The following is a 56,485-nucleotide window of genomic DNA, read 5'->3' as shown; positions in this document are numbered from 1 at the left end:
CAGCAGGTTGGCGAAGCCAACGCCGTAGATGGTGGCCACGAAGGCGACCGCGATGCCGGGGCCGAGCGTGCCGGGGTCGGACAGGCGCTCCATCACGTGGATGAGGCCGAGCACCGCACCGAGGATGCCGATGGTGGGCGAATAGCCGCCGGCGGCATCCCAGATGCGCGCCGCCTGGCGCTGCCGCCTCTCGTAGGTATTGATCTCCACATCCATGATGCTGCGCAGGGTGGCGACATCGACGCCATCGACCGCAAGCCGCAAGCCCTTCGCGGTGAAGGGGTCGCGGGCTTCCTTGAGCAGAGTTTCCAGCGTCAGCAAGCCTTCGCGGCGCGCCTTGCGGCCCCAGAACTGCATCTGCTGCATGAGCGCCGCCTGGTCGTGCCGCGGCGGCTGGAACACCCAGCGCGCCAGTCTTATTCCTTGGATGAAGCTCGTCATGCCGGATTGCAGCATCACCGCGCCGACGGTGCCGATGAAGACGATGCAGAAGGCGGCAGGCTGGACCAGCGCGCCGAAATGGCCGCCTTCGAGGCGGTGGCCGAGCAGGATGCCGGCCAGCGCGAGGACGATGCCGGCTAGGCTAGCCCAGTCCACGCCTTTTCCTTGAGCTTGGAACGCAGGCGGGCAATAGCCTGGCTATGCAGCTGGCTGACGCGTGATTCGGAGACGCCCATGACGGCGCCGATCTCCTTCAGGTTGAGCTCCTGGTCGTAGTACAGGCTCATGAGGATTTTCTCGCGCTCCGGCAGCGCCTCGATGGCTTGTATCACCGCCTGGCGGAAGCCGGTGTTCATGAGCGCCTGCAGCGGATCCGAACTCTCGTCGACGCAGTAGCGGTCGAGGAAGTGCTCGCTGTTGTCCTCGTCCTGGAAATCTTCGTAATACACCAGCTGGTGGCCGCCGCCGTCGCCCAGCAGTTCCTGGTACTCCTCGATCGACATCTGCAGTTCCTTGGCGATCTCGGTTTCCTTCGGCGGGCGGCCGAGCTTGTGCTGCAGATTGCTGATCGCCGTTTCAACCTTGCGCATGCTCTGACGGACGCCGCGCGGCATCCAGTCGTTGCTGCGCAGTTCATCCAGCATGGCGCCGCGAATGCGCTGCACCGCATAGGTTTCGAATTGCGCGCCGTGCGTGTCCTCGTAGCGGTTCACCGCGTCGAGCAGGCCCATCATGCCGGCCTGAATCAGGTCGTCCACTTCCACGCTGGGCGGGAGCTTGGCCTTCATCTGGTGCGCGAGCTTCTTCACCAGTGCTGAATGTTCCGCCAGCAGCTGATTCTTGTCGGTCTTGTCTTTTTTCCCGTGGACGTTGTACATAAATTAATAACGGACGCCGGATCCATTCGCAGATATAGCATGTAATCCTCCCTGATGCACGTCTGGAACTTGGAATTTGTCCGCCAGGCGACGGAAAGCGACAGCCGCGCCCGCCATCGGGAAAGCGTCGACTACGCTGCGCCCGAGGCGTGCTGCGCGACCGACATGATCATCGGCCGGCACATGGCCGAGCAATTGCAGATCGACGCACAGATAGCGACTTGCGGCCTTGGCCATGTTTTGGAAAATCGCACGTGCCTCGCTTTCAGCGGCGCCGGTCACGACGATGGAAAAGCGACGGCCGCTGCCCGTTGCCGCCTGGGCGCACAGGCGCTTGATGATGGCATAGGCGCCGGTGATCGAATCGGCCCGGGTCGATACCTGCACCACCAGTTCGCCGCCGGCCAATGCGGGCAAGGGCAATTCATCTTCCCTGCTCAATTCGGCATCGACCGCGACGATATCGGCACGGCCGGCCAGCAGGCGGAAAGCCTGGTCCATGCGCTTGACCAGCTCGGCGGGCACCGCGGGCTGCTGGGGACCGCGCTGCATGGCGCCGACGCCGAAGCCTTGCGGCATTCGGGTAACCATTTCATCCAGCGCCCGCTCCTGCCGCGCCACCTGCTGCAACGTGGCGCCGCGTGCGGCATCCATGCGGCTGGCAATGCCCTGGCCGCCGCCGCGTGCATCGAACAGCATCACATCGCTGCCGCCGCGCGCCAGCGACGCGCCGAGATTGATCAGCATCGACGCCTTTTCTTCGGCGCCGGCGGCGGAGAGGAAGGTGAACACGCGCGGCTTCGGGCCGCCGAGCATGCGGCGCAGGCCCTCGGCCTGGTCGACATGGAAACTAGCCAAAGCTCACCTCGCGCAGGCTCTTGTCATGCATGGCACGGGCGGCGTTGGCTACCACCAGCGGCAACTCGTCATCGTTCAACTGGAACGGCGCGGACTCGCGCTTGAACTTGAAGGCGCGATCCACCAGGTAGTTGGGATTAGCCACATGCAGGTCTTCCGGCACGCGCTGGCCGTTCGCCACGTAATACAGGCTCAGCTTCTGGCGGATCGCGACGTCGAGCGCGCTGCCGATGGTCGCAGCTTCGTCCAGCTTGGTGATGATGCAACCGGCCAGGCCGTCGCCCTTGTACGAGCGCACCACTTCATTGAGGGTTTCGCCGGTGGCGGTGGCCGACATGCACAGCAGACGCTTCACCTTGGTGCCGGCGCCGGACAGCATCGCGATCTGCTCGGCGACCATCTTGTCCCGCTGGCTCATGCCGACGGTGTCGATCAGCACGGTGTGCTTGTTCTTCAGTTCTTCCAGGGCGATGCGCAGATCTGTCTCGTCCTTCACCGAATGCACCATCACGCCGAGGATCTTGCCGTAGATGCGCAGCTGCTCGTAGCCGCCGATACGATAGCCGTCGGTGGTGATCAGCGCCAGCTTGCCGGCGCCATGCCGCATGACGCAGCGTGCCGCCAGCTTGGCGGTGGTGGTGGTCTTGCCGACGCCGGTCGGACCGACCAGGGCGTACACGCCGCCGTTCTCGAGCAATTCGGTTTCATTGCCGACGGTGGCCAGGTTGCGTGCCAGGATGGAGCGGATCCAGTTCATCGCCGTCTCGCCGGTTTCGCCGCTAGGCAGCTTTTCGATCAAGTAACGGGCCAGGCTGGCGCTGAAGCCGGCAGCCAGCATCTCGCGCAGCACCACCGCCCGGGCCGGCTCTCGCTGCTGCTGGCCGTTCCAGGCGATTTCCGCCAGCTGCGACTCCAGCATGCCGCGCATGGAGCGAATCTCGGCCATGAGTTCCGCCACGTCGGGACCGGCGCCGCTGGCTGCATGCGGCGCAGACGGCGCCGGCACGCGCGCCGCATGCAGCGCCTCGGCCAGGCCCGATGCCTGGTCGGCTTCCTGCAGGCTCGCCGGGGCGCTGAATGCGGTACGCACCACTGGCGACAGCGCCGGCTTCTCCATCGACGGTTCGGCCAGCGAGGACATGTCGTCCGCAGCCAGCGCGAGAATCTCGATGACGCCGTTCGCACTGCGGTTGGAGAGGATGACGGCATCCTGACCGAGGGTATCGCGGACCATGCGCAGCGCTTCGCGCGAGGTAGGGGCGGTGAATTTCTTGACGTTCATGCTTGGCCTCCAACAAGGCTCGTGACTTTAATGGTTTTCGAATCGGGCAGTTCCGCATGCGACAGCACCTTCAGCTGCGGCAGGGAACGGCGCAGGAAGCGGGACAACAGCGCGCGCAGCGGGGCCGGCACCAGCAGCACCGGGGTCAGGCCCATCTGTTCCTGCTGGCGCACCGCCTGCTCGGCGCGCATGACGATGGTGTCGGCCAGGCCGGGCTCGATGCCGGCGCCGTCCGGGCCGCTGGCGTTCATCGCCTGCATCAGGATGCGTTCCAGGTTGCGGTCCAGCGTCATCACCGACAGCTCGTTCGTGCCGGGGAAGATCTGTTGAACGATGGCGCGGCCGAGGGCGACGCGCACCAGGGCGGTCAGCTCGTTCGGGTCCTGCTGATGCGGCGCATACTCCGACAGGCACTCGATGATGGTGCGCATGTCGCGGATGTGGACGCCTTCCGACAGCAGGTTCTGCAACACTTTCTGCAGCGAGGACAACGGCAGCAGCTTCGGCACCAGGTCTTCCACCAGCTTCGGCGCTTCCTTGCCGAGGTGATCGAGCAGTTGCTGCACTTCCTGGCGGCCGAGCAGGTCGGCGGCGTTGCTGGTGATCAGGTGGTTCAGATGGGTGGCGATCACGGTGCCGGCATCGACCACGGTATAGCCCATGGCCTGCGCCTGGTCGCGCATGGCCGCATCGATCCATACCGCCGGCAGGCCGAAGGCGGGGTCGGTGGTCGGCACGCCGGGCAGCTGGCCGTTGACCACGCCCGGATTGATGGCGAGGAAATGGCCCGGCATGGCTTCGCCGCTGCCGACCTCGACGCCCTTGAGGATGATGCGGTAGGCCGCCGGACGGAGTTCCAGGTTGTCGCGGATATGCACCGCCGGCGACAGGAAGCCCACCTCCTGCGCGAATTTCTTGCGGATGCCCTTGATGCGGCGGAGCAGTTCGCCATCCTGGCTCTTGTCCACCAGCGGGATCAGGCGGTAGCCGACTTCCAGGCCGAGGGTGTCCACCGGAAGCACGTCCTGCCAGGTGGCCTCTTCCACTTCCGGCGCGGCGACGGCGGCCGCCGGCTCCTTCGCCGGAGCGGCCTGCTGCTGCTTCTGGCGCTTGGCCAGCAAATAGGCGCTGCCGCCGAGCGCGCCGGCCAGCAGCACGAAGGCTATATGCGGCATGCCGGGGATGATGCCCATGCCGCCGATGATGCCGGCGGTGATCGACAGCACCTGCGGCTTGGCCAGCAGCTGGTTGATCAGCTGGCCGCCGATGTCCTGTTCGCTGGCCACGCGCGACACCACCACGCCGGCGGCGATGGAGATGATCAGCGATGGGATCTGCGCCACCAGGCCGTCGCCGATGGCCAGCAGGGTGTAGTTCTTCAGCGCGCCGCCGAAGTCGAGATCGTGCTGGATCATGCCGACGATCAGGCCGCCGACGATGTTGATCACCGTGACCATGATGCCGGCCACTGCGTCGCCGCGCACGTATTTGCTGGCACCGTCCATGGCGCCGTAGAACTCGGCTTCCTGGGCCACTTCGGTGCGGCGGCGGCGGGCATCCTGTTCGCCGATCAGGCCGGCGTTCAGGTCGGCGTCGATCGCCATCTGCTTGCCGGGCATCGCATCCAGGGCAAAGCGCGCGCCGACTTCGGCGATGCGGCCGGCGCCCTTGGTGACCACGGTGAAGTTGATGATGGTGAGAATGATGAACACCACGATGCCGACGGTGTAGTTGCCGCCGATGAGGAAGTGGCCGAAGGCTTCGATCACCTTGCCGGCCGCGTCCGGGCCGGTGTGGCCCTCGGTCAGCACCACGCGGGTGGAGGCGACGTTGAGCGACAGGCGCAGCATGGTCGAGACCAGCAGCACCGTCGGGAACACCATGAAGTCCAGCGGCTTGACGGTGTAAAGGCTGGTGAGCAGCACGATCACCGACAGCGCGATGTTGAAGCTGAACAGGATGTCGAGCGCGAACGCCGGCAGCGGCAGGATCATCATGCCGAGCATCATGACGATCAGGATTGGCGCCGCCAGCGCCTTGCTGTTGACGCCGTTGATCCAGGCGGGAAGTCGGAGGCTGTTCATTGCATCGATCCAGTATCAGTCCTGGACGCCGGATTGAACGGGTCCATCGCGGCCGGCACCTCGAGGTCCACCGGCGCCTGCGGCTGCAGGCCGCCATGCTGCTTGTAGGCGCGCAGCTGGAACACGTAGGCCAGCACTTCGGCGACCGCGGTGTACAGGCTGGAGGGGATCTCGTCGCCGAGCTCGGTATGCTTGTGCAGCGCGCGGGCCAGCGGCGGCGCTTCCAGCAGCGGCACGCCGGACTCCGCGGCGAGTTCGCGGATCTTGGCGGCGACTTCATCGGTGCCCTTGGCCACGACCTTCGGCGCGCGCATCGCGCCTTCGCTGTATTTCAGGGCCACGGCGAAGTGGGTCGGGTTGGTCACCACCACGTCGGCCTTGGGCACCTCGGCCATCATGCGGCGGCGGGCCATCTGGCGCTGCATGGCGCGGATCTTCGCCTTGATGTGCGGATCGCCTTCGGACTCCTTGGCTTCCTGCTTGACCTCTTCCTTGGTCATCTTCAGCTTGTTGTTGTACTGCCAGAGCTGGAAGGGGACATCGATCGCCGCGATGAAGGCGAGACAGGCAGCCATGATCATGAAATCCTTGAACAACAGGCCGGCCATGTGGGCGCCGCCGCGCTGCAGCGGCTCCAGACCGAGCGCCATCATGACGTCGAACTGGCGCGAGATGACCAGCCACGCCACGACGGCCACCAGCAGCGCCTTGGCGATGGCCTTGAGCAGCTCGACGGCGGAATGGGTGGAGACCAGGTTGCCGAGGCCGCTCAGGGGATTCAGGCGATTGAAATTCGGGGCCAGTGCCTCGGTGCTGAAGACCAGGCCGCCGATGACCAGGGGCGAGGCGATGGCAACCAGGAGCAGGAGGCCGGCCAGCGGCGCGAAGGCCATCAGCACGTCGATCAGGCGATCGGCCAGGCGCACCAGCAGCAGGTCCATGTCGAAGGCGCGGGCGCGCTCGAAGGCCATGCCGTCCGCAAGCAGCCGGCTCATCGCGTTCATGATGCCGTCGCCGCTCATCCAGAGGCCGGCGCCGGCGGCGAGCAACAGGGTGCAGGTGCCGAGCTCGCGCGACCGGGGCACGTCGCCGCTCTGGCGGGCTTGTTCAAGCCGCCGCGGTGACGCTGATTCGGTTTTTTCGAGGTCGCTGTCTTCGGCCATCGCCGACTCCTGTTGCCGTCCCCTTGCCGACATGGCGCAGTGGGGACCAATCAGGAGTGATTATTTCCGACAGGACACTTTTACGATCGAGGGAAAAAGGCAGGAAAGCACCCCCTATTCCCTGATGCCAGAATAGCCAAGCTTGTTGACAAAGCGGCCAGGGGCAAAACGACGGCCGAAAGTGACTCCTCGATGCCGCTTCGTTCAAGCTTTCCTTCGGTTTCCGGGCCGGCATCTTGCAGACCGGTCAGGCGACTGCGCAGAGGAATGAAGACGGTCGGCGCAACCGCCAGCGCTTTTCGCCGGAAAGCCGATATCAGTTGAACTTGATGCTCTGGGCCCAGGCCAATGCGGAGATATGCGCTTGATTGATCTGGCGTGGCGCGATGCACAGCGCGTCGGCCCGCTCGCGGGCGAGTCGCTCATCCTGCTCACAGGCTTCCGCCAGCGCGAGGAAGGGGCCGTAAATGCCGGTGCGCGACAGCAGCGCCTCGCCGATGGGCTGCGCCAGATCGATCTGTTGCAGCAGCGTGGCCATCGGCACGCCGAGCATGCGGTCCAGCAGCGAAAACATGCCGGCGACGAACAGGTTTTCACCTTCGCTCTTCGGCAGCATTTCGCGTCCCAGCAATTCGACGAAGCGGCCGCGAATGACGGCGGTCTGCAGCACCGCCGGCGAAAGGGATTTTCCGCCGGCGCTGGCGAGCAGAACGGACAGCCAGCGGTACAGCGATGCATAGCCGAGCAGGCTGACGGCGTGGCGCAGGGATTGAATCTCGCAGCCGAGGCCGAAGCCGGCCGAATTGATATACCGCAGCAGCTTGAAGGCCAGCGCCGCATCGCGCTTGAGCACCGCTTCCAGCTTGTTCGGTTCGGCGTTCTTGCGCACCATGTCCATCAACTGAAGGATCATGCGCTGCGCGGGGTTGAGCGGTTCGGCCTTGGCGTCCGGCCGCTGCTGGAGATGCAGCGCGCCGGGGAATATCGCGAGGTCGAGGCGCGCGCAGGCATCGAAGTGCATCCAGTCGACGATGCCGCGCGCCACCAGCCGCGTCGAGCTTGAGCCGAGCGACTGGAACCGGGCCAGCTGAAACTCGAAATCTTCGGCATCCACCGACAGCTCGACATGGCTGAAGAATGCCAGCGTAGCCTTGTCCATGCCTTCCAGGCCGCCGCCGCGCAGGGAAATGCCGCACCCGGCCTCACGCAATTGCTTCAGCGCGGCAACCGCCTGCGCATCCTGCAAGTCGGCGGCATGCACGGCGAGCACCGTGCCTCGTACGGGCAAGCCTTCAAAAGCGCCCAGCTTGAGCAGGGAGCGCACTGCCGGCACGAAAAGCAGCTGGCCATCCAGCAGCGAGTCGATCGGCGCCGGCGCCGCATCGACATGGCCGGCGAACAATTCGAGCAGGCTCATGGCTTCCGAATCCACCGGACGCGCAGTGCCGGCGCCGCGGCGCGGCAGCAGCTCGTAGCCGAGCACGTTTTCCTGCTTGTCGAGCAGCGGTTCGCGGATGAGCACCGGAAGTTCTTGCATGGGACTATGCCTCCGGAAAGAGAGCGGCGGACAAACCGAACGCCAGCCCGCCGTATGGAATCAGAAACCCAGGCTTTCCAGCAGATCGTCGACCTGCCCCTGGCTGGAGACGACATCGCTGTTGCCAGCCGGGTTGATCTGGGGGCCGTTGAGGAGGCCGTTGGCGGCTTCGCGCCTCTGCTCCGCCGGCGTGTAGTCAATCAGCAGCTGCAGCAGCTGCTGCTCCAATCCTTGCGCCAGCTCCGTCACCTTGCGGATGACCTGGCCGGTCAGGTCCTGGAAATCCTGCGCCATCATGATGTCGAGCAGATGCTGCCGGGTGGCGCCCGCGTCGCTGCGGGTCTGGTTGACATAGGCGAGCGTGGCGCTGGCCAGCTGCCTGTAGCGCTCCTCGCTGAAAGGCTGCTGCATCGCCTCCTGCCAGCCGCTTTCGAGCGCATCGGCGCCGGCGCCGACGCGTTCCTGCAGCGGCGATGCCAGTTCGGTGGCGGTAAGCACCCGCTGGGCGGCCTGCTCGGTCATGCGCGCCACATAGTCGAGGCGGTCACGCGCATCGGGGATGTCGTGGGCGGCCTGCGCCAGCAGCTTGTCGAAGCCGAGCCCGCGCAGGTTGTCATGCAGGCTGCGGGTCATCTGGCCGATTCGGGCCAGCATGTCGTCCTGGTGTTCCAGGCTGTCGCTCGCCGACGGCGCCGCGGTTTCCGGCGCCCCGGGGATTGCTGCAGGATTCAAGCTCAGGCTCCAACCTTTTCCAGCTTTTCGAAGATCTTGCTCAGCTTCTCGTCGAGCGTGGCGGCGGTGAAGGGCTTGACCACATAGCCATTGGCGCCGGCCTGGGCGGCGGCAATGATGTTTTCCTTCTTCGCCTCGGCCGTCACCATCAGCACCGGCAGCTTGGACAATGCCGCATCGGCGCGGATCTGCTGCAGCATGGTCAGCCCATCCATCACCGGCATGTTCCAGTCGGAGATGACGAAGTCGAACTGCTCGCTGCGCAGCTTTTGCAGCGCCATCGAACCGTCTTCCGCTTCGTCGACGTTCGTGTAGCCAAGCTCCTTGAGCAGGTTGCGGACGATGCGCCGCATCGTCGAGAAATCGTCCACCACCAGGAATTTCGTGTTCGGGTTAGCCATGTAATGCTCCAGTTTGCTTCAATTGTGATAACCGCCCTGCTCCCTCTGCAGCCGTTCGGGCCGAATTCCGGAAGTTTTTGCGCTTCCCGATATTATGCACATTGCGAATTTCAATGCCACAAGGAAACACAATAAATCGCAGGCTTTTTCAAAGTCTTGTTGCTTCTGCCGCCGGACGGTGAATCCGTTGGCAACTTTTTCGGCCGCCTCCTACTGGCGGCGACGCCGATCCGTCAGACGCGCAAGGCGCGGCTGCCATGGGTGTGCAGGTAGTCCAGCACCATCTTCGGCAGCTTCTCCAGGGCGCCGACTTCATGCGTGGCGCCAACGGCAATCGCTTCGCGCGGCATGCCGAACACCACGCAGGATGCTTCGTCCTGGGCGAAGTTATAGGTGCCCGCTTGGCGCATGTTGAGCATGCCCTGCGCGCCGTCCTTTCCCATGCCGGTGAGGATGACGCCCACCGCATTCTTGCCCGCGCATTCGGCGGCGGAGTTGAACAGCACATCCACCGAGGGGCGATGCCGGTTGACCGGCGGCCCCTGGTCGAGCTTGGTGACATAGTTGGCGCCGCTGCGCGCCAGCAGCAGGTGGGAGTGGCCGGGCGCGATGAAGGCATGGCCCGGCAGGATGCGCTCGCCGCCGGCGGCTTCATTCACCGAGATGCGGCACAGGCTGTCGAGCCGCTTGGCGAAGGAGCGCGTGAATCCTTCCGGCATGTGCTGGGTGATCAGAATGCCCGGGCAGTCCGACGGCATCTGCAGCAGGAAATCCTTGATCGCCTCGGTGCCGCCGGTGGAAGCGCCGATGATGATCAGCTTCTCGCTGCTGATGAGCGGATTGCGCATGCTCGGCAGCTCAGCGCTGCCGGCGGCGGCGCCCTGGGGCGGCGCGATGCGGCGCGGCGTGATGCGGGCACGGGCGGCGGTGCGCACCTTGTCGGCGATCATTTCGCCGTATTCACGCATGCCGCTCTGGATGGATATCTTCGGCTTGGTAACGAAATCCACCGCCCCGAGTTCCAGCGCCCGCAGGGTGATCTCGGAGCCGCGCTCGGTGAGCGAGGACACCATGACGACCGGCATGGGCCGCAGCCGCATCAGCCGCTCGAGGAAGTCCAGGCCGTCCATGCGCGGCATTTCCACGTCCAGCGTCAGTACGTCGGGGTTGGTCTGCTTGATCAGGTCGCGCGCGGCGATCGGATCGGGGGCGACGCCTACCACCTCCATGTCCGGCTGATCGTTGATGATTTCACGCATGACGCTGCGAATCAGCGCCGAGTCGTCGACAATGAGAACCTTGATCTTCATCAGTACTGCCTTTGCTCCGGTTCCGTCAGAACAGGTCCACGCTGCCGGCGACCGGCGCCTGCTGCAGCCGGTTGGCGTAATCCTGTTCGCGGTTGACCAGCGTATTGTTGTTGAGTTGCTTGAGCTTCTTCACCAGCACCTTGCCGCTGCGCGGGAAGAAATAAACCTTGCGGGGATAGATATCGTTCAGGTCCTCGGCCAGGACGCGGATGTTTTCCGCGCGCAGATACTCGCGCACGAATTGCGCATTGCGCTCGCCGACGTTGATGGCGACGAAGCCGCGCAGCACATTGCCGCCGCCGAAGACTTTCGCCTCCAGGTTCTCCCGGCGGGCGCCGGCCTTCAGCAGGTCGTTGATCAATACCTCCATCGCATACGTGCCGTAGCGCATCGATGCCGACACCGGGCCGTCGCCATCGCCGCCTTCCGGCAGCATGAAGTGGTTCATGCCCCCGATGCCTGTGACGCGGTCGCGGATGCAGGCCGACACGCAGGATCCCAGCACCGTGACGATCATCATGTCCTTGCAGGTGTAGTAGTACTCGCCCGGCAGGATCTTGGCGGCGTCGCAATCGAAATTGCGGTCGTAGTAGATGTTGGTGGCAAACTGCTCGTGAAAGGCGTCATTCATAGCATCTTCTCCAGCTTGCCGGGATTGGCCGGACGTACCGGAGCGCCGCCCTGGTTCAGTTCATAGACCGTCTTGCCGCGCAGCTTGAAGGCATTCGACACATAGAGGAAATTCTCCGAGTGTCCGGCGAACAGCAGCGCGTCCGGCTTCATCAGCGGCGCAAAGCGCGACAGGATCTTGCCTTGCGTCGGCTTGTCGAAATAGATCATCACATTGCGGCAGAAGATGGCATCGAACGGGCCCTGCACCGGCCAACCGCCCTCCAGCAGATTCAGCTGCTTGAAGGTGATCAGCTGGCGCAATTCCGGCCGCACGCGAACCAGGCCTTCCTGCTCGCCCCGCCCCTTCAGGAAAAACTTCCTCAGGCGCTCCGGTTCCAGCTTCTCCACCCGTTCGAAGGGATAAACGCCGTGGGCAGCGGTATTGAGCACATTGGTATCGATGTCGGTGGCGATGATCTGCACCGGCGGTGTCAGGGAATTGAACGCCTCGCACAGCGTGATGGCGATCGAATACGGCTCCTCGCCGGTGGAACTGGCGGAGCACCACACCGTGAGCGGTCCGCCCTTCTTGCGGGCGTGTTCTGCGAGGATAGGGAAATGATGCGCCTCGCGGAAGAACGCGGTGAGATTGGTCGTCAGCGCGTTGGTGAACGCTTCCCACTCGGGGCTGTCGGCATGGCTCTCCAGCTGGTCCAGATACTGCTGGAAGGACCGGATGCCGGTGGCGCGGAGGCGCCGCGCCAGCCGGCTGTACACCATCTCCTGCTTGCTGTCGGCCAGGGCGATGCCGGCGCGGCGGTAAATCAGCGAGCGCACCCGTTCGAAGTCACGCGCGGTGAAATCGAATTCCTTGGTGCCTTCGTTTTTGACGGATGCGGGTCCGAGTGCCAAAACTATGCCTTTCTAAGTTGCTTCATGTGCGCAGTCCTGCGCCGCTGGTGCGGCCCTCGTCCTGGCAGCGGTAGCCGATGCGGAATCCGCCCCAGTGCCTGCCCTTGACGAAAATGGGCACTGACAGGTCATGCATGACCTCGCCGGTATCGCGCTTGTAGGTCTGCAGCAGGAAGGCGCGGGTATGCGAGCCGCAGCGCGACCCGGTGCGGTCGTCGAAGATCCGCTTGGTGCGGTTGTTCACCAGGTCGGTTTCATAATCGCCGGTCAGCGGGAGGGAAAATTTTGCATTATGGGTCGGGAAATAGCCGTTGTTGTCTACCGCGCCGGCGTAAGCCAGCTGCGGCATGGATTGCAGCAGACCTTCCTGGATCGCCGGCAGCACACGGTCGGTGAACGCATCGAAGCGGCTGCTGTGTTTCTGCGGATCGGTGTTCGGAATCGGCACATAGGTGCGGTCGAACAGCGCTTCCATGGTGATGTCCCCGCGCTCCGTCGCCTCCTCGAACACCTTGCCGATGTCCGCTGCCGCCTGCTGCGCGGCGCGTATCACGGCGTCGTGCGTGGTAGGCGCGCCCGAAGCGGCCAGCGCTTCGAACAGCGCCTCGCCCTTCTCCGACAACGCCATGGCGGAAGCGGCCGCCTGCGGCAGCTTTTCCTCGGTGGACAGCATGCCCTCGTGGATGCCCGCCATGGAACGCGCGGTGTCCCCGGCCGATTGCGCATGCTCGCGCGCCGCCGAAGCGATCTGCTGGATATTGGCTTCGGAATCGCTGGCGCGGGTCTCGATGGTGCCGAGAATGGCATGCACCCGCTCGACATAGCGGGAAGCTTCCGCCACCTTGCCGTTGAGCGCGCCCATGCCGGCCGCGGCGCGCTCTGCTTCTTCGTTGATTTCACGAACCATCACGCCGATATCCTGTGTGGCCGCGGTGGTCCGCTGCGCCAGCTGACGCACCTCGCCGGCGACGACGGCGAATCCGCGCCCATGCTCGCCCGCCCTGGCTGCTTCGATGGCGGCATTCAGCGCGAGAAGATTGGTCCGCGCGGCGATCTCATTGATGACCTCGGTGATGCCATGGATGCGCCGGGCCTTTTCCTGCAGTACCCGCATCAGTTCGGAAGACTGGCTGGCGTCGCCGCTCGCCTCCCGGATCTGCGTCAGGCTGCGGTCGATTTCCTCGCGACCGGCATGGCTTTGGCTGCGCACATCGGCGGCAACGTTGGCAGCGAGATCGGCATCCTCGGCGATCTGTCCCGTGGTGGCCGCTCCCTGCCTTGAACTGACGACGATTCCGGACGTGGTCTCCACATCTTTCGTGATCATCTTCTTGATCGAATCGACGAAGTGGGCGGTTTGCGCGGCGCCGATCATGACATGATCGATCTCGGTACCCATGATGGCAAACAGATCGTCGATCTGCCGCTGCCTGGCCCTGCCGGCGTACAGCAGCATGCCGGCAGTGACAACCGCTGCGGCGATCGCCGCGACGGCCGCCGGCACTTCAAAAAGCTTGCTGAACAGCGCCACCGGAACCACTGCGACAGCCACAGCCACCACGGCGCTCATCAGTTGTTGACGCTTGCGATTTTTCAAGAGTCGTCTCCTGAATTCGATCAATCAGTCAGCTGCATTACGCCCGCACCAGCCAGGCACCCGTCATCACTTGTTCAAGCCGCGCAGGCCGCTTCGCGGATCAGGCTGCGATCTTTTCGATCAAGCCCATTTCGGCGCTGGACATCAGCTTGTCGATGTCGACCAGGATCAGCATGCGCTGGTCCACCGTGCCGAGGCCGATCAGGTAGTCGGTGTTCAAGGCGGTGCCCATCTCCGGCGCCGGCTTGATTTGCTCGGGCGACAGGGTGATGACGTCGGACACGCTATCGACCACCATGCCGACCACGCGGCCGCCGATGTTGAGGATGATGACGACGGTGAACTGGTCGTAGGTCGGCTCGCCCAGGTTGAACTTGATGCGCATGTCGACGATCGGCACGATGATGCCGCGAAGGTTGACCACGCCCTTGATGAATTCGGGCGCGTTGGCGATGCGGGTAACGGTCTCGTAGCCGCGGATCTCCTGCACTTTCAGGATGTCGATGCCGTATTCTTCCTTGCCGAGGGTGAAGGCGAGGAACTCCTGTCCGGCGATGTCGCGGTCGGCCTTTTCGCCAGCCTGGGTGTTGTTCTGTGCTATGTGCATCATGGCGTTGGTCCTTATCAGGAAAAATCAGGAGAGGATGGATTCGTCATTCAATTGGCGGCTGGAACGAAGCAGTGCTGCCACGTCGATGATCAGGGAGACGCCGCCGTCTCCCAGAATGGTCGCCCCGGAAATGCCGGCGACCTTGCGGTAATTCGATTCTAGGTTCTTGACGACGACCTGCTGCTGTCCGACCAGGTCGTCCACGAACAGGGCAGCCTTGCGGCCTTCCGATTCGAGGATGACGATGATGCCCTCGGCCGGATCGGCGAAGCGCGGTTCGATCGCGAACATCTGGTACAACGGAATCAGCGGCAGGTACTCGCCGCGCACCCGGATCACCTGCCCCTGGCCGCTCACATCCTTGATGTCTTCCGGCCTCGGCTGCAGGGACTCGGCGACATAGCCGAGGGGAAGAATGTAGATTTCGTCGCCGACCTTGACGGACATGCCGTCGAGAATCGCCAGAGTCAGGGGCAGCGAAATCGAGATCGTGGTGCCATAGCCGCGCACCGAGCGGATGTCGACCACGCCGCCCATGGCGGCGATGTTGCGCTTGACGACGTCCATGCCGACACCGCGGCCGGAAACATCGGTCACCACGTCGGCAGTCGAGAATCCGGGGGCGAAAATCAATTGCCAGACGTCGGCATCGCTCATGCTGTCGGGCGCAGTCAAGCCCTGCTGGCGCGCCTTGGCGAGAATTTTCTCCCGGTTCAGGCCGCCGCCGTCATCGGTGACTTCGATGATGATGTTGCCGCCCTGATGAGCGGCCGACAGCGACAGCTTGCCGATTTCGCTTTTTCCGGCGGCCTTGCGAACCTCCGGCGGCTCGATGCCGTGGTCGATGCTGTTTCGCACCAGGTGAGTCAGCGGATCGACGATGCGCTCGATCAAGCCCTTGTCCAGCTCGGTGGCCGCGCCTTGCGTAACGAACTCGATGCGCTTGCCGAGCTTGGAGGCCAGATCGCGCACCATGCGCGGGAAGCGCGAAAACACATAGTCCATCGGCATCATGCGGATCGACATCACCGATTCCTGCAGATCGCGGGTGTTGCGGGTCAGCTGGCTGACGCTGTTGAGCAGCCGCTCGTGCAGGATCGGATCGAGCGTGCTGGTGCGCTGCTCGATCATGGCCTGGGTGATGACGAGTTCGCCGACGAGGTTGATCAGCTGGTCCACCTTCTCGACGCTGACGCGGATGGAAGAGGATTCATGATTCAACGCCTGCTTGTCGGCGTTGCGGCGGGCGGGCGTCTGTCCGCCTGCGGATTCCGCAGCGGCCGTGGCGCCGGCATTGTCCGCAGCCTGCGCTTCGCGCAGCACCGGCGGCTCGAAGGGTTCGAAGAAGCCGTAACCCTGACGCGCTTCCTGTTCGGCGCGGGCGGTATCGGCGTTTTCACGCAGCGTCGACAACGGCTGGAAGAAGCCATAGCCCTGGTTTTGCTCTTCCTTCGCGCTGCTGACCGCCGCGGCAAGATTGTCCGCCGCAGGCGCTTCCTCGGTGATGCGGATGTCCTGCGGATCGAGGATGAAGGAGCAAATCGCCAGAATGTCGTCGGCGCTCTCGTTGGTCATCAGCGTGAAGACCGCATGCCCGTCCGGCAACTCGCTTTGCGAAATATGGCCGAGCAAGCCGAGTTCCGCCGCCAGGGCATCATGATCGCGCGCCGACATCTTCGGCAGCTCGATGCGGAACTGGCGGGCACAGGCGGCATTTACGATCGGCTGGATTTCACGCCCCTGGGTGCCGACATCCAGCGCCGCGGCCGGCGCCGCAGCCGGAATCTGCCCTTCGGACAGCGACTCCAGCAGCATGCGCACATCGACCACCGCTTCCTCATCGACCGGCGTTTGCAGCCGATGGCCGTCGAGCTGCATCTTGAGCACGTCCTTGGCCTGCAGGAAGGCATCGACATGATCGTTGGTCAGCGCCATCTCGCCCTTGCGGATGCGGTCGAGCAGCGACTCCAGAACATGGGTGACTTCGGTGAGGTCGGTCAGGCCGAAGGTGCCGGCACCGCCCTTGATCGAGTGGGCGGCGCGGAAGATGGCATTCAATTCTTCGGAATCCGGCGCGGCGATGTCGATCGCCAGCAGCAGCTTTTCCATTTCCGCCAGCAGTTCCTCGGTCTCGTCAAAGAAGACCTGGTAAAACTGGCTCATGTCGATGGTCATCGTGGTACTCCGTTTACTCTCTGGCGCCGTTCGCGGGAAAGCGGACGGCTCGCCGTCTGCTAGCCAATGACTTTCTTGACCACTTCGGTCAGGCGCTGCGGGTCGAAAGGCTTGACCAGCCAGCCGTTGGCGCCGGCCGCCCGGCCCTTGGCCTTCATGTCATCGCCGGATTCGGTAGTCAGCATGAGGATGGGAACGCGCTGATACGTCGACAGATTGCGCAGCGATCGGATCAGCGACAGGCCATCCATGCGCGGCATGTTCTGGTCGGTCAGCACCAGGTCGAACACCTGGGCCTTGGCCTTGTCCAGGCCATCCTGCCCGTCGACGGCTTCGACGACGTTGTAGCCCGCCGCGCGCAAACTGAAGCCCACCATCTGCCGCAACGAACCCGAATCATCGACTGCAAGAATTGTTTTTGCCATTTGCTACTCCGTTTTCTTCATCCCGGGCCGAGGCCCGCGTTCAACATGTCTTCTGCTGGTGCGTCGAACCGCTAGAACAGTTCGACGTCACCGCTTTCAAGGTGGGTCTGCCGCACCGATTTCAGCAGCATGCCGTCCAGTCTGGCGCTTTGCGATTCCAGCGCCAGGTTCATTTCATGCAGCCGGGCCGAGATCGGTTCGGCTCGCTCCTCCTGCGCCAGCGCGGCGCTGCCGGCGCCGGCACTGTCGAGCAATCCGGCAATGCCATCGACGCGCTGCACCGCCCGGGCAATCAGCTGGCTGGTCATGTCCTGGAACTGCATCGCGGTGACGGCGGCGCCGACTTCCCGGGCAACGTCAGCCTTCAGCGCAGCCAGCCGGCTCGCCAGTTGCGGCGCGAGAGCGGCGTCCGCCGCGAGTGCCTCGATGATTTCCTGCTGCGCGGCGACGGCATCGTGGATGGCCTGAAAGCTGTGCCCAAGCTTCTCGATGGCTTCGCTGATGAGAACATCGGCCTGCACCAGATCATTGCGCACTTCGCCGAGATGCTGGGTGCCATGGTCCGACAGGTTCGACAGCAGGTGCGAGACCTCCGGCCCCAGGACGGTTTTCTTTGTCATCGGACTACCCATCGGTCGAAGTCTGCTTCCATGGCGATCTCCTTGAAGCACTTCATTTGCCGGGCGCCGGCTGGGGCGCGGCGGACGGCGGCGTCATCGACTTCAGCTCGCTGCGCGCCTGCTCTTCGTTGGATACCTGCACCGTGCCGCCTTCCTTGGAAGCGGATTCTTCGGCGCGCTTGTTCATCACCACGATGCTGATGCGGCGGTTCACCGGGCTGAGCGGATCGTTCTTGTCGAACAGCTGCGCAGATGACAGCCCGACCACCCGCAGCACCTTGCTCTCGTCCATCCCGCCCGCCACAAGGGCGCGCCGCGAGGCATTCGCGCGGTCGGCCGACAGCTCCCAGTTGCTGTAACCCTTTTCGCCGCTGGCGTAGGGCGTGGCATCGGTATGCCCGGCAAGGCTGATCTTGTTCGGCATGTCGTTCAGGGCGTGACCGATTTCGTACAGGATATCCTTGGTGTAGGGTTGCAGCTCCGCCTTCGCGAGTGCAAACATCGGCCGGTTCTGCTCGTCCACGATCTGGATGCGCAAGCCTTCGCTCGTGATATCGATCAGCAGCTGATTGCGGAACTGCTTGAGGCCTGGGCGCGAGTTGATCGCCTCCTCGATCTTCGCCTTGAGCGTGCGCAGGCGCGTGGCTTCGATCTTTTCCAGCTCTTGCTGAAGGGTGTCGATGTTCGCCGCCTTCAGGTTGTAGGACTTGCGCTGCGCCGGATCGTCGCCCTTCTTGGTCTGGCCCTCGCGCCGTGTAAGGTCGCGTCCGCCCCCTTGCAGCACACTGGAGCTGTCGCCGCTGCCCGATCCGCCGGACATCGCCACCTTCAGCGGCGTCTTGAAGAATTCGGCGATGCCTTGCAGGTCGCCTTTCGCCGTCGAGCCCAGCAGCCACATCAGCAGGAAGAAGGCCATCATCGCCGTCACGAAGTCGGCATAGGCGATCTTCCAGGCGCCGCCGTGGTGGCCCCCGCCGCCTTTCTTGATGCGCTTCACGATGATCGGGCGCAGTCCCTCGTCAGCCATGTCTTTTCCGTTTCATCTTCGGCCAACCCGCCTTACTTGGCTTTCGCCTGCTTGATGTGCTCTTCGAGCTCGCTGAAGGAAGGACGCTCGGTGGAGAACAGCACCTTGCGGCCGAACTCGACGGCCAGCGCCGGCGCATAGCCGTTCAGGCTGGCCAGCAGCGTCACTTTCACGCACTGGAACATCTTGGACGATTCATGCAGCTTCTGCTCGAGCAGGCTGGAAAGCGGGCCGACGAAGCCGTAGGCCAGCAGAATGCCTAGGAAGGTGCCGACCAGCGCATGGGCGATCAGCATGCCGAGTTCCGACGGCGGCAAGCCGACCGACTCCATCGTATGCACCACGCCCATCACCGCCGCCACGATGCCGAATGCCGGCAGGCCGTCGCCGAGCTTGGCGATGCAGTGCACCGGCACCTCCGCTTCCGCGTGGTGGGTGTCGATCTCGTTGTCCATCAGGTTTTCGATCTGGAACGCATCCATGTTCCCCGAGACCATCAGGCGCAGGTAGTCCGTCATGAATTCGATCACGTGGTGGTCGCCGAGAATATTCGGGTATTTGCTGAAGATCGGGCTGTCTTCCGGCTTTTCGATGTCGCCTTCGATCGACATCAAGCCTTCCTTGCGCACCTTGCTCAACAATTCGAACAGGAGCGACATCAATTCCATGTACAGCGCCTTGGTGTACTTCGAACCCTTGAACAGGGTCGGAAAGGCCTTCATGGTGGCCTTGATCGCCTTGCCGTTGTTACCGACGAAGAAAGCGCCGAAGGCGGCGCCGCCGATCATGAGCAGCTCGAGCGGCTGGAACAGCGCGGCCAGATGGCCGCCCGCCATCACGAAGCCGCCGAAGACGGAGCCGACGACAATGATATAACCGACAATAACTAGCAAGGTTTCGTACTCCGCACAAAATATTTACTGCAGGCAAGTTCGGTCATTGTGCCAATTCGCCTCAAAGACCACAACCAGAATGTGTGTTATCCGCATCGGCCCGGCGCGGGTTGTTGCCGCAAACCGGCGCCGCCGGGTTCGCATTGATTACGACCTTCGCCGGCCAAACTTTAACCGTCCGTTCCGGCGAACCTGTGGAACGGACGATTCTCATTCGGCTTCATTGCCAGGCTGGCCACCTTCTTGATTTCTTCTATATATAGAGTCGCAACGCGCAGCGCATGCCATATTCATGGCGACCGGCGTCTACATGCGCCAGCCGTGAAGCTTCGGGCCATCGGCAGTGGGAGAAACGACGATATCCGGCGCCACGCCGGGAATCTCGAATTCATAACTGAGCAGCAGTGCGCCGGCACGCATTTCCCGTCGCGCCTTGCGCCATAGCGCCGGCATGGCCGCAGGCGAGAGATAGGCAAACACCACGTCATAGCTTGCCAGGTCGAGCCGGTTGTAATCGCCACGCAGAAATTCGGGTGCGGCCGTCCGCGCTTGCGCCTGGAGCCAGCTCACCAGCCAGGGCAAGGGCGCCAGTTCGATGCCGTGGATGCGCGCATCCGGGCGCATGCGCGCCAAGTGCAGCGAGAGGCCGCCGAAACCGCTGCCGATGTCAATGAAGCGCGGCGCGCCATCGGCCGGCATCAGATCGCATACGGCGCGCCAGACCGGCATGCGCGACGGGAAGTAAGGCACCTGGGTGCGGAAGGTGTTCCAGTAGAGCGCGGTCAGCGCGAGGAATGCAGCGAGAAACAGCCATGCCGGGAGATGCAGCGCAAGTGTGGCAAGCAGCGCGGGCGGAAACAGTAAATGGATGAGCAGCCACCAGGATGCCATGCGCGCCCAGCGGGCCAGCAGCGCCGAGACTACCCCCTGCGCGAGCACTGCGGCGCCGATGGTGAACGGAGCGGCAAACAGCGTGGTGAAGAGGGAAGCGGCGGTGAGGACGAGCGCAAGTGACAGGCACTGGATCAGCAGCGCGGTCAGCGCCGGCATGCGTGCGAGCAGGCGCCGTGGAGGCTGTTCGACGGCGCTGCGCATTGCGGAAAGCGTGCGGCTGACCTCAGGCAGCAGCCTGGGCGGCCTCTTCCTTGGCTTTCTTGGTCTTGCCGGCACGCGAGGGCATGTGGCACAGGCCGCAGACGAAGCCCTGATTGAGGTCGAGCTTGTGCACCACGAAATCGCCGCCGCATTTCTTGCAGCAAGCGGTCGTGAGCATCTTGCTTTCGAAGAAGCGGACCAGCGTCCAGGCGCGGGTCAGGGACAGCACCGGCTCGCCGCTCGGATCCGGATCGACCTGCTCCAGATAGAGCTTGTAAGCCTTCATCACCGCTTCGATGCCGCTCACATGGGCATGGCTGACGAGGTAGCGGTAGATATTGATGAACAGCGATGAATGAATGTTCGGTTGCCAGGTAATGAACCAGTCGGTCGAGAACGGCAGCATGCCCTTGGGCGGGGAGACACCCTTGAGTTCCTTGTACAGCTTCAGCAGGCGTTCGCGCGAGAGGGAAGTTTCGGTCTCAAGCAGCTGCAGGCGCGCGCCCAGGTTGATGAGCTCGATGGCGAGCTGGATTTCCTGGGATTCGGTGACTACGCTTTTCTTGGTCATGATGGCCTCGTGCAAACTATCTGGAAGTGCTTGACTGGGTTTCGACTGCTGGAGGAATTTCCTGGGCCGGAACTTACGCGATTTCTTCGACCGGCTGGCAAGCCATCAGGATCGCGGCGTGGGAATGCGCCAGGTCGCGGTCCTTGTTGTAGTTGGTCAGCATGCCGAGGATGGCGCCGTCATCGAATCGAAATCGGGCCAGCATCATGTTGGTGCCTGCCAGCTTCAGGATCTGGCTGTTGCTCATCCCTTCGATCATGTCAGCGATTTCGCTGCTGATCCCGAGGCGGAAGATGGCGGTGGTCTTGTCGGCGCGGATCATCTGCTGGGCCAGCATCAGGTAGCTGAGGTTGGCATCGCGGATCTCGGCCATCATGTCGTTCACGTTCATTTTTCACTCCCCTTTGTTGAGACAGATCAGAATGCATTGCTGTTGGAATGCATTCTGCTCGGGGGGCAAAAATGTCGGAATAGGGGGACGTCGGTATTTTTAGACGGAAGCACGGATAGGCCGCCTGTAGGCGTTTGTCTTACAAACGCCAGGCAGCATCATGCGAACGCATCATCAAGTGCGCTGGAAGTGGCTTGTAGCCTAGGTTTTGGGTTGGTCGGCATTTGCACCGTCCTTGCCTTTTCGCTCATCGCTACGGCGAAAAAGCACGTAAAGATTTGAAAAAATTTGTTGCACCTTCACGTCAAATTTCGGTCTTCAGAATCTTTAACGGCAGGATTTCGTCGGACTTTAGGGTTTCACAAAAAAATTTTTAAACTTTTTTATCTGCCCATCCGCCCCGCCCTGGTTCATTTACGACAGCGCGTCGCCGAACTTTAGGGTCGGCCTGAAAAATTTTTAAAATTTTTAGCCTTTGGATGAGCAATGATGTCAATCAGACAATAGGTCGGGGTGAAACACAGATACTGAAGCACTTTGCATGGACGTCATTGTCGCCGTGGCCAGCCTTTTTCGATTCAAAAAACAGAATTTGTTACGCCTGTCACTTTTGCGGACCGACTCCTGGGACTTTGCGCCTGCATGTCCTGGATGAAGACAGGCGGCGGCACAGAGCTCTCCCTGGTTCGCCAAGCGCTTTCCATGGTGCGAACGTCGCCCGCGAGGTGCAAAAACCCTCACCATCGGCTCCAATTTTTCTTCATAATGCATGCCTCGCGAGCAATACGCCGCGCCCCGATTGCAAGATTACGCCTCACCCTCCGTTCGATTTTCAGCTGATGAATCACGCCCTGTCCGAAGAGCGGCCTCGCCCCAAGTCGCCGACCGACATCTTCCTTTCGTTCACCTTTCTGGCGCTTCAGGGCTTCGGCGGCGTCCTGGCCGTGGTCCAGCATGAGCTGGTCGACCGCAAACGCTGGCTGACCCGCGAAGAATTCGTCGAAGACTGGGCAGTGGCCCAGATCATGCCGGGACCGAACGTGGTCAATATGGCGCTGATGATCGGCGACCGCCATTTCGGCCTGCGCGGCGCGGTGGCGGCTGTAATCGGCATGCTGGCCGTCCCGCTGGTGCTGATCCTGCTGCTGGCGCTGTTCTATGCCCACTTCGCGGACAATCCGGCGGTGGCCGGCGCGCTCCGGGGCATGGGCGCCGTTGCTGCAGGTCTGGTGGCGGGCACCGGACTGAAGCTGACTTCGGCGCTGAGCAAGCATCCCCTCAAGCTTCCGCTTTGCCTGGCGCTGGCGTCGGCGGTCTTCATCATGGTGGCGCTGCTGCGTCTGCCGCTGATCTACTCCCTGTTCGGCCTGGGGCTCGTCTCCTGCTTCCTCACCTACCGGAAGTTGAAGCCATGAGCGCCGCGCCCTCCCTCATCCTGCACTGGACTGACTGGCTGGCGCTGTTTGGCCAGTACATGATCCTGTCGCTGCTTTCCGTGGGCGGCGGCATCACCACCGTCTCCGAGATGCACCGCTATCTGGTGGACCAGCACGGCTGGCTGAGCGATGCGCAGTTCAATGCATCCATCGCGCTGGCGCAGGCGGCGCCCGGTCCGAACATCCTGTTCGTCGCGCTGATGGGCTGGAACGTCGGCATGAATGCCGGCAGCATGCTGCTCGGTGCACTGGGCGTGGCGACGACGATGTTCGGCATTCTCCTGCCGAGCACCATCCTCACCTACTTGGCCGCACGCTGGGGCCATAACAACCGAGACCTGCGGTGGGTGCGAGCCTTCAAGCAGGGCATGGCGCCGATCGTGGTCGGCCTGATGATCGCCACCGGGTGGATTCTTACCAGCGCCCATCCGAATATGGCGCATGATTGGCCTCTCTGGCTGCTGACGATCGTCACCGCGCTGATCATCTGGCGCATCAAGGTGCACATCCTGTGGCTGCTCGCCATCGGCGCCCTGCTCGGCATCTTCGGCATCGTCTAAGTTCCGATCGAGGGCAGTGCGGCTTCGCAGCCCCGACGCGCCGCGCGGGCAACCATGCTTGCCTGGCGCCGGCCATACCAGGATAATCCGGGCGTTGCATGGCGTGAAGGCCGCCGCGGCCGCGCTGCAGCCGGTGGTGAAGACCGGACCGCTGCCTGCCTCCTTTTGCCTGTCCGACTAACTTTTTTGGGAAGATAAGACGTGGAATTTCCGATCAACCTGGCCGCCGAGGTGGAGCACAATGTTCTTGCCGCCCTGGCCGAAGACATCGGCAGCGGCGACCTGACCGCCCTGCTCACCCCCGCCAACAAGCCGGCCCGCGCCACCGTCATTGCCCGCGAAGAAGGCATCCTGTGCGGCACAGCTTGGTTCGACGCCTGCTTCCGCCGCCTGGACCCATCCAGCCGCATTCGCTGGAACACCACCGACAGCCAGCGCTTCCAGGCCAATCAGGTGCTGTGCGAGATCGAGTCCGATTCCCGCGCCATGCTCACCGCCGAGCGCTCCGCCCTCAACTTCCTCCAGCTGTTGTCGAGCACCGCCAGCGCGACCCGGCGCTATGTCGATGCAGTCGCAGGCACCCGCGCCCAGATTGTCGATACCCGCAAGACCCTGCCCAGCCTGCGCCTGGCGCAGAAGTACGCGGTGCGCTGCGGCGGAGGCGGCAATCATCGCATCGGCCTGTATGACGGCATCCTGATCAAGGAAAACCATATCCTCGCCGCCGGCAGCATCGCCGCTGCCATGGAGCGGGCACGCGCCATCGCTCGCGAGGATGTGTTCATCCAGCTGGAGGTGGAAAACCTGGACGAATTGCAGCAGGGCCTCGACGCGGGCGCCACCATGATCCTGCTCGACAACATGACGCTCGACCAGATGCGTGACGCGGTGCGGTTGACCAATGGCCGCGCCAAGCTGGAAGCGTCCGGCGGCGTCCGGCTGGATACCGTCAGGGGCATCGCCGAGACCGGCGTCGATCGCATCTCGGTCGGTTCGCTCACCAAAGATACCCGGGCGATCGACCTGTCCATGCGCCATACCGGCTGAACGGGCATCGGCCGCCAAAGAAAACGGCTCGCCGCGGCGAGCCGTTTTCAATTCATCCAGCGTTTCTCAAGTCGGATCGGCGCTCAGTTGCCGCCATCTTCATTCTTCACGATGCCGCGCCGCAGAACCACCGGCGTGCCGCCGGTACGCTTCTTCACCATCCACTGCGCCAGCGAAGCATCCATGTAGTCCGCGTGGCCAGGGAACCAGCGCATCAGTTCCGCCGTGAGCCGGCGGCCAGCCTCGGGGTTGCCGCCCTTCGCGAGATGCTCCTTGACTTCGTACAGCGATTTCAGCACTGCATTGTGCTCGTCGATATGGCAGTCGGTGGCAGGAAAGCCGGTACTGCGCATCCAGTCGGCCTCCTCGGAAAAATGTCGCTCGGCATGCTCGATGAAAGCATCCAGCGCCGCAGCGAAGCCGTCATCGCTCGCTGACTGCATGGCGAGTACGGTTTCAACGAATTCCCTGTGGGTGTCGTCCATGGGGCCGTAGCCGAGAAGCAAGGCATCGGACCAGACGAATTCCTGTTCAGTAGCGGTAGACATCGTATTGTTCAATGATGAGAAGCGGCTTTGCGGAAATGCTCAGCGTGCTGATAAATTCGTCCCTCATGCTAGCAGACTTGCGGCACCATGCCTACTGCATTCGGCCTCGGAGGCCATGCAGTCAGACACGATGCTCGGCATACCAGGAACACAGCACCCATGCCAGCAGAATCCAGATCACGATGATCAGCAGCGCGCCCCATCTGCTGCGAGGCTTTTTCCCTTCGCGCTGCATCCAGGCATCGCCCTCGGCGCGGCATTCTTGCAGCACGTCGTCCGGAACCAGACGCACCGCCAGCCAGATCAGCATGGGAAGGAGAATCGCGTCATCGACATAGCCAAGCACCGGAATGAAGTCGGGTATGAGGTCGATCGGACTCAGTGCATAAGCCACAACGAAGATCGACAGTGCCTTGGCCGCCCACGGCGTACGCGGATGCCGGCAGGCAAACCAGAGAGTCACGCCATCGCGCTTGATGCGGCGGGCCCAGGCGCTGATGGTTTCGGTGAGTTTCATGGGTTCCGGTGCTGTGTCAGAAGGCCGTGATATTGCCACAGGCGCCTCAGGCCTACACGGTTTCCGCGGACGCGATCAGCGCCTTGGAGCGCCACGCTGCGTCGCGCATTTCCGGGAAACCCTCTTCCGCGACAAATCGCCTCCGCACTGCGACAATACGCACTTTCATGCTTCGGCGAGCGTCAGCAACGCCGCATGCCACATCCAACCTACCCCCGAAAGGAAAGACGATGAACATGAGACAGCGCAAGCGCGCCCTCTACGTCCGCAATTATCACGAACTGCTGGTCGCAGAGATCCTTGCCGAACTCGAAGATGCCGCGAACCTCCTGCTGGAGTCTCTGGATGAAGAAGGACAAACCGCTGATCAACGCTCGGCGGCTGAACGCAAAGGCGCTCAACAACAATAAGGCCCCGTGGAGAAGGCGACTATCCTGTTCGCGGAGATATGCCTCAACAAGCCATGCCTGATGCGTCATAGACCGAACTGGCCAATAACGGACTGGCTTCACCAGCGGTTGCGTCGTCTTGGTTTTGCAAATTTATCAACATAATTTATGACGTCGATTTGCAATTTTCCACCGCCTTGGCACGATACTTCCTCTCCCATTTATTGCTTGCAGCAGTTGCCGCCTTCTCTGCCAACCTTCACGCCGCCAACCCAAGCAATGACGACCTGATGGATTGCGCGGTCCTCACCGGCGCCAAGCATCAGGCAAGATACCGGAAGGCGCTCAACGCAAACGTACGGTTACAGAATTTAGCGCGCTCTACCAACTACCGAAAGCAGGCCTTCCCGCAGGCGAAGCAGGCGGGAAGGCGTCTTGCTAATATAGAAATACGGCTTCTGTACCGTACCAAAGTAGCGGAGAAAACGCTCGATGGGTTCGATCATTGAGCCTTCGAAATCGAACTGATTTGCCACTTGGGCCGCATCCCGAAGCGCATGCCAGAAGCATAGGCTCAGTGCGCCGCTATGGCGCAGTGCCGGATCCGATCCGTTCATCAATCCGTACGCACTGTTTTCGTCCCACACGAAATAGCAGCCGGCATGGTGCCTGCCCTCCGGATCGACGGCAATGTAATAGCGGCGACAGCCACGTTTGGCACAGGCGGCATCCAGGCTGCGCACGTAGGCGTCCGAATACGGAACCGTCAATCCCTGGCGTTGGAAAGTCATGCGGTTGAGTGCAAGGAAATCATCCAGAGGCAGATCGTCTCGGATAGTCACGCGATAGCGTTCAGAGGCCGTTTTGCAGTGCTTGTGCACATTCTTTTGCAGATTAACCCACAGCTTGTCCGGCTGCCGGAGATCGGTTACCAGGGTGTACCGGGTCGTCTGCCGGAAGCCGTTCCAGTAGAACGGCAACCAGTTCGTATGGCGGTAATGCCAGTTCTGGCTAAAGGCATCGAAGGCGGGAAGCTGGTCGATCAGGGATTGCATCAAGTGATTTTCCTGCGCCACGCGCTCGGCCGGGCTAAGACTTGCGTCAGGTGGTTGTAGCCAAGGACCGAGTGTCGGCGTCAGGGGAGGCTGGGTGAGTACGGTCATGCCGAAGCGGCGACGTATCATGTAGGGCATGGCCGCCAGAATGCGGTTGCCCTTCTTCACCAAGACAACATCCCAGTTTCCGCTGCCTGCGGTCGCATCCAGCCACCAGTCGCGACAGAAAATCGGTATCGACGGTTCGGTGAGCCATAGATCCCGGTATGACTCCTTTGCACTGCTCATTTCGTCACGTTGCTGGTGTTCGTCTGTCGATGCATGCTGAACATTGGAATCGTCGTCCTGAAAGCAATACGCCATTTCGTATCCTTATTAAGCCCATGCTTCTTTCATCAGATAAGCATCCCGCGCTGCAATAAAGACCTTGGTGAAACGAAAAGCAAACAGACAAATTTATTATCCGTTTTCCAAAGGTCTTGCAGGACGACTAGTGGATACCAGCGGTATGGCGCCAGATCGCTGATACCAAAAATTTCACTGCACTCTTTAAGGATAGAAAACAGAACAACTGAGAAGAAATAAGGAATTTCGATGATTACTCTGAACTGAAGAGATAAATTAAGAATTTCTGAACATTGCCATGGGTTCCAATCTGAATCGGAACGGTCGTTGACTAACGGTTTTCAGCAATAAACGAAACGCTAGACGTAATCGCTTATTTCCACCACTTTTCTGCAATCCCACCTCCGGCAAGGACAGGTTCTTTTCACCTCACCTTTACCTCGCCTTTAGTTTTGCTTATCCAAATTTCTACGAACCGGATCCAAATCCAGGGATAAATATTTTTTTTAGGAACTATTTCACTGGATCAATCCTCACAGGAGAGTTCATTCAAGGCACGCGAATTGCCGTTTCTCCAATGAGGTTTCATGTTCCATTCCAGATCGCTCCATTCCTTTTCAATCACGGCACTTTCATGCGCCTGCGCCGCCGTACTACTCACTGCTTGCGGTGGCGGTGGCAGTGGTGCACAGGATCAGCAGGCGGCAAGTAGCAGCATCGGCACGCCGGCGGCGACATCTGACACGTCGTCGAATGCAATAAGCACAGCCGACGAGAATTCAACGCAAACACCGACTTCGACGGGCGCCGCGTCTCCTGCCACGCCGACGGGCTCCGAGGCCGGTGCCAGCCCCGCAATCTCAATCCCGGCAAGCCAGCCAGCAACGCAAAGCACATTTACCGCGGCGAATCATCTGTATGTCGCCGTAACAGGTTCGGACTCTAATCCCGGCACGCAGGCCTCGCCTTTCAAGACGATTGCAAAAGCAGCGAGCGTTGCCAAACCGGATACCGTGGTGCATGTTGCCGCCGGTACCTATGCCGGCGGGTTGTCAACAAGCGCCAGCGGCACGGCGAACGGCCGCATTTATTATGTATCGGATGTCCGGTGGGGCGCGAAGATCGTGCCGGCCGGGAATTCAAGCGTGGCTTGGAGCGATAGCGGAAGCTACACGACCATCAGCGGTTTCGATATTGACGGGCAGGATGGTGCAACCTGGCGTATCGGCATCAGCATGCACGGATCAAACTCGGTCGTGCAGAACAACCATATCCATAACATCTACACCTCGGGTTCGTGCGACAGCAATGGCGGCGCAGGCATCGTTGCCGATGGCTATGAATCCCAGCACCATCATGAGATCCTTGCCAACACCGTTGATCATGTCGGCTTTTCAGGGTGCGGCACCATCAGTGGCATTTATCCGCAAAGCGCTTATGTGCAGGTGAAGAACAACCTCGTGTACAACATAGGTTCTGACGGCATCGTGTTCTATCACGACGCGACCAATGCTGATGTAATCAATAACACGGTCTTCAATTGCTCGCGTGGCATCATCATGAGCGCCAATGGCATGTACCATTTAACGAGCGTGCCGGACTACTTCAACGTGCAAAACAATATCGTGTTCGACAATCGCGGCACCGGTATTGGCGAAGGATCCGGGCCCATGGGCATCGGCTCGCACAACACCTACTACAACAACCTGGTGTACGGCAATGCAGGCGGCGACCTTTCTTTATCGTCCGGCAGCTCAAGCCGCACGGCAGGCACGATTACAGCGGATCCGCAGTTCGTGAATTATGTGCGTACCGGCGGCGGCGACTACCGATTGAAATCCACATCGCCGGCGATCGACAAGGGCAATACGACCTATGCGCCGACAATGGATGCCAACGGTGTGGCGCGTCCGCAGGGTGGCAGTATCGACCTGGGAGCGTACGAGTTTAAATCGTAGGCGAGCCGAGTCCCGGCGGCGACACCTCTCGAAACGGTTAAACACCGCCGGTCGTTCTTTTCAATAGCGTATTCCCATCCATGCATCCGACCGCGTGCTGCGTCGGATGCACTTCGTCTTTTCATCCTCAGGTTTTCTTCCGGCACATTGGACTGCAGGAAGGTGCGATCAATATCGGTGCCTTCGGATTCCTGCGATACTTTGCGCGAAGCAGAGCTTGCATGCGGCTTGGAATCCGCTATCGCAGGCCCTACAACACGCGGCACACGTATGCGACGGTGGGGCTGATGTCGGGCGCCAATCCGGCCTAGTGGCCAGACAGCTCGGTCACAACTTGGACCTGTTCTACAACCACTATGCGGCGTGGATCAGCGGCGAGGCGAATGCCAGAGAGATGGAGAAGATCGAGCAGCAGATTGGCGCAACTGACCCTGGACAACCCCTGAAACAAAAAAAGCACCCGTAGGTGCTTAATCTGCAATGCGATTACTGGCGGAGACGGAGGGATTCGAACCCTCGATACAGGTTTAAGCCCATATGCTTCCTTAGCAGGGAAGTGCCTTCGACCTCTCGGCCACGTCTCCAAGCAGAGCATGCTTCTCAGCACGTCCTACTGAAGCCACGCATGATAGCCGCTCGCGTGGCATCGGTCAATGACACTTTCGTCAATGACCGGTTTTGATCAAGCTTTTTCCAGGTCGAAGGCCTTGTGCAGCGCGCGCACGGCCAGTTCCATGTACTTTTCGTCGATGAGGACGGAAATCTTGATTTCGGAGGTGGAGATCATTTGAATGTTAATGCCCTCTTCCGACAGCGTGCGGAACATCTGGGAAGCGATGCCGACGTGGCTGCGCATGCCGACGCCGACCACGGAGACCTTTGACACCTTGGTGTCGCCGACGATGCTGGCCGCGCCGATGTGCGCCTTGACGCTTTCGTTGAGCACATCCATCGCTTTGGCGTATTCGCCGCGCGCGACGGTGAAGGTGAAGTCGGTCTTGCCTTCGACCGACTGGTTCTGGATGATCATGTCGACTTCGACGTTGGCATCGGCGATCGGGCCCAGGATCTGGAAGGCGATGCCCGGCTTGTCCGGCACGCCGAGGACGGTGATCTTGGCTTCGTCGCGGTTGAACGCGATACCCGAAATGACGGCTTGTTCCATGTGTGTGTCTTCCTCAAACGAAATCAGGGTGCCGGAATTGGCTTCCTCTTCCAGCGGCATCAGCGGATCGGTCAGCGACGACAGGACCCGGGTCGGCACCTTGTAGTTGCCGGCGAACTCGACCGAGCGGATCTGCAGCACCTTGGAGCCGAGCGATGCCATTTCCAGCATCTCCTCGAAGGTGATGGTGTTCAGGCGGCGGGCCTCGGTGACCACGCGCGGGTCGGTGGTATAGACGCCATCGACGTCGGTGTAGATCAGGCACTCGGCCGCCTTCATCGCGGCAGCAACGGCGACGGCAGAGGTGTCCGAACCGCCGCGGCCGAGAGTGGTGATGTTGCCTTTGTCGTCCACGCCCTGGAAGCCGGTGATGATGACGACCTTGCCTTCGTCCAGATCGCGACGCACGCGGGCATCGTCGATCGACTGGATGCGCGCCTTGGTGAAGGCGGAATCGGTCTTGATGGGCACCTGCCAGCCGGCATAGGAAACCGCTTTCTTGCCGAGGGACTGCAGTGCCATTGACAGCAGCGCGACCGATACCTGTTCGCCGGTGGAGGCCAGCATGTCGAGTTCGCGGGGATCCGGCTGCGGCATGATTTCCTTGGCCAGGGCGATCAGGCGATTGGTCTCTCCCGACATTGCCGACGGAACCACGACGATCTGGTGACCGGCGTCATGCCATTTGGCGACGCGCTTTGCGACATTCTTGATGCGCTCGGTGGAACCCATCGACGTGCCGCCGTATTTGTGGACGATTAAAGCCATAAGGATGTGGTAGGTAAGGCAGTGGAAACTGAGGATTTTTGATGAAAATCAACCTTTTAGTGTACATGCTGCAGCGCATGAACACAAGCCCGTGAAAGGCTGTCAATGCTGGGAATCCTAGGTAAACGACTCTGAGTCAGGCAGCCAATCGAAAACGATGCCTGCATCCGAACGTGGGCAATGCGCATCCATGCCGATGCCGGCGGCATAGATCAGCCTCTCGCCGGCATACAGCAGCGGCAGCTTGTCGCGCTGCCAGTATGGGATGCCGAGTGCCTGGAAATGCTGCTTCAGGCTGCGGTTGGGGCGGTTCGGCGCGAGCTTCAGGCGCTCGCCGCCGCTGCGGCTGCGCAGGGAAAGCGATTGTCCGCGCAACCAGGCAGGATCGATGCCCTGAGCGGCTTCGGCAAGCATGAGCTTCCCGCCAAAGGCGGGACATGGAAGCGCGGCCTCCCCGTTCCATCGGAAATCCAACCGTGTCGCCTGTTCGGCGGAGGCAGTGCGCGGTTCGATCTGCGCATGGCCGCGGAAGCGGCGAATCAGGCCGTCACGGTGCGTAATACAGACCCGCGCATCCTCCTTGGCCTGCAGCAGTTGAAGACGCATCTGATCCAGCCAGGCGGTGCTCGGCATGCGCATGCCATGCCGGCCCATCCAGTGCCGCAGCAGATTGTTGGCGCGCGCCTCACCGAGGGCCGACAGCTTCATCAGGTCGAGACCAATGGCGTCGCTGCAAGCCTGCAAATCGGCTGCAGCGACTTCCTGCATCAAGGTATGCGCGGCTTGGGCATGTTCGGCCGCACGCACCAGGCGCTTCTCGAAGCCGGGGAAATGCTGCCTGAGGGCTGGCGCCACATGATGGCGCAGCGCATTGCGCGCATAGCTGGCGTCAGTATTCGATTCGTCTTCCACCCATGCCAAGCCGTGTTCGCCGGCCCAGGACTCGAGCGTGGCACGATCCACATGCAGAAGCGGCCGTGCCATCCAGAGATGCGAATCGCCGAGGAGGCCGGGCGCCTGATTCATCCTGTCCATGCCGGACAAGCCGGCAACGCCGGATCCGCGCAGCAGTTGCAGCAGCACCGTCTCGGCCTGGTCGTCCTGATGATGGGCAGTGAGCAGCAGGCGGACGCCATGCTGTCGGCACATCGCGCCCAGCGCCGCATAGCGCGCCTCGCGGGCGCCCTCTTCCACGCCGCCGGCCCCACCATCCACGGCGACGCGGCGCATATCGAAATCGATGCCGAGCGCTGAGCATTCGCGACGGCAGTGTTCCGACCACTGGTTCGCGTTTGCACTCAAGCCATGATGGACGTGGAGGGCGCGCAAGGTGATGCCGAGCCGCCTGGATGCATCGGCGGCCAGATGCAGCAGCACCGAGGAATCGAGTCCGCCGCTGTACGCGATTGCCACCTTGGGCGCGCCAGCACCAGAGAGGTCAGGTTCGGTACTTGCCGATGCTGGCGGCGCATCAAGACAAACGCGCGCCAGGATGTCTCCCAGCGCGCGTTCGAAGATGTCGGTCAGCGTGTTTTGATCTTTCGCGGCCACCGTTATTCCGGCGAATTGATTTCCTTGAACTTGCCGTAGTTCATGAGCTTTTCATGGCGAGCGGTAATCAGCTCCTTCGGCTTCATGCCCTGGAACTGGCGCAGGCTGTCAGCCAGCGCGCGCTTGAGCATGACGGCCATCTGCTTCGGATCGCGATGGGCGCCGCCGAGCGGCTCGTTGACGATCTTGTCGATCAGGTTCAGCGCCTTCAGGCGGTGCGCGGTGAGTCCGAGCGCCTCCGCGGCGTCGGCGGCACGCTCGGCCGTCTTCCACAGGATCGAGGCGCACCCTTCGGGCGAGATCACCGAGTAGGTCGCGTATTGCAGCATCAGCACCGCATCGCCGACGGCAATTGCCAAGGCACCGCCGGAGCCGCCCTCGCCGATGATGGTGGCGATCAGTGGTACCTTCAGCTCGGCCATGACGTACAGGTTGTGCCCGATGGCTTCCGACTGGCCACGTTCCTCGGCGTCGATGCCGGGAAAGGCGCCCGGCGTATCGACGAAGGTGAAGATCGGCAGGCCGAATTTCTCCGCCAGCTTCATCAGGCGCATGGCCTTGCGGTAGCCTTCGGGTTTGGGCATGCCGAAGTTGCGCATGGCGCGTTCCTTCGTATCGCGGCCCTTCTGATGGCCGATCACCATGCAAGCCTGGCCATTGAAACGGGCCAGGCCGCCGACGATGGAAAGGTCGTCCGCATAAGTGCGGTCGCCGTGCAGCTCGTGGAAATCGGTGAAGATCTCGTTGACGTAGTCGAGGGTGTAGGGGCGCTGCGGATGGCGCGCGATCTGAGATACCTGCCACGGCGTCAGCTTGGCGTAGATATCCTTGGTGAGCTGCTGGCTCTTCTTGGACAGCCGCTCGATTTCCTCGGAAATGTCGACCGCCGAATCGTCCTGCACGAAGCGCAGCTCCTCGATCTTGGTTTCGAGTTCGGCGATAGGCTGTTCAAAACCGAGAAATGTTGTTTTGTTCATCGAGATTCCTTGCGTTCCCGACACCGGAAACATCCATTTTTACGATTACAGGACAGCCGAATTATCCAGGCTGCGCCACAAATACCAGGTTGCCACCGTGCGCCACGGCTCCCAGTTCGCCGCCACCTCACGGGCATCGCTTCGTGAGACCGGCTCCCCGGAGAAATAATTCACGCTGATTCCCTTGAGCAATCCCAGGTCGTCCAGCGGAAGAATATTGGGACGGAGCAAATTAAATATCAAAAACATCTCGGCTGTCCAGCGGCCAATGCCGCGGATCTGGATCAGCTCGGCGATCACTTCCTCGTCGTCCATTTCCGCCCACTTGTCCACGTGCACCCGCTTGTCCTTGAAATGCTGGGCAAGATCGATGATGTACTCTGCCTTGCGCTTGGACAGGCCGCAGGCGGCCAGCTTGTCGTTGCCGGCCTTGAGGACCTGGGCCGGCGTACATTTCGGACACGCGTCCAGCACCCGATGCCAGACGCTTTCAGCCGCCTTGACCGAGATCTGCTGGCCGATGATGGAACGGGCCAAGGTAGTGAACGCTTCACCACGGCCGACGAGATGCATGTCGCCGAACTGCGGGATCAGCTTGCGCATGATCCGGTCGCGCTTCATCAGTTCTTCCTTGGCGTCCTGCCAATAGGAGGGAATGCAGACGGCGTCCGCCTGTTTGCCGAGCGCCATGCCTTACGCCCTTCGCCACTCAGTGAGGCCGCCCGGCTTGTCTTCCAGGACGATGCCCTGGGTCAGCAGATCGGCGCGGATACGGTCAGCTTCGGCGAAATTTTTTGCCTTCTTGGCAGCGGCACGGGCTTCAATCTGCGCCAGGATGGCTGCTTCGTCCAGCGCACCGTCGACCGGCCCGGCTTGAAGGAACTCCTGCGGCGTGCGCTGCAGCAGGCCGAGGGCCGCGCCAAGCTGCTTCAACTGGCGCGCCAGCGCAGGCGACTTGTCGCGATTGACTTCATTGGCAAGATCGAACAATGCCGCAAAAGCCACCGGCGTATTGAAATCGTCGTTCATCGCTTCGGCGAAGCGGACCGCATGCGCTTCGCCGCGGTCGAGCGGCTGATCGTCGGCAGTCACATCCTTGAGCGCGGTGTAGAGGCGGGTCAGCGCCTGGCGTGCGTCGTCGAGATGCGCATCGGAGTAATTCAGCGGGCTGCGATAGTGGGCGCGCAGGATGAAGAAGCGCACCACTTCCGGGTCGTACTTCTGCAGCACTTCGCGGATGGTGAAGAAATTGCCGAGGGACTTCGACATCTTTTCGTTGTCCACCCGGACGAAGCCGTTGTGCATCCAGTAGTTGACGAAAGGATGTCGATGCGCGCCTTCCGACTGGGCGATCTCGTTCTCGTGGTGCGGGAACTGCAGGTCCTGGCCGCCGCCGTGGATGTCGAACTGCTCCCCGAGCAGTTCGCAGGACATGGCGGAGCACTCGATGTGCCAGCCCGGACGTCCCTTGCCCCAGGGCGAGTCCCACTTGACTTCGTCCGGCTCGGACTCCTTGGAGGCCTTCCACAGCACGAAGTCGAGCGGGTCGCGCTTGCCGGTGTTGAGCTCGACACGCTCGCCGGCACGCAGGTCGTCCAGCGACTTGCCGGAGAGCTTGCCGTAGCCTTCGAAATCCCGCACCGAGTAATTGACGTCGCCATCCTTGGCCTTGTAGGCGAGTCCATTCGCTTCCAGCTGCGAGATCAGCGACAGCATCTGCGGCACATATCGGGTAGCGCGCGGTTCATGATCCGGGCGCTGGATGCCCAAGGCTTGCGCATCTTCGTTCATCGCATCGATGAAGCGCTGCGTCAGCTGCGAAATGGTTTCGCCGTTCTCGACAGCGCGCTTGATGATCTTGTCATCGATGTCAGTGATGTTGCGCACGTAAGTGACTTCAAAACCCGATGCGCGCAGCCAGCGCTGCACCAGGTCGAACACCACCATGACGCGGGCGTGGCCAAGATGGCAATAGTCGTAGACGGTCATGCCGCATACATACATGCGGACCTTGCCCGGCTGAAGCGGCACAAAGGTCTGCTTCTCACGCGCCAGCGTGTTGTAGATTTTCAGGGTGGTCATGGAAGTGTTCGAGTTTCAGCGCTGTTGCGCAAGGGCGCAGGCTGGCTGGAACAGACGGGTTCCGCGCGCAGCATGACTGTATGCAACAGGAAGGCAGAATCCCTTTTTATGCTTGTTTTGATAAAATCCATCTCTTTGCCCGAGTATAGCATCGCTGAAAGCCGGTTCAGGCTGAGCCGATCCGGCGTTTCGAGCACACGATGCCATGCAGGATGATCAACGGCCGTGCGGCTGGATTATCAGGTGGCAATTTCACGCGGGACACGCAAGATACACAAACAAAAAAACTCTGTAAAGGCCTGAAGGAAACACCATGCACTTCCAGCGTCGCGCCCTGCTCCGCCTCGTTGCCCTTGCCGGTCTTGCCGGCATGCTTGGCAGCGTCCAAGCCGCCGATCAGCCCCAGGTGGCGTTCAAGACCAACATGGGCGAAATCGTTGTCGAACTGTATCCGGAAAAGGCGCCGAAGTCGGTGGCCAATTTCCTGCAGTACGTAAAGAACGGCCAGTACAACGGCACCATCTTCCACCGCGTCATCGACGGTTTCATGATCCAGGGCGGCGGCTTCGACAAGGACATGCGCCAGAAGCCGACCGGAGAGCCGGTCGAGAACGAGGCCAAAAATGGGCTCAAGAACGAAGCCATGACGCTGGCCATGGCCCGCACCTCGATGCCGCACTCCGCCACCGCTCAGTTCTTCATCAACCTGAAGGACAACCGCTTCCTCGACTATCCCGGCCAGGACGGCTGGGGTTACGCAGTGTTCGGCAAGGTGGTCAAGGGCAGCGAAATCGTGAACAAGATCGCGAAGGTGGAAACCGGGCGCAGCGGAATGCATCAGAACGTACCGGTCACTCCCGTCGTGATCGAATCGGCAACCCTCCTCAAGTAATCATTTCATACAGGACACATCATGGCAGTCATCCTCCACACGAACCACGGCGACATCAAAATCGAACTCGACGCCGACAAAGCGCCGAAGACGGTCGAGAACTTCCTTTCCTACGTGCGAGAAGGCCACTATGACGGCACCATCTTCCACCGCGTGATCGACGGCTTCATGATCCAGGGCGGCGGCTTCGAGCCCGGCATGAAGCAGAAGCCGACCAAGGATCCGATCGAGAATGAAGCCAAGAACGGGTTGAAGAACGAGCCCTATACCCTCGCCATGGCGCGCACTTCGGCGCCGCATTCGGCCAGCGCCCAGTTCTTCATCAACGTCAAGAACAACAGCTTCCTCGACTACCCTGGCCAGGACGGCTGGGGCTACTGCGTGTTCGGCAAGGTCACCGAAGGCACCGAGGTGGTGGACAAGATCCGCACCGTCAAGACCAGCCGCGCCGGCATGCATGCCGACGTGCCGGTGGAAGACGTGATCATCCAGAAGGCGGAAGTGGTCTGACCGGGACCGGCTCATGCCCGCCACGCGCATGACGCACGACGAAGCGCAACCCGAAGCGGTTGCGCTTTTCGTTTCCGACGTCCACCTGCAACCCGGCCTGCCGAAAACGACAGCCGCCTTCCTCGACTGGCTGCAACGTCACGCCCGATCGGCCCGGCAACTCTATCTGCTGGGGGACATGTTCGAATACTGGGCGGGCGACGATGATCTTTTCGATCCCTACCATCAGCGCATCATCGGTGCGCTCAAGGAAGTGAGCGTCGCCGGGACGGAGGTATTCTGGATCGCCGGCAATCGGGACTTCCTGGTCGGACCGGAGTTTGCCAAGACCGCCGGCCTGAGCGTTCTGCCCGAGCCTCATCTGCTCACCATCGCAGGCAAGCGCATCGCACTGCTGCATGGCGACGCGCAATGCACGGACGACACCGCCTACATGGCATTCCGCGAGCAGGTCAGGAATCCCGCATGGCAGCAGGAGTTCTTGGCGATGCCACTGCAAAAGCGCAAAGCCATCATCAATGGCATGCGCAGCGGCAGCAAGGAAGCGGCGCGAATGAAGCCGGCGCAGATCATGGATGTCAATCCGCAGGCAGTACGGTCGGTGTTCGATGCTACCGGTGCCGACTACCTCATTCATGGTCACACTCACCGGCCGGCACGGCATGAAGCCAAGGCGACGGGAGAGGTGCGCTATGTGCTGCCGGATTGGGATTGCGATGCGTCGCCACCTCGGGGCGGCTGGATCGCCGTCGATGGCGCCGGCACGGTAAGCCGGCACGATCTCGACGGCAAGCGGCTATAGCATCAGTGAAATGGGACGCCTATTCGGCGTCATTCGAACTGCTGGCGGAAAGTTTCGAACTGCCGCGCCAGCTGCGCCACTTCATCCCGCAGGCGGGCGACTTCCGCCTCCAGTTCGGCAACGCGGTCGCGTCGGCCCGGAGCGTTGACGGGACCACTTTCCTCGATGCCGCCTTCCGCCACGCTCTCGGCCATCTCGCCGCACAGCAGATGCGCGTAACGGGCTTCCTTCGTGCCCGGCGTGCGCGCCAGGCGCGCTGCCAGCGGCGGGTATTTGTCGATCAAGAACTGCAGACAAGCTTCGACTTCGGCCACCGAGGCAAAGTCGTGCACGCGACCGCTGCGGGAACGGATCTCGCCAGCGGTCTGCGCCCCGCGAAGCATGAGGATGACCAACGGCGCCAGCTTGTCCTGCTCGAGGGACCACTTCATTCGCATGCGGTGCTCATATTTCACCACTCGGGCACCAGCCTGCCTGACCTCAGCAGCCAGCTTCCTCCGCGCCAGCCGGTCGAGCGCATCCTGCACGTCGGATTCACTGAGCTGCATGACCGGATCACGGCTGGAAAGCTGGTTGCAGCCGTTGGTCAATGCATTGAGCGACATGGGATAGATGTCCGGCGTCAGCGCTTCCTTTTCGGCCAGTACCGCCAGCACCCGCACCTCGATTGCGTCAAGGTGCTCATTGCCGGAAGAATCGCCGGGGGACTGGGCATCGGATGTGGTTTCGATGTTCATGGCGTCGATAGTCAATCCACCAGCCGGTTCAGCTGCTCCGGATCGAAGCGCTCCATTTCCGGCAGCGCTTCGCACTGAATGCCGGCGGCCGACAGCGCGGCCAGGATGCGCTGAATCTGGTTTTCCTGGGCAGTTGCGTTGTTGATCAACCCATGCAGGGCGGTCGAGAGCGGATCGTCGCCGCCCGGGGTGACGCCATAGGCGGCGAAGATGCGCGCCGCCGCTTCCTCTCGCTGGCGGTTGGCGTCCTTCGGCACGATATGCGCCGGATTTCCGACCGCCGTCGCACCGGCAGGCACTGGCTTGACCACCACTGCGTTGGAGCCGACCTTGGCGCCCTCGCCCACCGTGAACGCGCCCAGCACCTTGGCGCCGGCACCGATGATGACACCGCGCTCCAGCGTTGGATGGCGCTTGGACCCTTTACTGAGCGAAGTGCCGCCCAATGTCACGCCTTGATAGATGGTGCAATCGTCACCCACTTCAGCGGTTTCGCCGATGACGACGCCGAAGCCATGATCGATGAAGACGCGGCGGCCTATCGTCGCGCCGGGATGGATTTCGATACCGGTCAAACCACGCGCGATATGGGAAATGAACCGCCCCAGCCACGTAAAGCCGCCCTTCCAGCAAGCATGCGCCCAGCGGTGCATGATGATCGCGTGCAGCCCCGGATAACAGGTCAGCACCTCCCACGCCGAGCGGGCGGCGGGGTCGCGTTCGATGATGCTGGCGATGTCTTCACGGATGCGGCTGAACATGGAACGGTGGATTTTCTGAAAGAACTCAATGGTAGCCTGTTGCGGCAGGCTTTGCTTGCGCGAAGCCGCGCCGGCCGCTGCAGCGGCCGGGCAAACGCGTCGCAGTCGCTCAGCCTGCTTTGGCGAGACGCTGACGACGGGCTTCGTAAAGACAGACGCCGGAGGCGACAGAAACGTTGAGGCTTTCCACCGAGCCGAACATCGGGATGCTGACGAGGAAATCGCAGTTCTCGCGCGTGAGACGGCGCATGCCCTCGCCTTCGGAGCCCATGACCAGTCCCACTGCGCCGGAAAAATCGGCTTCGTACAGGCCCTTCTCCGCATCGTCGCTTGTGCCGATCAGCCAGATGTCGCGCTCTTGCAGTTCGCGCATGGCGCGCGAGATGTTGGTGACGGTGATGTAGGGCACGGTATCGGCCGCGCCGCTGGCCACCTTGGCGGCGGTGGCGTTCAATCCTACCGCGCGGTCCTTGGGCGCGATCACCGCATGGGCGCCTGCGCCATCGGCGACCCGCAGGCAAGCGCCGAGATTGTGCGGGTCGGTGATGCCGTCGAGAATCAGCAGGAGCGGGGGACCTTCGATGCCATCCAGCAGTTCGTCGATGTTACGCGCCAGCGACAGCTCGCCTGCCTTGGCGACCACGCCCTGATGGCGGCGGGTGCCGACCATGCCGTCGAGGCGCTGGTCGTTGGCATGGATCACCCTGACCTTGGCTGCCTCGGCGGCACGCAGCAGATCCTGCATGCGCTTGTCGTGGCGCTGAACGTCCACATAGATTTCTTCGACTGACGACGCGTCATGGCGCAGCCTGGAGGTGACGGCGTGAAAGCCGAAAATCATTTTGCTCTTCATGCTGGCGTGCTTATCGCTTCTTCCTGCCGTTCTTGGCTTTCTTCGCCGCGCGCGGCGTTTCCACCTGCTGCGCAGCCCTGCTGCGTTTGGCCGGCGCGGACTTCTTTGCAGTGGCCGGCGCGCGGCTGCGCGCGGTCTTGGTCGCGGCCGTCTTGGGCGGCTTTTCCTTCTTCTCTTTTCTGTCTCGGCCCTTCTCTCCGTCGGCCCGGCGCGCCTCGTTTTTCAGCATGGTGCGGAAATCCGTTTCCTGCACCAGGCGCAGATCGATCTTGCGCGCATCGAGATCGACGCGGCTGACCTGAACCGTCACGCGGTCGGTGAGCTGGTAGCGGATGCCGGTACGCTCGCCGCGCAGCTCATGCCGCGCCTCATCGTACTGGAAGTAGTCGGCGCCGAGTTCGGTGACATGCACCAGGCCTTCGATGTAGAGCGCATCCAGCTGCACGAAGATGCCGAACGGCGCGACCGATGAAATCGTGCCGGTGAATTCTTCACCGAGCTTGTCCCGGATGAAATAGCACTTCAGCCAGGCCTCGACGTCGCGCGAAGCTTCATCGGCTCGGCGCTCATTGGCGGAGCAATGCACGCCGAGCGCATCCCAGATGGCGAGATCGCCTTCCGCCCTCTTCTTGCCGTTGGCCTTGTCCTGGGCCGCCATCTTCCGGGCCGCCGGCGACAGCATGGTGTTCAGCTTGCTGGTGTCGATGCCCTTGGGTTCATAGCGTTTGCCCTGCAGGATGGCCTTGATGGCACGGTGGGTCAGCAAGTCCGGATAGCGGCGGATCGGGCTGGTGAAGTGCGCATACGCTTCATAAGCCAGGCCGAAATGGCCGATATTGTCCGGGCTGTACACGGCCTGCTGCATCGAGCGCAGCAGCATGGTCTGCAGCAGCGTGGCATCCGGCCGGGTGCGGATCTTCTCCATCACCTCCTTGTAATCGGAGGCGGCCGGCTCGTCGCCACCGCCGAGGGTCAGGCCGACCTGGCGCAGGAACGTGCGCAGCTGGTTCAGCTTTTCCTTGGTGGGACCGGCATGCACGCGGTACACCCCCGGCTGCTTGTGGCGGGCCAGCAGATCGGCGGCGCAGACGTTCGCCGCCAGCATGCATTCTTCGATCAAGCGATGGGCATCATTGCGGGTGCGCGGCAGGATCTGCTCGATCTTGCCGGCCGAGTTAACCACCATATAGGTCTCGGTGGTCTCGAAGTCGATCGCGCCGCGTGCCTGCCGCTCCTGCAGCAGCGCGCGGAACACCTCGTTCAGGTGCATGAGATGCGGCAACAGGCCGGCGCGGCGAGTCGCCTCCACGCCCTTGGTGTTGGCCAGCACGGCGGCGACTTCGGTGTAGGTCAAGCGGGCAGCGGAGTGCATCACCGCCGGATAAAACTGATACGCCTTGATCTGGCCCTTGCCCGTGATGACCATGTCGCACACCAGAGTCAGCCGGTCCACATGGGGGTTGAGCGAGCACAGTCCGTTGGACAGCTTCTCGGGCAGCATCGGGATCACCCGGCGCGGGAAATAGACCGAGGTGCTGCGCTCCAGCGCGTCCTGGTCCAACGCATCGTTTGGCTTGACGTAGTGGCTGACGTCGGCAATCGCCACCAGCAGGCGGAAGCCGTTGCTGCGTCCGATCTTCACCGGCTCGCAGTAGACCGCGTCGTCAAAGTCGCGCGCATCTTCGCCGTCGATGGTGACCAGCGGCACGTCGCGCAGATCGACGCGCTCCTTGAGGTCGGCATCGCGCACTTCATTCGGCAGCTTGGACGCCAGCTTCTGGGCAGAGTCGGAGAACTCGTGCGGCACGCCGTACTTTCGCACCGCGATCTCGATCTCCATGCCGGGATCATCGATATCGCCCAGCACTTCCACGATCTTGCCGACGGGCTGGGTGAAGCGCGATGGCTGCTCGGTCAGCTCGACGCTGACCACCTGCCCGGTCTTGGCCTTGCCCGGCGAGCCGGCCAGCAAGATGTCCTGGCCAATGCGCTTGTCCTCCGGCGCCACGATCCACGCGCCATTCTCGTTCAGCAGCCGACCGATGACATGGGAATTGGCCCGCTCCACCACCTCGACGATGGTGCCTTCCGGCCTGCCGCGGCGATCGGTGCCCATGACGCGCACGCGTACCCGGTCGCCGTTGAGCACCTTCTGCATTTCCTTTTCCGGCAGGAAGATGTCGCCGCTGCCATCGTCAGGCAGGAGGAATCCATAGCCCTCGCGATGGCCCGAGACCCGGCCTTCGATGAAATTGGAATGATGCGCGAGCTGGTAATGGCCGCTGCGGTCGGGCTTGATCTGCCCGTCGCGCTCCATCGCATTCAGGCGGCGCGACAAGCCCTCGAGTTCGTTTCCGTTGACATCGAGCGCTGCGGCAATCGAATCAATGGTCTGCGGTTCGCCGGCGGTTCTCAGGATGCCGAGAATTTCCTCCCGGCTAGGAATGTTGTAGGTGTAGGGACTCAAGGGTGATGAACGTGGTTCTCTTTGCTGTTGTTCGGTTTTGGACATGATGCTGCAAAATGTTCAACTAGTGTAACGGACTGGTCGATGATTTACCTAACGGCTTGTTGGCGAGCGTAATGCGTCCCGCGCAATTCACCCTCGGCTTTGCCGCTTCCCGCCTTTCTTTCCCGAAGGATTGACGCCCCTGCGTTTTTCGCTATAATGACGGTCTTTCGCATCGCCCAGATGGCGGAATTGGTAGACGCACTAGGTTCAGGTCCTAGCGGTGGCAACACTGTGGAGGTTCGAGTCCTCTTCTGGGCACCAAGTTTTATGAAAAGGTCCGCAATCGCGGACCTTTTTTCATTTATGGCCCAGAAAGCGAAGCCCCTGCGGGCTTCGCGTGAGGACCCGAAAGGCCGGGCCTGCCAGCCCCGCCGGGGCCGCGGAACGTGGCCGAGTCCTCTTCTGGGCACCAGCTTATAAACGGTCCGCATTGCGGACCGTTTCACTTCTTTACCAGCATAACGCGTTGAATATAGTACGCGTCGATGCTTCGCAAGACCAGAAGCGAAGACCTAATACATCACAGGCATCATCGACCCACTGCCATCCGGAAAGCCGAACGGTGATCGCTGAACCCCAAAAAGAAAAGACCCGCAACACGGGTCCTTCTCTTTCACGCTGATCTTTTACAGACGGTGAAACGACATCCAGCTTATTCAGCCTTGGCCTTTTCCATTCCAGCCAGCTTCTCCACCAGTTCCGCCGGACGCATGCTGTCATACTCCTCGAACGGCTGGTGAATCCACGGGTTAGTGGGCAGGAAATGCACATAGTAATCCGGCTTGATGACCGAGCAGGCCTTGCACCAGATGACAGCCGTACGCACTTCACTGACCGCAGGGAAGCGATGGGCGAGATGCTCCTTCACGCGGCGCAGCGTGACCCCGGAATCGGCGAGATCATCCACGATCAGGATGCGGCCGCCGAGCGAGCCGCGGGTCATCGTGATGTGTTCGGCGATATCGAGGTTGCCCTGCACCGTGCCTGCCGCCTCGCGGTAGGAACTGGTGGACAGGATGGCCAGCGGGACATCGTACACACGGGAGAATACGTCGCCCGGGCGCAGGCCGCCGCGTGCCAGGCACAGCACCTGGTCGAACTGCCAGCCGGACTCATGGACCTGGCGCATGAGTTGTTCGATGGCGTGATGATATTCGTCCCAATTGACCCAGAGATGCTTGTCGTCGGAAATAGGCATGTGGATCACCGATTACTTGAAAGGATGGCGCAGGACGATCGTCTCTTCACGATCGGGACCGGTGGAAACCATGTCGATGGGTACGCCGACCAATTGTTCGATGCGCTCGATATAAGCGCGGGCATTGGCCGGCAGGTCCGACATTGACTTGGCGCCGACGGTGGATTCCTTCCAGCCCGGCATCTCTTCATAGATCGGCTGGCAGCGGCCGGCATCTTCGGCGCCCACCGGGAAAATGTCGACGGTCTTGCCGTCCAGGCTGTAGCCGGTGCACAGCTTGAGCGATTCCAGACCATCGAGCACATCGAGCTTGGTCAGGCACATGCCGGACACGCCGTTGATCTGCACCGAGCGGCGCAGCAGCGCCGCGTCGAACCAGCCGCAGCGTCGGGCGCGGCCGGTGACGGTGCCGAACTCGTGGCCGACGCTCGCAAGGTGCTTGCCGACACCGGCATCGGTCGGCAGTTCCGACGGGAACGGACCGGAACCGACGCGGGTGGTGTAAGCCTTGGTGATGCCCAGGATGTAGTGCAGCATGTTGGGGCCGACACCGGAGCCGGCGGCGGCATTGCCCGCCACGCAGTTGCTCGATGTGACGAATGGATAGGTGCCATGGTCCACATCCAGCAGGCTGCCCTGGGCACCTTCGAATAGCAGGTTGGCGCCGTCGCGATGGGCGCGATACAGCGCGCTCGACACGTCGGTCACCATCGGCGCCAGGCGCGGCACGATGGCCAGCGCGTCGTCGAGCGTCTTCTGGAAGTCGACGGCATCGGCCTTCAGGTACTGAGTGAGCACGAAGTTGTGATAGTCGAGATTCTCGCGCAGCTTGTCTGCGAAGCGCTTCTCGTTGAGCAGGTCGGCCACGCGGATGGCGCGGCGGGCGACCTTGTCTTCGTAGGTCGGACCGATGCCCTTGCCGGTGGTGCCGATCTTGGCGGCGCCGCGTGCGGCTTCGCGCGCGGCGTCGAGCGCAGTGTGGTAAGGCAGGATGACCGGGCAGGCCTCGGACACTTTCAAACGCGAAGTCACTTCGACGCCGGCATTTTGCAGCTTGTCGATCTCGCGCAGCAGGTCGGGCACCGACAGCACCACGCCGTTGCCGATGTAGCACGCCACGCCCTCGCGCATGATGCCGGACGGAATCAGTTGCAGCGCCGTTTTCTGGCCCTTGATGACCAGCGTATGGCCAGCGTTATGACCGCCCTGAAAGCGAACCACGCCCTGAGCGTGATCGGTGAGCCAGTCGACGATTTTTCCCTTGCCTTCATCGCCCCACTGGGTACCGATGACAACTACGTTTTTTGCCATACCTTTAACCTAAGTTCTTGAGTGTCCAAATTCCGTTTTCATTGACAAGCGTCCGGTCGAAGCGGAACTCGTCCTGATCGTTTTCATGCCCAGGCAGGCTTTGAATCACCACTTCGCCTGCCCTGCGCAGCTCGGCGATCTTGCCGCGCAGCGCCGCCTCCTGGCCCCAAGGCGCGCGGATGGCCGCCTTGCGGTCGGCCACCGGCATCAGCCGCGACAGCTCGCGCAGATCCATGGAGAAGCCAGTCGCGGGGCGAGCCCGGCCAAAGGCTTCGCCAACGTGGTCGTAGCGGCCACCGCGTGCGACCGCATTGGGCAGCCCTGGCACATAGGCGGCGAACATCACGCCGCTGTGATAGTGGTAGCCGCGCAGGTCGGCCAGGTCGATGGTGATGCTGGCGGCGCCGGCCAGCTTGATCAAGGCTTGCAGCTCATCGAGGGCGGCGGTGACGCCGGCCAGCTTGGGCAGGCGCAGGCGCGCGCGCTCGATCGTTTCGACATCGCCGTAGAGGTTGGGCAGCGCCAGCAGCGCCTCGCGCGTGACGACATTGAAACCGGCGGTCAATTCGCGCAGTCCCGGAATATCTTTTGCCTGCAGCAATTCGAACAGCTGCGCCTCGGCCTTCGCGGCCTTCGGATCGTTCTCAATCAAGGCGCGCAGCACGCCGGCATGGCACAGATCGAGCCGCACGCTCGGAAAGCCGGCCAGCGCGAGTGTGGCCAGCGCCAGCTCCTGAATTTCTGCATCCGCCTCGAGACCGGCATGGCCGTAAATTTCAGCGCCGATCTGGTAGGGCTCGCGGGTCGCATGGAAGCCCGAAGGACGGGTATGCAGAACGCTGCCGGCATAGCACAGCCGGGTTACGGAAGCGCGATTGAGCAAGTGGGCATCGATACGCGCCACCTGAGTCGTCATGTCGGCGCGAATGCCCAGGGTTCGTCCGGACAATTGATCCACCAGCTTGAACATGCGCAGATCCATGTCCTGGCCCGCTCCTGTCAGCAGCGACTCGACGTATTCCAGCATCGGCGGCATCACGAGTTCGTAGCCGTAGAGCTGGAAATTGTCGAGCGTGGCACGCCGCAGCTCTTCGATCTTGCGCGCCTCGGAGGGCAGCACGTCGGCGATGTTTTCAGGAAGCAGCCAGGTCGGCATGGAAGGATAACTCGAGATGTGGATTGATAATGAACATACGTCTGGCGATCACCGCCGAATCACGACGCCAGAAGGCAAGCAGGAAATGTCGAGGCCGTCGCAGGCTGCACTGCCTTTCCGGCATTCAACAGCAAATAGCGCCCTGACAGGCGCTATTTCAAAACTGCGAAGTATAGACGATCAGGCGCTTTCCGTCATTTTTTGACGTTCGGCCCGGGGGAAGGTGCAGTGGATGCGCTTCCTGTGCCTTTGAAGTATTTGAAGAAGTCGGAATTCGGGTCCACGACCAGCACTTCGTTGCGTCCCTTGAAGCTGGCGCGGTAGGCCTCGAGACTGCGGTAGAACCGGAAGAATTCCGGCTGCTGGCCGAAGGCATGGGCATAGATTTGCGACGCCTTGGCGTCGCCATCGCCGCGGATGGTCTCTGCTTCGCGATACGCTTCAGCCAGGATGACAGTGCGCTGCCGGTCGGCGTCCGCGCGTATCTTCTCCGATTCGGCGGCGCCGGTGGAACGCAGCTCATTGGCGACGCGTGACCGCTCGGATTTCATGCGGTCGTAGACCGAGGCATTGATCTGCTCAACGTAATCCACGCGCTTGAGCCGCACATCCAGCACCGCGACGCCGATCTGGCCCGCCTCGTCGGCGACCTTCTTCTGGATGGAGGACATCACCTGGCTGCGCTCGCCGGAAATGACTTCGCGCACGGTACGCTTGGTGATCTCATCGTTCAGCGCCGCCTTCACGATCTGCTGCAGTCGGTCGGTGGCCCGGCGCTCGTCGCCGGTGAAGCTGATGAAATAAAGACGCGGATCGACGATGCGCCACTTGACGTAGGCATCCACCAGAATGTTCTTCTTCTCGGCGGTGATAAAGCGGTCGGCATCCGGGCTGTCCAACGTGAGGATGCGCTTGTCGAGGAAGATCACGTTCTGAAATGGCGGCGGCAGCTTGAAATGCAGGCCGGGTTCATTGATGACCTTCTTCACTTCGCCCAGGGCGAACACGATGGCGTACTGGCGCTGGTCCACCACGAACATGGTCGAAATCAGGATCAGCAGCGCGATGACGCCGGCGATGACGAGAGACACGAGGCGATTCATCAGCGCACCTCCCTTTCGCGAGAATCGCGGCTATCGCGGTTTCTGGATTCGCGGGGACGCGGGGTATCCATCGACGGCAAGCCTTCGTTGACTTGGGGCGCCACGGCCGTGCCGCCTCCGGCAGCGGTTGGACTTTGCTGCGTCGGCGAAGCGGCCCGGGCGGCGCCGGCATCGGCTGCCGTTTGCGCAATGAGCTTGTCCAGCGGCAGATAGATCAGGTTGTTGCCGCTGCGGACGTCGACCATGACCTTGGTGGTATTGGCGAAAATTTGCTGCATGGTTTCGAGATACATGCGGTCACGGGTGATGGCTGGCGCTTTTTGATATTCGGCGAGCACCTGGCGGAAGCGCGCGGCATCACCTTCCGCATTGGCAACGACGCGGGAACGGTAAGCCTCGGATTCCTGAAGCAGGCGCGATGCAGCGCCCCGGGCGCGGGGAATGACGTCATTGGCGTACGCCTGTCCCTCATTCTTCTGGCGCTCCCGATCCTGGCCCGCCTTGACGGCATCGTCGAAGGACGCCTGCACCTGCTCCGGCGGCTGCACGTTCTGCATGGTGACATTCGTAATCTGGACGCCGGAGCGATAACGGTCGAGTATCTGCTGCATCAACTGGGCAACATCAAGCGCGACCTTCTCCCGGCCTTCGTAGAGCACGAAGTCCATCTTGCTCTTGCCGACCACTTCACGGATGGACGTCTCGGCAACCTGGCGCACGGTTTCTTCCTGATCACGGTTGTTGAACATCCACTCGGACGCGTTCTTCAACTTGTACTGGACCGCGAACTGGATGTCGACGATATTCTCGTCGTCCGTAAGCATCAGCGATTCGCGCGCCTGTTTATTGCGTACGCTGGAGCGGTAGCCGACCTCCACGGTTCGGACCTGGGAGATATTGACGACTTCATGGCTTTGAATGGGATAAGGCCAGCGCCAGTTGAAGCCGGCGCCCGTGCTGTGGCTGTACCGGCCGAAGGTGAGCACCACGCCGGTCTGTCCTTCCTGCACGATGAAGAAGCCGCTGACCAGCCAGAGAAATAGAACGATCGCCGCAAGCAGACCGACGCCGATGCCCGCGCCGCGCATGTCGGGATTGAAACCGGGGCCGCCATCGCCGCCACGTCCCTTGTTGCCGAACAGGCGGTTGAGCCGCTGGTTGAAATCCCGCCACAACTGGTCGAGATCGGGCGGACCGTCGCCGGGCCGCTTGTCGTCGGGGTTTTGCTGATTGTTGTCTTGGGAGCCGCGCCCCCATCTAGGATCGTTGAGCGAAAACTTCAAGCCTATTTTTCTTAGTATTGGAGCAAGCATTCTTTCGTTATCCGGTCGCTAGGTGGGCGTGACTGTTCTCGGGTTTACTTGCTGACCATGCTGGATTCCACGCTGACGGCGTGAACGCCGGAGGATTCAAATGCCGCGGGCGTCCTGGCGCTGGGCCATGGGCAAGCGCTCGATGGGAGCCAGAGCGCTGGCGACGGCATACTCGCCGATGGCGTCACGGAGAATGTCCAAGCCTTCCCCGTTTCTTGCGCTTATGAAAACACGGCGGATTCTATCATACTCATCCCGCTCCAAAGCCGGCGACAAGTCTGCCGCATCAATCTTGTTCCAGACGAGGATTTGCGGAATGTGATCGGCGCCGATTTCCTTGAGAACGCTGTTGACCTGCTCGATCTGTTCCATCCGCACCGGGCTGGCGGCATCAACCACATGCAGCAGCAGGTCGGCGTGTATGGTTTCTTCGAGGGTGGCGCGGAAGGCGGCTACCAGTTGGTGCGGCAGTTCGCGGATGAATCCGACGGTGTCGGAAATCACCACATTGCCGGCATCCCCGAGATAGATGCGGCGCGAGGTCGTATCCAGGGTGGCGAACAGCTGGTTTGCCGCATAAGCCTGGGCCTTGGTCAGCGCATTGAACAGGGTCGACTTGCCGGCATTGGTGTAGCCGACGAGCGAGACGGAAAACATGTTGCCCCGGTTGCGGGCGCGACGCTGGGTTTCGCGCTGGCGCTGGAGCTTGTCGAGCCGGGTGCGCAAGGCCTTGACCCGCTCGCCGAGCAACCGGCGGTCGGTTTCGAGCTGGGTTTCGCCCGGACCGCGCAGGCCGATGCCCCCCTTCTGACGTTCCAGGTGCGTCCAGCCGCGAATCAGGCGGGTAGCCAGATGCTGTAGCTGGGCAAGCTCAACTTGCACCTTGCCTTCATGGCTTTGCGCACGCTGGGCGAAGATGTCGAGAATCAGGCTGGTGCGGTCGATGACGCGCACCTTCAGTTCGCGCTCCAGGTTGCGCTGCTGCGCGGGAGACAAGGCATGGTTGAAGATGACCAGGTCGAGCTGATTGTCTTGAATGGCATGCGCAATTTCCGAGGCTTTGCCGGAACCTACGAACAGGGCGGCGTCCGGCGCCGAGCGCTTGCCGATGACGGTAACGATGGGTTGCGCGCCAGCCGAGGTTGCAAGAAGGGAAAGCTCTTCGAGACTGGCTGCGAAATCGCCCTTGCCGAAATCTACGCCGACGAGAGCGGCGCGCATGGGAGAAGAAGTAGAGATAGCGATGTTTTTATTCCGAGTCTGGCTCAAGATTCAGAGTCACGGCGCGAGCCGGCACGACCGTGGAAATAGCGTGCTTGTAGACCATCTGAGTGACGGTGTTACGTAACAAGACAACATACTGGTCGAAAGATTCGATATGGCCTTGGAGTTTGATGCCATTGACCAGATAGATTGAAACCGGGACATGTTCTTTGCGTAGGGTATTCAGGAACGGGTCTTGTAATAATTGCCCTTTGTTGCTCATGGCAGCTCCGTGTGTAGTTGTGTTTTGGAGTTGGAGACGCTCGATGCGATTTCAAGCGCCTATGACGTCCGGCTAGGTAGAATGTAATCGATTTTTGAAGTTTGTGCCAAGATACCAAGATTGGTTTCGACAATATCAATATCTGCCCTTCAGCCTGTACCGAAGGATGTCAAAAAAACATCTTGGGAAAGAGTCCGGCGCGAGGTTCAGGCTTCGCGGAGTTCTCGGCGAAGCCCCTTACTGGATCTATTTCGGGTCTTTTGCAAACGGGTTTTTGCTCGATCGAAATTCGATGCGCAGCGGTGTGCCCACCAGCGAAAAAGTGTCCCGGAAGTGCTTTTCGAGATAGCGCTTGTAGCCGGGATCAATGGCTTCCAGAGCGTTGCCGTGAATGACCACGATCGGGGGATTCTGGCCGCCCTGGTGAGCGTAGCGCAGCTTGGGCCGGATGGATCCGCGCCGTTTCGGTTGCTGGTGCTCGACGGCTTCCTCCAGCGCCCGGGTCAGCTTGGGCGTTGCCAGTTTGGCCATGGCTGCGGCATAGGCACTATCGACCGACTTCATCAATTGCGCAATGCCAGTGGCTTGCAGCGCTGAAATGAAGTGAAACTTGGCAAAGAAAAGGAAACTGAGCTTGCGCTCGATGTCCATCTTGATGGCGTCGCGCTGATCGCTTTCGAGCCCGTCCCATTTGTTGATGCCAACGACCAAGGCCCGGCCCGATTCCAGGATGAAACCGGCGATGTGCGCATCCTGCTCGGAAATGTCCTGCTGGGCATCCAGGAGAAGGATGACCACATTGGCCTCGGAGATGGATTGCAGCGTCTTGACCACCGAAAATTTTTCGATCGCCTCGAACACCTTGCCGCGGCGGCGGATGCCGGCGGTGTCGATCAGGGTGTAATGCTTGCCGTCGCGCTCGAAGGGGATTTCGATGGAGTCGCGGGTGGTGCCGGGCATGTCGAAGGCAATCACCCGGTTTTCGCCCAACAACGTATTGACCAGCGTGGATTTGCCGACGTTGGGGCGACCGACGATGGCGATGCGGATGCCCTTTTGATCCGGCTCCACCGGCTCATCCTGCTGCGGCGCATGCTGTTCGGCGATATTGAGGGCTTCGTCGACAAGGTCCATCACGCCGTCGCCATGGGCGGCGGAGATGACATAGGGGTCACCCATGCCAAGTTCATAGAAATCGGCGGTGACCGAGGTGTACTTCATGCCCTCGGCCTTATTCACCACCAGCAGCACCGGCCGGCCGGATTTGCGCAGAAAGTCGGTGATGGTCTTGTCATGCGGCGTCATGCCTTGCCGACCATCGACGATGAAGATCACCGCATCGGCCTCGGCAACCGCCTGCTTGGTCTGCTTGGCCATCTCGTGCATGATGCCTTCCTTGGCAACCGGCTCGAAACCGCCGGTATCGATGACCAGGAAGGGACGCTCTCCGACGCGGCCTTCGCCATAATGGCGGTCCCGCGTGAGTCCAGGCAGGTCGGCGACGAGCGCATCCCTGGACCGGGTCAGCCGGTTAAATAAGGTGGATTTGCCGACGTTGGGTCGGCCGACGAGTGCGATAACCGGCTTCATTGCTTCATTGAGTCGTCAGAGCGACCAGTGTTCCTGCTTGGGTTTGAAAAATGGCATTGTTGCCCGCGACGATGGGCGAAGACCCGATCACCGCGCTGCCGTCAGTGGCGGTTCGGGCCAGAAAGGCGCCATCCTCCCGCGACAGGAAATGGATGTAGCCCTGGCCATCGCCGACGGCCACGGCGCGATCGAAGGAGACAGGCGCGGTCAACTTGCGGTTGGCCAGCTTGGTGTTGCGCCAGACGCCGCTGCCGTTGTCCCGGCTGAATGCCGATACCGCGCCGCGCTCATCGGCGGCGAAAACGAATCGCTCATCCACGCCGACGCCGACGTCGCTTGACAGGTCCTTGGCCCAGCGCGGTGCGCCGTTGGCGGCGGCAAAGCAGGCGACCCGGCCCTGATAGGAAGCGGCGCAAACGTCGTTGCCGGCGACGATTGGCGCGCCTGAGGTATCGGCAACCCGTTCGAGTTCGGTGGTGCCCTTGGGATCGCCGACGGAAACCTCCCAACGCGGACCGCCATTGCTCAGTTCCAGCGCCAGGAGCCGGCCACCCGGCAACGCGACGAAGGCGAGCGAGCCGGCGATGGTGATGCCCGGTGCGGAACGCAGTACCAGCGGCGGCGAGCTGCGCTGCACCACCCACTTGCGGGCGCCAGTGTCGGCATCATAGGCGGTGATGCGGTTGTCGACGCTGCGAACCACCACCACCCCTTGCCCGACGGCCGGCGCCGACAGAACCTCGCTCGGCGCCTGCGCCTTCCAGCGCTGCTTGCCCTCGGCGTCGAAGGCGATCAGCACGCCCTTCTGGCCGGCGACCACGGTAGTGCTGTTGTCGCTGCCGACACCGGCGGTGAGCGGCACGCCGGCGTTCGTTTTCCATTGCACCCGGCCGGTCGCCGGATCGATGCGATACACCGCGCCGTCAGCCGCCGCCGCATACAGGCTATCACCGGCGAGCGCCGGGGTGAACGACACATTGCCGGCACGGCCCAGCGGCACCGACCATGCGGTCCGCACCGACATGGCGGGCTTGAATTCCACCAGCGGCGCAGGCAGCGTGCGCGGATCCGGCTTCTTCGCAAACGGATTCAGCGAGGAGCATCCCGCCACCACAGCCATGATTCCAATCGAAACGAGTCGTGCAGCAATGCGCATCTTTCCCCCTTGTTTATTGTTCTTGTCCGGCTCAGCCGACGCTCTTGGCGCCGCCGAGGGCATCGAGCTTCAGCTGGATCAGCTGGCGGCCGGGATTTTTTTGGTCTGTCTTTTCCAGGGCCTGCTGGTAGGCGGCACGGGCTTCATCGGTCTTGTTCTGCGCCATCAGCAGGTCGCCCTTGCGGTCGGCGACGGCGCCGGCGAACTGCGCCGGGAAGCTGCCGCCGAGCAGCTTCAGGCCGTCGTCATAGGCCTTTTCGTCCAGCAGGATGCCGGCCAGGCGCAGCTTCGCCACTGCCCGGTACTCTTCATCGCGGCCCTTGTCAGCCACCTGCTGCAACTGTGCCTTGGCGAGCTTGAGGTCGTTGGCGTCAACCGCCGCCTTGGCCGCCACCAGCCCGCCCATCTGGGCATAAGCGGTGCGGCCGAAGCGATCGCCGAGGTCGGCGGCGGCGCGCTGTACTTTGGGCAAATCCTTGGCAGCCGCGGCCTTTTCCAATTCCTCGTAGAGCAAGGCAGCCTGGGACGTCTGATTGCGTTCGTAGGCTTTCCAGCCGGTCCAGCCGGCATAGGCGGCAAGAGCGGCAATCAGCACCCACGTCACCAGATTGCCGTACTGGTTCCACCACGCCTTGAGGCTGGCTAGCTGTTCCTGTTCTTCGTGATCGTATGCCATGGTCTATGGGTCCTGGTGTCAATGGGTATGGTGGTGGTGAGTCGGATCGTCGCATTCGCCGCCGCAGGTAATCTGGCCGACAATGTAATCGACGATCTGCTCCAGCGGCACGGCGGTCTGGTTGCCGCCGGCTTCGGCCGCGCGCAGCATCTTCACGCTTGCCTCGCCTTTGGCGATCTCGTCCTCGCCAAGAATCACGGCGTAGGAGGCGCCACTGCCGTCTGCCCGCTTCATCTGCGACTTGAAGCTGCCGGCGCCGCCCGCCGGGGCGCAATGCATCACCACGTCGAGGCCGGCATCGCGCAGCCGCTCGGCGACGACGAAGGCCTGCAGCTGCGCCTGTTCGCCCTGGTGCACCACGTACACGTCACATTGGTTGGGATCGAATTTCTCGCCCGACGCCTTGAGCAGCTCCAGCAGGCGTTCGACGCCGATGGCAAAGCCGCAGGCTGGCGTCGGCTTGCCGCCGAACATTTCGACCAGCGGATCGTAGCGGCCGCCGCCGCAGACCGTACCCTGGGAGCCGAGCTGGTCGGTGACCCATTCGAACACGGTGCGGTTGTAGTAATCCATGCCTCGTACCAGGCGCGGATTGATGGTGAACGGAATGCTGTTGTGTCGCAGCAGTTTCTGCACGCCCTCGAAATGGGACAGCGACTCTTCGCCTAGGTAATCGAGCAGCTTCGGCGCTGCGTTGACCATCTCCTGCATGGCGGGATTCTTGGTATCGAGAATGCGCAGCGGATTGGAATGCAGGCGGCGCTGAGCGTCGGCATCGAGCAGATCCTTGTGTTGCTCGAAATAAGCGATCAGATCGGTACGGTGCCGGTTGCGCTCCTCCGCATTGCCGATGGAGTTGACCTCGAGGCGGATGCCTTCCAGGCCGAGATCATCCCACAGGCGCTGGCACAGCATGATGAGTTCGGCGTCGATGTCCGGACCGGCGAAGCCGATCGCTTCCGCGCCGACCTGGTGGAACTGGCGGTAGCGGCCGCGCTGCGGACGCTCGTGCCGGAACATCGGACCGACATACCACAGGCGCTTCGGGCCATCATAGGTCAGGTTGTGCTCCAGGGCGGCGCGCACCACCCCGGCGGTATTTTCCGGACGCAGGGTGAGCTGGTCGCCGTTCATGGAATCGACGAAGGAGTACATCTCCTTTTCCACGATATCGGTCACCGCACCGAGGCCGCGCGCGAACAGCGCGGTGGGCTCGACGATGGGCGTGCGGATCTGCTGGAAGCCGTAGCTCTTCAGCACCGACTGCACGGTATTTTCGAACAGTTCCCACAAAGGCGCGTCGGCGGGCAGGATGTCGTTCATCCCTTTCACGCCGACGATTTTTTCCGTCTTCTTGTTTTCTGACATGCTGATTGATGTGTAAGGGCCGGCGCGCTGGATCAGGCGCCGACGGTTTGCTTTGCGTAGCGGGTCTGGACGTAGTCGAGGACGATGGCCTGAAACTCTTCGGCGATACGCTCGCCGCGCAGCGTTACGGTCTTGACGCCGTCGACGAACACCGGCGCGGCCGGCGTCTCGCCGGTGCCGGGCAGGCTGATGCCGATGTTGGCATGCTTGGACTCGCCCGGTCCGTTGACGATGCAGCCCATGACGGCCACGTTCATGTTCTCCACGCCCGGATACTGTTTCTTCCACTCCGGCATCTGCTCGCGCAGGTAAGCCTGGATGCGGTCCGCCAGTTCCTGGAACACGGTCGAGGTGGTGCGGCCGCAGCCGGGGCAGGCGATCACCATCGGGGTGAATTTGCGCAGGCCCATGGTCTGCAGGATTTCCTGGGCGACGATGACTTCGCGGGTGCGGTCGCCGCCCGGTTCCGGCGTCAGGGACACGCGAATGGTGTCGCCTATGCCTTCCTGCAGCAGGATGCCGATGGCGGCGGTGGAGGCGACGATGCCCTTGCTGCCCATGCCGGCTTCGGTCAGGCCGAGATGCAGCGGGTAATCGCAGCGGCGTGCCAGCTCGCGGTAGACCGCGATCAAGTCCTGCACGCCCGAAACCTTGCAGGAAAGGATGATGCGGTCGCCGGACAGGCCGATTGCTTCCGCCTGCTGCGCGCTCTCGATGGCGGAGGTGATCAGCGCCTCGTACATCACGGCCTGTGCCTCCCAAGGCTCCGCGCGCGCCGCGTTCTCGTCCATGATGCGCGCCAGCAGCGCCTGGTCCAGGCTGCCCCAGTTGACGCCGATGCGTACCGGCTTGTCGTAACGGCAGGCGATCTCGATCATCTGGGCGAACTGGGTGTCGCGCTTGGCGCCCTGGCCGACGTTGCCCGGATTGATGCGGTACTTGGAAAGCGCCTGCGCGCATTCGGGAAAATCGGTCAGCAGCTTGTGGCCGTTGTAGTGGAAGTCGCCGACCAGAGGCACGTCGATGCCCATTTTTTCCAGCTGCTCGCG

General features: G+C 61.9%; 56 protein-coding genes and 2 tRNA genes (2 of these 58 only partly in view). 11 read left to right on the top strand and 47 right to left on the bottom strand.

The genetic code is table 11. The features are described 5' to 3' along the window. The 22 genes from CHB88_RS08865 to flhD all read right to left on the bottom strand — a co-directional run. On the bottom strand, positions 1–597 hold the 5' portion of the coding sequence (locus CHB88_RS08865) for a flagellar motor protein (RefSeq protein WP_089398962.1). Its footprint begins 141 nt before the window's first position; only the first 597 of its 738 coding nucleotides appear in the window; the start codon lies at positions 595–597; the stop codon falls past the left edge of the window. Then, positions 579–1,319, bottom strand: coding sequence for an RNA polymerase sigma factor FliA (locus tag CHB88_RS08860; protein WP_089398961.1), 741 nt, complete (start codon positions 1,317–1,319; stop codon positions 579–581). The genes CHB88_RS08865 and CHB88_RS08860 overlap by 19 nt, the downstream gene beginning before the upstream one ends. Positions 1,320–1,322: 3 nt before the next feature. Continuing rightward, on the bottom strand, positions 1,323–2,177 hold the full coding sequence (locus tag CHB88_RS08855) for a MinD/ParA family ATP-binding protein (RefSeq protein ID WP_089398960.1): 855 nt from the start codon (positions 2,175–2,177) through the stop codon (positions 1,323–1,325). After that, positions 2,170–3,459, bottom strand: a complete 1,290-nt coding sequence (flhF, locus tag CHB88_RS08850) for a flagellar biosynthesis GTPase FlhF (RefSeq protein ID WP_089398959.1) — start codon at positions 3,457–3,459, stop codon at positions 2,170–2,172. Before flhF ends, CHB88_RS08855 begins: the two co-directional genes overlap by 8 nt. Continuing rightward, on the bottom strand, positions 3,456–5,543 hold the full coding sequence (flhA, locus tag CHB88_RS08845) for a flagellar biosynthesis protein FlhA (protein ID WP_176442386.1): 2,088 nt from the start codon (positions 5,541–5,543) through the stop codon (positions 3,456–3,458). The genes flhF and flhA overlap by 4 nt, the downstream gene beginning before the upstream one ends. After that, positions 5,540–6,706 carry a flagellar biosynthesis protein FlhB gene (flhB, locus tag CHB88_RS08840; RefSeq protein ID WP_089398957.1) on the bottom strand — a complete coding sequence of 389 codons (1,167 nt, stop codon included), beginning with the start codon at positions 6,704–6,706 and terminating at the stop codon, positions 5,540–5,542. The genes flhA and flhB overlap by 4 nt, the downstream gene beginning before the upstream one ends. A 316-nt stretch (positions 6,707–7,022) precedes the next feature. Beyond that, entirely contained in the window at positions 7,023–8,243 is a 1,221-nt protein-coding gene (locus CHB88_RS08835; RefSeq protein ID WP_089398956.1) for an EAL and HDOD domain-containing protein, read from the bottom strand. Positions 8,244–8,303: 60 nt separating this feature from the next. Further along, a complete protein-coding gene (gene cheZ / locus CHB88_RS08830; protein ID WP_089399153.1) occupies positions 8,304–8,897 on the bottom strand; it encodes a protein phosphatase CheZ in 594 nt (197 codons plus the stop codon). 80 nt (positions 8,898–8,977) lie between these two features. Then, entirely contained in the window at positions 8,978–9,376 is a 399-nt protein-coding gene (cheY, locus tag CHB88_RS08825) for a chemotaxis response regulator CheY (RefSeq protein ID WP_089398955.1), read from the bottom strand. 233 nt (positions 9,377–9,609) lie between these two features. Further along, complete coding sequence (locus CHB88_RS08820; protein WP_089398954.1) at positions 9,610–10,686, bottom strand: protein-glutamate methylesterase/protein-glutamine glutaminase; 1,077 nt, start codon at positions 10,684–10,686, stop codon at positions 9,610–9,612. A gap of 25 nt (positions 10,687–10,711) precedes the next feature. After that, entirely contained in the window at positions 10,712–11,317 is a 606-nt protein-coding gene (gene cheD / locus CHB88_RS08815) for a chemoreceptor glutamine deamidase CheD (RefSeq protein ID WP_089398953.1), read from the bottom strand. After that, a complete protein-coding gene (locus CHB88_RS08810; RefSeq protein ID WP_089398952.1) occupies positions 11,314–12,210 on the bottom strand; it encodes a CheR family methyltransferase in 897 nt (298 codons plus the stop codon). The genes cheD and CHB88_RS08810 overlap by 4 nt, the downstream gene beginning before the upstream one ends. Before the next feature lie 22 nt (positions 12,211–12,232). Continuing rightward, positions 12,233–13,780, bottom strand: coding sequence for a methyl-accepting chemotaxis protein (locus CHB88_RS08805; protein WP_089398951.1), 1,548 nt, complete (start codon positions 13,778–13,780; stop codon positions 12,233–12,235). A gap of 127 nt (positions 13,781–13,907) precedes the next feature. After that, complete coding sequence (locus CHB88_RS08800; RefSeq protein ID WP_089398950.1) at positions 13,908–14,417, bottom strand: chemotaxis protein CheW; 510 nt, start codon at positions 14,415–14,417, stop codon at positions 13,908–13,910. A 24-nt stretch (positions 14,418–14,441) separates the two neighbouring features. Beyond that, complete coding sequence (cheA, locus tag CHB88_RS08795) at positions 14,442–16,592, bottom strand: chemotaxis protein CheA (protein WP_089398949.1); 2,151 nt, start codon at positions 16,590–16,592, stop codon at positions 14,442–14,444. A 59-nt stretch (positions 16,593–16,651) separates the two neighbouring features. Beyond that, positions 16,652–17,017, bottom strand: a complete 366-nt coding sequence (locus CHB88_RS08790; protein ID WP_089398948.1) for a response regulator — start codon at positions 17,015–17,017, stop codon at positions 16,652–16,654. A 71-nt stretch (positions 17,018–17,088) separates the two neighbouring features. Next, the gene (locus CHB88_RS08785) at positions 17,089–17,637 is read right to left on the bottom strand and encodes a hypothetical protein (RefSeq protein WP_089398947.1); all 549 of its coding nucleotides are present in this window, start codon (positions 17,635–17,637) and stop codon (positions 17,089–17,091) included. Positions 17,638–17,689: 52 nt separating this feature from the next. Continuing rightward, a complete protein-coding gene (gene motB, locus CHB88_RS08780; RefSeq protein ID WP_089398946.1) occupies positions 17,690–18,664 on the bottom strand; it encodes a flagellar motor protein MotB in 975 nt (324 codons plus the stop codon). Positions 18,665–18,696: 32 nt separating this feature from the next. Then, the gene (gene motA, locus CHB88_RS08775; protein ID WP_089398945.1) at positions 18,697–19,557 is read right to left on the bottom strand and encodes a flagellar motor stator protein MotA; all 861 of its coding nucleotides are present in this window, start codon (positions 19,555–19,557) and stop codon (positions 18,697–18,699) included. Between the two features lie 306 nt (positions 19,558–19,863). Then, positions 19,864–20,652, bottom strand: a complete 789-nt coding sequence (locus CHB88_RS08770; RefSeq protein WP_089398944.1) for an SAM-dependent methyltransferase — start codon at positions 20,650–20,652, stop codon at positions 19,864–19,866. A gap of 22 nt (positions 20,653–20,674) precedes the next feature. Next, entirely contained in the window at positions 20,675–21,223 is a 549-nt protein-coding gene (flhC, locus tag CHB88_RS08765) for a flagellar transcriptional regulator FlhC (protein WP_089399152.1), read from the bottom strand. Positions 21,224–21,296: 73 nt separating this feature from the next. Then, on the bottom strand, positions 21,297–21,614 hold the full coding sequence (gene flhD / locus CHB88_RS08760; RefSeq protein ID WP_089398943.1) for a flagellar transcriptional regulator FlhD: 318 nt from the start codon (positions 21,612–21,614) through the stop codon (positions 21,297–21,299). 839 nt (positions 21,615–22,453) lie between these two features. Between flhD and CHB88_RS08755 the strand changes: the two genes are divergently transcribed. The 3 genes from CHB88_RS08755 (at position 22,454) to nadC (ending at position 24,657) form a co-directional block, all read left to right on the top strand. Further along, positions 22,454–23,029, top strand: a complete 576-nt coding sequence (locus CHB88_RS08755) for a chromate transporter (RefSeq protein ID WP_089398942.1) — start codon at positions 22,454–22,456, stop codon at positions 23,027–23,029. After that, positions 23,026–23,610 carry a chromate transporter gene (locus CHB88_RS08750; protein ID WP_089398941.1) on the top strand — a complete coding sequence of 195 codons (585 nt, stop codon included), beginning with the start codon at positions 23,026–23,028 and terminating at the stop codon, positions 23,608–23,610. The genes CHB88_RS08755 and CHB88_RS08750 overlap by 4 nt, the downstream gene beginning before the upstream one ends. 201 nt (positions 23,611–23,811) lie before the next feature. Continuing rightward, entirely contained in the window at positions 23,812–24,657 is an 846-nt protein-coding gene (nadC, locus tag CHB88_RS08745; RefSeq protein ID WP_176442385.1) for a carboxylating nicotinate-nucleotide diphosphorylase, read from the top strand. 83 nt (positions 24,658–24,740) lie between these two features. Here nadC and CHB88_RS08740 read toward each other — a convergent pair whose 3' ends face one another. Both CHB88_RS08740 and CHB88_RS08735 read right to left on the bottom strand, forming a co-directional pair. Next, on the bottom strand, positions 24,741–25,205 hold the full coding sequence (locus tag CHB88_RS08740) for a hemerythrin domain-containing protein (protein WP_089398940.1): 465 nt from the start codon (positions 25,203–25,205) through the stop codon (positions 24,741–24,743). 121 nt (positions 25,206–25,326) lie between these two features. Next, positions 25,327–25,722: a YkvA family protein gene (locus CHB88_RS08735; protein WP_089398939.1), complete on the bottom strand. Its 396-nt coding sequence runs from the start codon at positions 25,720–25,722 to the stop codon at positions 25,327–25,329. Positions 25,723–25,952: 230 nt separating this feature from the next. Here CHB88_RS08735 and CHB88_RS24365 point away from each other — a divergent pair, with 230 nt between their 5' ends. Continuing rightward, complete coding sequence (locus tag CHB88_RS24365; protein WP_143131191.1) at positions 25,953–26,132, top strand: hypothetical protein; 180 nt, start codon at positions 25,953–25,955, stop codon at positions 26,130–26,132. 350 nt (positions 26,133–26,482) lie between these two features. Here CHB88_RS24365 and CHB88_RS08725 read toward each other — a convergent pair whose 3' ends face one another. Beyond that, positions 26,483–27,529 carry a GNAT family N-acetyltransferase gene (locus CHB88_RS08725; protein WP_245844853.1) on the bottom strand — a complete coding sequence of 349 codons (1,047 nt, stop codon included), beginning with the start codon at positions 27,527–27,529 and terminating at the stop codon, positions 26,483–26,485. A gap of 569 nt (positions 27,530–28,098) precedes the next feature. On the opposite strand from CHB88_RS08725, the gene CHB88_RS08720 reads away from it, so the two are divergent. Together CHB88_RS08720 and CHB88_RS25835 are read left to right on the top strand one after the other, a co-directional pair. Further along, on the top strand, positions 28,099–29,469 hold the full coding sequence (locus CHB88_RS08720) for a choice-of-anchor Q domain-containing protein (RefSeq protein ID WP_089398937.1): 1,371 nt from the start codon (positions 28,099–28,101) through the stop codon (positions 29,467–29,469). 334 nt (positions 29,470–29,803) lie between these two features. Continuing rightward, positions 29,804–29,935: a hypothetical protein gene (locus CHB88_RS25835; protein ID WP_281255002.1), complete on the top strand. Its 132-nt coding sequence runs from the start codon at positions 29,804–29,806 to the stop codon at positions 29,933–29,935. Positions 29,936–29,959: 24 nt separating this feature from the next. On the opposite strand, the gene CHB88_RS08710 is transcribed toward CHB88_RS25835, so the two are convergent. The 6 genes from CHB88_RS08710 to cysS all read right to left on the bottom strand — a co-directional run bounded on the left by CHB88_RS08710 (position 29,960) and on the right by cysS (position 36,012). Next, positions 29,960–30,053, bottom strand: a tRNA-Ser gene (locus CHB88_RS08710). 98 nt (positions 30,054–30,151) lie between these two features. Beyond that, entirely contained in the window at positions 30,152–31,402 is a 1,251-nt protein-coding gene (locus CHB88_RS08705; protein ID WP_089398935.1) for an aspartate kinase, read from the bottom strand. Between the two features lie 117 nt (positions 31,403–31,519). Further along, the gene (tilS, locus tag CHB88_RS08700) at positions 31,520–32,953 is read right to left on the bottom strand and encodes a tRNA lysidine(34) synthetase TilS (protein ID WP_245844851.1); all 1,434 of its coding nucleotides are present in this window, start codon (positions 32,951–32,953) and stop codon (positions 31,520–31,522) included. 2 nt (positions 32,954–32,955) lie between these two features. Further along, complete coding sequence (locus CHB88_RS08695; RefSeq protein ID WP_089398934.1) at positions 32,956–33,930, bottom strand: acetyl-CoA carboxylase carboxyltransferase subunit alpha; 975 nt, start codon at positions 33,928–33,930, stop codon at positions 32,956–32,958. A gap of 45 nt (positions 33,931–33,975) precedes the next feature. Next, a complete protein-coding gene (locus CHB88_RS08690) occupies positions 33,976–34,620 on the bottom strand; it encodes a DNA-3-methyladenine glycosylase family protein (RefSeq protein WP_089398933.1) in 645 nt (214 codons plus the stop codon). A gap of 3 nt (positions 34,621–34,623) precedes the next feature. Beyond that, complete coding sequence (gene cysS, locus CHB88_RS08685) at positions 34,624–36,012, bottom strand: cysteine--tRNA ligase (RefSeq protein ID WP_089398932.1); 1,389 nt, start codon at positions 36,010–36,012, stop codon at positions 34,624–34,626. Between the two features lie 313 nt (positions 36,013–36,325). On the opposite strand from cysS, the gene CHB88_RS08680 reads away from it, so the two are divergent. Genes CHB88_RS08680 through CHB88_RS08670 form a run of 3 tightly spaced genes read left to right on the top strand, consistent with a single transcriptional unit; the run spans position 36,326 to position 38,216 of the window. After that, positions 36,326–36,904, top strand: coding sequence for a peptidylprolyl isomerase (locus tag CHB88_RS08680; RefSeq protein ID WP_089398931.1), 579 nt, complete (start codon positions 36,326–36,328; stop codon positions 36,902–36,904). A 21-nt stretch (positions 36,905–36,925) separates the two neighbouring features. Further along, positions 36,926–37,414: a peptidylprolyl isomerase gene (locus CHB88_RS08675; RefSeq protein ID WP_089398930.1), complete on the top strand. Its 489-nt coding sequence runs from the start codon at positions 36,926–36,928 to the stop codon at positions 37,412–37,414. Positions 37,415–37,427: 13 nt separating this feature from the next. Further along, positions 37,428–38,216: a UDP-2,3-diacylglucosamine diphosphatase gene (locus tag CHB88_RS08670; protein WP_245844849.1), complete on the top strand. Its 789-nt coding sequence runs from the start codon at positions 37,428–37,430 to the stop codon at positions 38,214–38,216. Between the two features lie 29 nt (positions 38,217–38,245). Here the strand turns inward: CHB88_RS08670 and CHB88_RS08665 are convergent, their stop codons facing one another. From CHB88_RS08665 to rnr, 4 genes are all read right to left on the bottom strand, one after another. Beyond that, positions 38,246–38,953: a YceH family protein gene (locus CHB88_RS08665; RefSeq protein WP_089398929.1), complete on the bottom strand. Its 708-nt coding sequence runs from the start codon at positions 38,951–38,953 to the stop codon at positions 38,246–38,248. A gap of 11 nt (positions 38,954–38,964) precedes the next feature. After that, positions 38,965–39,762 carry a serine O-acetyltransferase gene (gene cysE / locus CHB88_RS08660; RefSeq protein WP_143131207.1) on the bottom strand — a complete coding sequence of 266 codons (798 nt, stop codon included), beginning with the start codon at positions 39,760–39,762 and terminating at the stop codon, positions 38,965–38,967. Between the two features lie 61 nt (positions 39,763–39,823). Then, entirely contained in the window at positions 39,824–40,567 is a 744-nt protein-coding gene (rlmB, locus tag CHB88_RS08655; protein WP_089398927.1) for a 23S rRNA (guanosine(2251)-2'-O)-methyltransferase RlmB, read from the bottom strand. Between the two features lie 10 nt (positions 40,568–40,577). Beyond that, positions 40,578–43,079: a ribonuclease R gene (gene rnr / locus CHB88_RS08650; RefSeq protein ID WP_425436082.1), complete on the bottom strand. Its 2,502-nt coding sequence runs from the start codon at positions 43,077–43,079 to the stop codon at positions 40,578–40,580. A gap of 174 nt (positions 43,080–43,253) precedes the next feature. On the opposite strand from rnr, the gene CHB88_RS08645 reads away from it, so the two are divergent. Then, positions 43,254–43,340, top strand: a tRNA-Leu gene (locus CHB88_RS08645). Positions 43,341–43,731: 391 nt separating this feature from the next. Here the strand turns inward: CHB88_RS08645 and CHB88_RS08640 are convergent. The 3 genes from CHB88_RS08640 to CHB88_RS08630 are packed head-to-tail and all read right to left on the bottom strand — an operon-like array spanning position 43,732 to position 46,744. Further along, the gene (locus CHB88_RS08640) at positions 43,732–44,283 is read right to left on the bottom strand and encodes a phosphoribosyltransferase (RefSeq protein WP_176442400.1); all 552 of its coding nucleotides are present in this window, start codon (positions 44,281–44,283) and stop codon (positions 43,732–43,734) included. A 6-nt stretch (positions 44,284–44,289) separates the two neighbouring features. Continuing rightward, on the bottom strand, positions 44,290–45,588 hold the full coding sequence (locus CHB88_RS08635; RefSeq protein ID WP_089398924.1) for an adenylosuccinate synthase: 1,299 nt from the start codon (positions 45,586–45,588) through the stop codon (positions 44,290–44,292). Positions 45,589–45,592: 4 nt separating this feature from the next. After that, complete coding sequence (locus CHB88_RS08630) at positions 45,593–46,744, bottom strand: ATP phosphoribosyltransferase regulatory subunit (RefSeq protein ID WP_089398923.1); 1,152 nt, start codon at positions 46,742–46,744, stop codon at positions 45,593–45,595. Between the two features lie 16 nt (positions 46,745–46,760). Here CHB88_RS08630 and CHB88_RS24360 point away from each other — a divergent pair, with 16 nt between their 5' ends. Continuing rightward, complete coding sequence (locus CHB88_RS24360; protein WP_143131190.1) at positions 46,761–46,949, top strand: hypothetical protein; 189 nt, start codon at positions 46,761–46,763, stop codon at positions 46,947–46,949. Here the strand turns inward: CHB88_RS24360 and hflC are convergent. From hflC to ispG, 9 genes are all read right to left on the bottom strand, one after another. Then, complete coding sequence (gene hflC / locus CHB88_RS08625; protein WP_089398922.1) at positions 46,939–47,847, bottom strand: protease modulator HflC; 909 nt, start codon at positions 47,845–47,847, stop codon at positions 46,939–46,941. The genes CHB88_RS24360 and hflC overlap by 11 nt on opposite strands. Further along, a complete protein-coding gene (gene hflK, locus CHB88_RS08620; RefSeq protein ID WP_089398921.1) occupies positions 47,847–49,160 on the bottom strand; it encodes an FtsH protease activity modulator HflK in 1,314 nt (437 codons plus the stop codon). Before hflK ends, hflC begins: the two co-directional genes overlap by 1 nt. Before the next feature lie 96 nt (positions 49,161–49,256). Next, positions 49,257–50,381, bottom strand: a complete 1,125-nt coding sequence (gene hflX, locus CHB88_RS08615; protein WP_089398920.1) for a GTPase HflX — start codon at positions 50,379–50,381, stop codon at positions 49,257–49,259. Between the two features lie 28 nt (positions 50,382–50,409). After that, entirely contained in the window at positions 50,410–50,646 is a 237-nt protein-coding gene (gene hfq, locus CHB88_RS08610) for an RNA chaperone Hfq (protein ID WP_089398919.1), read from the bottom strand. Between the two features lie 246 nt (positions 50,647–50,892). Continuing rightward, entirely contained in the window at positions 50,893–52,236 is a 1,344-nt protein-coding gene (gene der / locus CHB88_RS08605) for a ribosome biogenesis GTPase Der (RefSeq protein ID WP_089398918.1), read from the bottom strand. A 4-nt stretch (positions 52,237–52,240) separates the two neighbouring features. Next, positions 52,241–53,392, bottom strand: coding sequence for an outer membrane protein assembly factor BamB (gene bamB / locus CHB88_RS08600; RefSeq protein WP_089398917.1), 1,152 nt, complete (start codon positions 53,390–53,392; stop codon positions 52,241–52,243). A gap of 31 nt (positions 53,393–53,423) precedes the next feature. Then, complete coding sequence (locus CHB88_RS08595; protein WP_089398916.1) at positions 53,424–54,068, bottom strand: YfgM family protein; 645 nt, start codon at positions 54,066–54,068, stop codon at positions 53,424–53,426. A gap of 18 nt (positions 54,069–54,086) precedes the next feature. Next, complete coding sequence (gene hisS / locus CHB88_RS08590; RefSeq protein ID WP_089398915.1) at positions 54,087–55,436, bottom strand: histidine--tRNA ligase; 1,350 nt, start codon at positions 55,434–55,436, stop codon at positions 54,087–54,089. A 32-nt stretch (positions 55,437–55,468) separates the two neighbouring features. Continuing rightward, positions 55,469–56,485: the 3' portion of a flavodoxin-dependent (E)-4-hydroxy-3-methylbut-2-enyl-diphosphate synthase gene (ispG, locus tag CHB88_RS08585; RefSeq protein ID WP_089398914.1), read on the bottom strand. Its footprint extends 249 nt past the window's final position; 1,017 of the gene's 1,266 nt are visible here — the last part of the coding sequence; its start codon lies beyond the right edge, outside the window; its stop codon occupies positions 55,469–55,471.

The organism is Noviherbaspirillum humi, assembly GCF_900188095.1.
Classification (GTDB): Bacteria; Pseudomonadota; Gammaproteobacteria; order Burkholderiales; family Burkholderiaceae_D; genus Noviherbaspirillum; species Noviherbaspirillum humi.
Note: the sequence above shows the minus strand (reverse complement) of the source record. Positions and strands in the feature narration are given on the sequence as shown.

Excerpts from the sequence above, each read along its gene's own strand:
- CHB88_RS08860 (WP_089398961.1), bottom strand. The coding sequence starts at position 1,319 with ATGTACAACGTCCACGGGAAAAAAGACAAGACCGACAAGAATCAGCTG.
- flhF (WP_089398959.1), bottom strand. The coding sequence starts at position 3,459 with ATGAACGTCAAGAAATTCACCGCCCCTACCTCGCGCGAAGCGCTGCGC.
- flhA (WP_176442386.1), bottom strand. The coding sequence starts at position 5,543 with ATGAACAGCCTCCGACTTCCCGCCTGGATCAACGGCGTCAACAGCAAG.
- flhB (WP_089398957.1), bottom strand. The coding sequence starts at position 6,706 with ATGGCCGAAGACAGCGACCTCGAAAAAACCGAATCAGCGTCACCGCGG.
- CHB88_RS08835 (WP_089398956.1), bottom strand. The coding sequence starts at position 8,243 with ATGCAAGAACTTCCGGTGCTCATCCGCGAACCGCTGCTCGACAAGCAG.
- cheZ (WP_089399153.1), bottom strand. The coding sequence starts at position 8,897 with ATGCTGGCCCGAATCGGCCAGATGACCCGCAGCCTGCATGACAACCTG.
- cheY (WP_089398955.1), bottom strand. The coding sequence starts at position 9,376 with ATGGCTAACCCGAACACGAAATTCCTGGTGGTGGACGATTTCTCGACG.
- CHB88_RS08820 (WP_089398954.1), bottom strand. The coding sequence starts at position 10,686 with ATGAAGATCAAGGTTCTCATTGTCGACGACTCGGCGCTGATTCGCAGC.
- cheD (WP_089398953.1), bottom strand. The coding sequence starts at position 11,317 with ATGAATGACGCCTTTCACGAGCAGTTTGCCACCAACATCTACTACGAC.
- CHB88_RS08805 (WP_089398951.1), bottom strand. The coding sequence starts at position 13,780 with ATGAGCGCCGTGGTGGCTGTGGCTGTCGCAGTGGTTCCGGTGGCGCTG.
- CHB88_RS08800 (WP_089398950.1), bottom strand. The coding sequence starts at position 14,417 with ATGATGCACATAGCACAGAACAACACCCAGGCTGGCGAAAAGGCCGAC.
- cheA (WP_089398949.1), bottom strand. The coding sequence starts at position 16,592 with ATGACCATCGACATGAGCCAGTTTTACCAGGTCTTCTTTGACGAGACC.
- CHB88_RS08790 (WP_089398948.1), bottom strand. The coding sequence starts at position 17,017 with ATGGCAAAAACAATTCTTGCAGTCGATGATTCGGGTTCGTTGCGGCAG.
- CHB88_RS08785 (WP_089398947.1), bottom strand. The coding sequence starts at position 17,637 with ATGACAAAGAAAACCGTCCTGGGGCCGGAGGTCTCGCACCTGCTGTCG.
- motB (WP_089398946.1), bottom strand. The coding sequence starts at position 18,664 with ATGGCTGACGAGGGACTGCGCCCGATCATCGTGAAGCGCATCAAGAAA.
- CHB88_RS08770 (WP_089398944.1), bottom strand. The coding sequence starts at position 20,652 with ATGCGCAGCGCCGTCGAACAGCCTCCACGGCGCCTGCTCGCACGCATG.
- flhC (WP_089399152.1), bottom strand. The coding sequence starts at position 21,223 with ATGACCAAGAAAAGCGTAGTCACCGAATCCCAGGAAATCCAGCTCGCC.
- flhD (WP_089398943.1), bottom strand. The coding sequence starts at position 21,614 with ATGAACGTGAACGACATGATGGCCGAGATCCGCGATGCCAACCTCAGC.
- CHB88_RS08755 (WP_089398942.1), top strand. The coding sequence starts at position 22,454 with ATGAATCACGCCCTGTCCGAAGAGCGGCCTCGCCCCAAGTCGCCGACC.
- CHB88_RS08750 (WP_089398941.1), top strand. The coding sequence starts at position 23,026 with ATGAGCGCCGCGCCCTCCCTCATCCTGCACTGGACTGACTGGCTGGCG.
- CHB88_RS08740 (WP_089398940.1), bottom strand. The coding sequence starts at position 25,205 with ATGTCTACCGCTACTGAACAGGAATTCGTCTGGTCCGATGCCTTGCTT.
- CHB88_RS08735 (WP_089398939.1), bottom strand. The coding sequence starts at position 25,722 with ATGAAACTCACCGAAACCATCAGCGCCTGGGCCCGCCGCATCAAGCGC.
- CHB88_RS24365 (WP_143131191.1), top strand. The coding sequence starts at position 25,953 with ATGAACATGAGACAGCGCAAGCGCGCCCTCTACGTCCGCAATTATCAC.
- CHB88_RS08725 (WP_245844853.1), bottom strand. The coding sequence starts at position 27,529 with ATGGCGTATTGCTTTCAGGACGACGATTCCAATGTTCAGCATGCATCG.
- CHB88_RS08720 (WP_089398937.1), top strand. The coding sequence starts at position 28,099 with ATGTTCCATTCCAGATCGCTCCATTCCTTTTCAATCACGGCACTTTCA.
- CHB88_RS08705 (WP_089398935.1), bottom strand. The coding sequence starts at position 31,402 with ATGGCTTTAATCGTCCACAAATACGGCGGCACGTCGATGGGTTCCACC.
- CHB88_RS08695 (WP_089398934.1), bottom strand. The coding sequence starts at position 33,930 with ATGAACAAAACAACATTTCTCGGTTTTGAACAGCCTATCGCCGAACTC.
- CHB88_RS08690 (WP_089398933.1), bottom strand. The coding sequence starts at position 34,620 with ATGGCGCTCGGCAAACAGGCGGACGCCGTCTGCATTCCCTCCTATTGG.
- cysS (WP_089398932.1), bottom strand. The coding sequence starts at position 36,012 with ATGACCACCCTGAAAATCTACAACACGCTGGCGCGTGAGAAGCAGACC.
- CHB88_RS08680 (WP_089398931.1), top strand. The coding sequence starts at position 36,326 with ATGCACTTCCAGCGTCGCGCCCTGCTCCGCCTCGTTGCCCTTGCCGGT.
- CHB88_RS08675 (WP_089398930.1), top strand. The coding sequence starts at position 36,926 with ATGGCAGTCATCCTCCACACGAACCACGGCGACATCAAAATCGAACTC.
- CHB88_RS08670 (WP_245844849.1), top strand. The coding sequence starts at position 37,428 with ATGCCCGCCACGCGCATGACGCACGACGAAGCGCAACCCGAAGCGGTT.
- CHB88_RS08665 (WP_089398929.1), bottom strand. The coding sequence starts at position 38,953 with ATGAACATCGAAACCACATCCGATGCCCAGTCCCCCGGCGATTCTTCC.
- rlmB (WP_089398927.1), bottom strand. The coding sequence starts at position 40,567 with ATGAAGAGCAAAATGATTTTCGGCTTTCACGCCGTCACCTCCAGGCTG.
- rnr (WP_425436082.1), bottom strand. The coding sequence starts at position 43,079 with ATGTCCAAAACCGAACAACAGCAAAGAGAACCACGTTCATCACCCTTG.
- CHB88_RS08635 (WP_089398924.1), bottom strand. The coding sequence starts at position 45,588 with ATGGCAAAAAACGTAGTTGTCATCGGTACCCAGTGGGGCGATGAAGGC.
- CHB88_RS08630 (WP_089398923.1), bottom strand. The coding sequence starts at position 46,744 with ATGCCGACCTGGCTGCTTCCTGAAAACATCGCCGACGTGCTGCCCTCC.
- CHB88_RS24360 (WP_143131190.1), top strand. The coding sequence starts at position 46,761 with ATGTGGATTGATAATGAACATACGTCTGGCGATCACCGCCGAATCACG.
- hflC (WP_089398922.1), bottom strand. The coding sequence starts at position 47,847 with ATGAATCGCCTCGTGTCTCTCGTCATCGCCGGCGTCATCGCGCTGCTG.
- hflK (WP_089398921.1), bottom strand. The coding sequence starts at position 49,160 with ATGCTTGCTCCAATACTAAGAAAAATAGGCTTGAAGTTTTCGCTCAAC.
- hflX (WP_089398920.1), bottom strand. The coding sequence starts at position 50,381 with ATGCGCGCCGCTCTCGTCGGCGTAGATTTCGGCAAGGGCGATTTCGCA.
- hfq (WP_089398919.1), bottom strand. The coding sequence starts at position 50,646 with ATGAGCAACAAAGGGCAATTATTACAAGACCCGTTCCTGAATACCCTA.
- der (WP_089398918.1), bottom strand. The coding sequence starts at position 52,236 with ATGAAGCCGGTTATCGCACTCGTCGGCCGACCCAACGTCGGCAAATCC.
- bamB (WP_089398917.1), bottom strand. The coding sequence starts at position 53,392 with ATGCGCATTGCTGCACGACTCGTTTCGATTGGAATCATGGCTGTGGTG.
- CHB88_RS08595 (WP_089398916.1), bottom strand. The coding sequence starts at position 54,068 with ATGGCATACGATCACGAAGAACAGGAACAGCTAGCCAGCCTCAAGGCG.
- hisS (WP_089398915.1), bottom strand. The coding sequence starts at position 55,436 with ATGTCAGAAAACAAGAAGACGGAAAAAATCGTCGGCGTGAAAGGGATG.